Source organism: Brevibacillus sp. GCM10020057 (assembly GCF_042683565.1).
Taxonomy (GTDB): domain Bacteria; phylum Bacillota; class Bacilli; order Brevibacillales; family Brevibacillaceae; genus Brevibacillus.
This window is the reverse complement of record NZ_JBHUJW010000028.1, coordinates 56,461-97,627: the sequence shown is the minus strand read 5'-3', so window position 1 is coordinate 97,627 and position 41,167 is coordinate 56,461. Positions and strand designations below refer to the sequence as shown.

The following is a 41,167-nucleotide window of genomic DNA, read 5'->3' as shown; positions in this document are numbered from 1 at the left end:
GGCGACGCTCTACCAATTGAGCTACGTCCGCATACTTTATAAAAAAGTGAAATTTTGGTGCGGTCGAGAGGACTTGAACCTCCACGGTGTTGCCACCACTAGAACCTGAATCTAGCGCGTCTGCCAATTCCGCCACGACCGCATATCAACTTGGAGTCCTTCACGCAAAGCTTCGCCCGCGATACAGGAAGTGAAAACTGGTGAGCCATGAAGGACTCGAACCTTCGACCCTCTGATTAAAAGTCAGATGCTCTACCAACTGAGCTAATGGCTCGTACTATAAAATTCGCCAATCGTACCTTTTGGGTAAAATGGCGGAGCTGACGGGACTCGAACCCGCGACCTCCGGTGTGACAGACCGGCGTGAACTCCAGCTTCACCACAGCTCCATAATAGATGAGAGAAATTTGGTTGCGGGAGCAGGATTTGAACCTGCGACCTTCGGGTTATGAGCCCGACGAGCTACCGAGCTGCTCCATCCCGCGACAACTTTATGGTGGAGGCTGACGGGATCGAACCGCCGACCCTCTGCTTGTAAGGCAGATGCTCTCCCAGCTGAGCTAAGCCTCCATACTCCCCAAACTGTTGTTGGGGCCCCGCAAAGTACTCGGTGTTGCTGCAAAGCATCCGCTTCACTTTGTGGGGTATATGATGGTGACCCGTAGGGGATTCGAACCCCTGTATGACAGCGTGAAAGGCTGCTGTGTTAAACCGCTTCACCAACGGGCCGTATTATGTAAGAAAAAGGCGTTTGTGGCGGATGGAGTGGGATTTGAACCCACGAGACGGTTCTACACCGCCTACACGATTTCCAATCGTGCTCCTTCGGCCGCTCGGACATCCATCCATGTATGATTAAGGATCGAAGCGATCCGCGTTGTTTCCCTCACGGAATTACTATGTTATCAGATTTTGCTGTTACATTCAACAACTTTTTCAAAGACACTGAAAAAGTTTAACTGGATAACACATCGCTGTCAGACACAATAGCCATTTTATCTTGTGGAACTACTCTTGTCAACGATAAAAATCACGTTCTCTTTAATTTCTTGCAGACGTGCCGTATTTCCTGGTGAACTTGCGATTATCATTACCTGCAAAACCTGAAAATACTCCCCCGTTCCGCGCTCCCTGCCTGAAAGTTTCTGGGTTGCCTTCCATTTTACCGGCATGGACTGCATGGACTTAAGAAGAACAACTGCACCCGATCCATACACGGGAAGGTGAATATTTTCGGACCCCCCAAAAAATGGTATAGTTTTCATGAGACAAGAATGGCGGTGGATGACCGCGGCGCAGCTTCCTGCAAAGGGGATGATGCTGATGGTCACGCTCGGTGCGCTTTACTTTTGCCTGAAAGTATTAGCCACTCTGCTAAGCCTCTGGTTTAGCAGCAGGAAGCTTTTCCGCTGGTGGAAGAGGAAGTGTAACAAGCGAAAACCCACCGCCTGAGTTGACCGCCCGACGGTGAGTTCGCTGGTTTGTTAACATGCGCGCCGTGGGGTTCCACAGCGTCTTGTCTCAGGGGCCATGCCGCTGCAACGGCATCGGCTCCTTTATTTTTATGTCACGTTTTCATCATTGTATACACAGATTTTATCATTCTCCTGCTTCCCTAGACAAGAAGCAGCACGATTCTGCCTATGGATTCGCATCCTATTGATTCCGCTCGTAAATCAGGCGCAGTCCTTTTAGCGTCAAATACGGGTCGACCACGTGGATGCACGACGTCTCCTTTGCTACCAAAGCGGCCAGTCCGCCTGTCGCGACCACTTTGGGGTCTGTTCCGTACTCCGCGATGATCCGGCGAACGATGCCCTCTACCTGCCCGACAAAGCCGTAGTAGATGCCCGACTGCATGGCCGCAATCGTATTGCGCCCTACGACGCTGGCCGGCTTGGCGATCTCGATGCGCGGCAGCTTGGCGGCGCGGCTCACCAAGGCTTCGGTGGAAATTCCGATCCCCGGCGCAATCGCTCCGCCCCAATATTGCCCGCGCTCGTCCACATAGCAAAAAGTCGTTGCCGTCCCAAAGTCGACCACAATGAGCGGCGTACCGTAATGGTGAATGGCTGCCACGGCGTTGACGATCCGGTCCGACCCTACTTCCCGCGGGTACTCGTACTTGATGTTCAGACCCGTCCTGATTCCCGGGCCGACAAGCAGAGGCTTTTGCTGCAAGTATTTCTCGCACATCCGCTCGATGGTAAAGTTCAGCGGCGGAACGACAGAGGAAATAATCACGCCGCTCACCTGCCCGAGCACCAGCCCCCCGTGCTGAAACAGGCTCGTGACCAGCATGCCGTATTCATCCTCGGTCTTGTTCCGATCTGTCGCCACCCGCCAATGATGGCGCAGCTCGTCCCCGCGGTACAGCCCCATGACGATATTGGAATTGCCGATGTCTATCACCAGTAGCATTGTGCTTGCCCCTTATCGCTTCCGTGTATTCAGATCGAGACTGATGTCAAACGCCTTGACCGAATGCGTCAGTGCCCCTACGGAGATGATGTCGACGCCCGTCCTGGCAATCGAGCCGATCGTCTCCAGATTGACTCCGCCGGATGCCTCCACGACTGCCCTTCCGCCAATCAACTGCACAGCCTCAACCATTTGCTCATTTGACATGTTGTCCAGCATGATGATGTCGGCTCCTGCGTCCAGCGCCTCCTGCACCTGCTCCAGCGTCTCGGCCTCGACCTCCACCGTCATCGTATGCGGAATGGCCGCCCGCGCTGCTGCCACTGCCTGTGCGATCCCGCCCGCGCCTTTGATGTGGTTGTCCTTGATCATGACCGCATCGTACAGGGCAAAACGGTGATTGTGCCCGCCTCCGACACGAACCGCGTACTTTTCCAGAAAGCGCAGGCCCGGCGTCGTCTTGCGCGTATCGACTACCCGCGCCTTCGTGCCTTCTACCGCGCGCACGTATTCGTTCGTTTTCGTCGCGATGGCGGAGAGACGCTGCAACAGATTGAGCGCCAGACGCTCGCCGCTCAAAATCGAGCGGACAGACCCGCTGACTTCGGCGATTTGCGTGCCGTATTCGACGCGCGCGCCTTCTTCCACTTTTGCGGTGAAAACGAGATCCGGGTCCACCGTCGCAAACACTTGCTGCGCAACAGGCAGACCTGCTACAATCCCCGCTTCCTTGGCATAGAGTATCCCTACTCCCTGTTCGCTCTCCGGAATCGTGCTCATCGTCGTAATATCGCCAAAGCCCAAATCCTCGTGCAGCCATTCTTCTATTTTTTGCTGCAGCTCCCGTTTACTCCACATTGTTCTTGCCACTCTCCTCTTCGACGCCGCCACGAATGGACTGAACCAGGTGCTTGCGCCAAATTAAATCGTCCTTCTCGGGGAAATCGTTGCGGTAATGCCCGCCCCGGCTTTCTTCGCGCAGGAGGGCCGCCCGTGTCGTCAGCACGGCCGCACTAAGCAAATTCAGGTACTCGAAATCTTCCTGCTCCACCGGAATCTCCTGGTAGTTTTCCGCCATACGCTCCAGCTCTTCCAACGCTTTTTGCAGTCCCTTTTCATCCCGCTTGACGCCGACGTAGCGAAGCATAAGCTTTTGCAGCTTCACTCTCTGTTCGCGCGTACCCGCCGTGCAAAGCTGGCGTTGCGGGGAGGTGACCACGAGCGGCTCGATGACCGGCAATGCCGGAAGCTGGCGGATGCGCTCGGCAATCCGGTGCCCGAACACGACCGCTTCGGAAAGGGAATTGCTGGCCAGGCGGTTCGCTCCGTGTACGCCTGTGCACGACGCCTCGCCACAGGCAAAAAGCCTTTTTGTCGACGTCTCCCCGTGCAAATCCGTCTCGACACCGCCCATGATGTAATGGCAGGCTGGGGCGACAGGAATCCAGTCCGTCACCATATCCAGGCCGTACTGCAGGCAAAACTGGTAGATCGTGGGAAAGCGATGCTTGATCTTGTCAGCAGATTCATGGGTAATGTCCAGGAAAACATGCGTGGAGTTTGCCTTCTCCATCTCGGAGACGATCGCGCGCGCTACCACGTCGCGGGGGGCCAGCTCTTTTTGCGGATGATACTTGTCCATAAACCGCTCGCCGTTGCTGTTCCGCAAGATCGCCCCTTCGCCCCGTACGGCCTCGGAGATCAGAAAGCGAGGCGCTCCGGGGTAGTAGAGAGCGGTCGGGTGGAACTGGATGAACTCCACGTCCTTGATCCGCGCTCCCGCCCGATACGCGATGCCGATGCCGTCAGCGGTCGCGATCTCCGGATTGGTCGTGTAGCGGTACAGCTGGCCGGCCCCGCCCGTAGCCAGCACCGTCGCGTCTGCCTCCAGGAAAAAGATCTCTCCATCCGGCTGTCTCACAATGACCCCGACGCACTCATCCCCCTGCGTCACGACATCGATGGCAAAATGATTTTCTAGCACGGTAATATTCGGCTGCTCCAACACCCGCGCAGACAAGGCCCTTACGATTTCCGCACCTGTCGCATCCCCGTTGGCGTGCAAGATGCGCCGCTTGCTGTGGGCGCCTTCCTGGGTCAGCTCGTATTGCCCCGTTTCATCCTTGTCAAATTCCGTTCCGTACGCAATCAGTTCTTTCAGGCGATCCGGGCCTTCATTCACCAGGACTTCCACCGCATCGTACGAGCAAAGTCCCGCCCCGGCAATCAAGGTGTCCTGACGGTGCAGCGCAGGGGAGTCGGATTTGGCAGTCACCGCTGCGATGCCCCCTTGGGCCCAGCGCGTATTGCTGTCGTCCAGCCCTTTTTTGCTGATCAAAACCACATCTGCATATTCACTTGCTTGCAGCGCCGTGTACAGACCGGCGATCCCGGCCCCGATGATGGCGACCTTCGTCTTTTTCTGCGGGAGCGCTCGCAAATCAAAGTCTACGATATAGCGGGGAATCATCCTCGTGTCCCTTCTCTCCTTATGAAATATAAGCTACGTGAAAAAACCGATGATATCCCACCCATTATAGCAAATCCTGCAGGGCTGCGATAAGAAAACCTCCCCGGAGAGGTTCTATAGGCAAAACGGTCAGGGACGGTTCTCTCGGCCGCAAGCGGTCACGTCTTTTTGCCCGGAAAACGCCCCGACGATTTTCGCAGAGTCGATCTGTACTTCCCGCTTCGCGCGATCTTACTAGTGCTGGCACGGCCTTTGACATCCAAAATTTCCGACAAGAAAAAAAGCATCCGCTGCTCCCGCGAATGCTGTCTTAAATCCGTTATGTCAACTGGAATGCTCCACGCAATCCTTGCAAGTGCCGTACACCTCGAATTTATGGCCAGTTACCTGAAAATCATCAGGAACCACCGACATGATGTTCATCGGACAGCCTGGCAGCGCTGACGTCTTGCCGCACTCCGTACAGATGACGTGATGGTGGTGATGGCCGTCCGCCGAGCAGGCCAGGCGGAATTTGCCTTCGCCGTCCAGCTCTGTCTCCTCCAGAATCCCCAGTTCCACAAAAGTGGAGAGATTGCGATAAACCGTATCAAAGCTGAGGGAAGGATAATGCGCCTTGATTCGCTCCATAATATCTTTGGCCGAAAGGTATCTTTTTTCCGCCGCGCAGATGCGAATGAGCTCCTCCCGCTTGCCGGTATATTTGAATCCGTGATCCTTCAAAATCTGCAGCGCTTCCTCTACTTTCATCGACAAACTCTCCTTCCTTTTGTCATCACTTGGTTGACTATGCAATCAACGCATGGTGTTGCGCAGTTTCTTCGCACCCAGCACAATAAGCAAAATCAATACCGCCATTAAAACAATTGTACCACCAGAAGCCCAATCCAGCAGATAGGCAAAATACAGTCCGCTCAGAACAGATATTTCTGCGAATACAATGGAAAAGAAAATCGTCTGGCGAAAGCTCCCCGCAATCTGCAGGCTGGCCGCCACCGGAAGGGTGATCAGGGCGGAAATCAACAGCACCCCGACGATCCGCATAGACGCGGCGATCGTCAGCGCCACGAGCACCATAAACCACAGGTTGATCGACCGTCTCGCTACGCCGGATACACGGGCGAATTCTTCGTCAAACGATACCGCGAACAGCTCCTTGTAAATCAGGAAGACCGTCCCCAGCACCACGACTGCCACGCCGACGAGCGCATACAAATCCTCGATGGTGACCGTCACAATTTTCCCGAACAAGTATGAGTACAAGTCCGTCGTGAAGCCGTCTGCCACACTGATGAGCACGGTGAACAAGCCCAGGCCTCCTGACAAAATGATGGGAATGGCGAGGTCCTGATACGCTTTGTACACCTTGCGCAGCCGCTCGATGAACAGCGACCCGACAACGGCGAACAGCATGCCGAAAAACAGCGGGTTCACAGCGGCAAAAAAAGCGACTTTCTTCGAGACGAGCATTCCCGCCGCCACGCCGGAGAGCGTCACGTGGGACAGGCCGTCTGCCATCATCGACAAACGGCGCACAATCAAGAACGTACCCAGGATGGGACAGATCAGTCCAATCAAAACCCCTGAAAACAAGGTATACCGCAAAAAATCATACTGCCACCAATCAGCCAGCATGTTCATACTCCTTCTTTTTCCGTGTTCGACACCATTAATGGTGGTGAGAAAGCAGCTTTACGGAATCTCCGTACATTTGCGCCAGAATTTGCTCGTGATTGTGGGCAAACTCGTGAGCAGTTCCGTGGAAGTGGATGTTTTTCTGGACGCATGCGACCTTGTTTACCCACTGGGTCATCACGCCGACGTCGTGGCTGACGATCATCATGGTCAAGCCGCTTTCTTCCTTCAAAGAGCGCAACAAGCTGTAAAACTGCTCGATCGACTCCTGATCCACGCCGACAGTCGGTTCGTCCAAAATCAGCAGCTCCGGCTCCGCCACCAACGCCCGCGCAATAAACACGCGCTGCAGCTGGCCTCCGGACAGGCTGCCGATCCGTTGATCCAGCTTGGCTGTCAGGCCCACTCTCTCCACGGCGTCCCGCACCTTTTCGTGATGGTGACTTTTCAGCCAGCGGAAAAGACCGACCTTGCCGACAAGACCGGAAGCGACCACTTCCCGCACCGTTGCCGGAAAGCCGCCCGCACCGTGGGCCACCTGCTGCGCGACGTAGCCGATTCGGCTCCAGTCGCGGAATTTGCCCAAAGGCTGCCCGAACAGCTCCACCGTTCCCTTGGTGGGAGACAGCAGCCCAAGGATCAGCTTCATCAGCGTCGATTTTCCCGAGCCATTCGGGCCGACGATGCCGACGAAATCTCCCCGTTCGAGGGTGAACGCCACCTGGTCAAGCACCACTTTTTCATCGTATTGAAAGGAGACGTCCGTGAGCTTTACCACGGCTTCTCCCGGTATCTTCCGTTCCATGAATCAATCATTCCTTAAATCGGATTTGTTCTGATTTGATCCTTCTCATCCTACTACGTTTTCGCCCACGCCACAAGTAGTCATGGGACAAAAACTGTTGAAACACGCCTGCGTTGACCGCCATCTGCACAAAGATGCCGCCCCGAAAAGAGCGACACCTTCCTTATCCCTGTCTATTTCAATGCCGCACGCAGCGTCTTTGCATTATCGCGCATGATCGACAAGTAGTCGCGCCCGGCTTTCACATCGTCCTCCGTCAAGCCTTCCAGCGGGTTGAGCGTAGCGGTCTGGACGCCTGCTTCTTTGGCGATTACCTCTGCCACTTTCGGGGAGACGAGCGTCTCAAACAAAATGTACGAAATCTGGTGCTCTTTCACATGCTCCACCAATTGCTTCAATTCGGACGGCGATGGCTCGTCGGCCGGATTCACGCCGGAGATGGGAACCTGCTGTAGCCCGTAGCGATGAGCCAAATAGCCAAAGGCTGCGTGCGATACCATAAATTCCTTTTTGGACGCGGCTGCGACCATATCCTTGAACTCTTTGTCCAGTTGATCCAGATCAGCCGAAAGCTGCTGGAAGTTTTTCTCGTAGTCAGCTGCGTGCGCCTTGTCTTTTTGCACCAGGGCGTCTTTGATCTTCGCCGCCTCTTCCTTCAGCTTGGATGGATCGAGCCAAACATGAGGATCGAGGCCGCCATGATCGTGTTCATGCTCCTCGGTCTTGCCTTCCGCTTCTCCCTCATGCTCCCCTTCCGCAGCCTGGAGCAGGTCCATGCCCTCGGTCGCGTTTACGACCGCCGTCTTGTTCTTGTCCATGCTCTCTACTGCTTTGTCTACCCACAACTCCAGTCCGCTGCCGTTATAGGCAAACACGTCCGCCTTGGACAGGGCGACCATATCCTTGGCAGTCGGCTCGTAATCATGCGGCTCCACGCCCGGCGGAATCAGGTTGGTAACCTCCACATAATCCCCGCCAATCCGTTTGGCCGCATATTCGAGCGGGTAGATCGTCGTATATACTTGCGGCCTGGACGCCGTGTTGTCCCCAGTAGCTCCAGACGAAGTGCTCGCCGTCTGTGTGGTTCCGCAGCCAGCGAGGCTCGCCGCTGTGACAACACTTAGCAAAGCCATCAGTCTCTTCTTCATTCAGTATTTCAGCTCCTCACGCCATACAATTCATAACGATTCCGATTTACTTGCTTTCCGTTTCTCATTATACGGACAGACGCCCGGAAAGTAAATAGGATTTATTACGATTTAATCGGCGTATTTATGCCTGCATTCACATCGCTACAGGAAAATGGTCACGCTCTCCCGTATTCGGAACCGTTTGCTCTTCTATTTTCCCTTACGTTACAATGAGCGGGAGGAGGTTTGTCCACATGAAACGTCAATCATGGCTCGCCATCAGCTTCATCACGGCAGCTTTGCTGACCGGTTGCGGAAGTTCCGACCAAGCCGGCCAAGAGCACGCCAGCCATACACAACACGCACCAAACGGCGATCTGCAGGAAATGACCGCTTCTGCCGATCAATTGCCCAAATTTCTCGACAATCAAGATCCTGTCATCGTGCAATCCTACAAAATCGCTGCAGCCAACCGCGAACTGCTCAAATCCATCCCTTGCTACTGCGGCTGCGGCGAAAGCGCGGGCCATCAGCACAACGGCAACTGCTTTATCAAAGAAGAGCGTCCGGACGGCTCTATCGTCTGGGACGATCACGCAACACGCTGTGGCGTATGCATGGAGATCGCCGTCGTTTCCTCCAAGCTTAAGGAAGCCGGCAAATCCACCAAAGAAATTCGCGAGTACATCGACAACGCCTACAAGGAAGGATACGGGAAGCCTACTCCTACTCCTACGCCTATGCCGTCGTAGAAGTTTCCGGATGGGGTACAAGAAAAGGCTCGGAACCAGTGCGTTCCGGGCTTTATTCCGCTTGACAATGTTTGAAGGCGCCTATAACATCATACCTAGATATACAATACATCGATAATGGAGGTTACTGTGAAAATCAACAAGGAATTGATGAAGGGCAGTACCGTCATCCTGATCCTTACTCTACTGGAACGCAAGCCTATGTACGGCTACGAGATGAGTAAAGAAATGGAACGAAACTCGGACGGAATTCTTTCTTTAAAAGAAGGAACCTTATATCCAATTCTTCACACATTGGAATCAAAAGGGATGGTCGAATCCTATTGGAGTGACGGAGAGGGCGAACGAAAACGGAAATACTACCGGATTACCAAAGACGGGCAGACACTTTTGCAAGAAAAAAGGCAGGAATGGTACTCTTTCCGCAGAGCAGTGGAGCAAGTGATAGGGGAGGGACATGCATGAGCACCAGTGAAAAGTGCGCCGAGTACATACGGCAGGTTTGTCAGCAGGTTGCGAATAAAGAGGTGCACGATACGATTGCCCTTGAGCTGGAAAACCATTTGGCGGAAAAAATCGAAGACTATCAGGCATTTGGATACAGTGAGGAAGAATCCGTAGAAAAAGCCATTGCTGAGATGGGCGATCCTGTTACCGTCGGAGGGTATCTTCACCAAGCACACAAACCCCGTATGGAATGGAGCATCCTCGCCATCGTAACCGTTCTGATTGGGATCGGTCTGCTAACCATGTACTCCCTTAGTCTCGCGCAAGATCGTGGCGAAATGTTTACAAAGCAGCTAGCGGGGATACTGGGAGGGGTCGCTGTCTTCCTTGGCATTCTCTTTACCGATTACAGGAGATTGAAACGGTACAGCAAGCTTCTTTTCTTCTCAACGATGCTTCTCCTGCTCTGTACCAGCTACAGAGGAACTTTGGTGAATGGCGTCTACCATCTGGATCTGGGCTTTACACTGCTGAATATATCTGTGCACAGCCCCTTTTTACTTGTTGTCGCCATGGCGGGTATGTTCACTGACTGGGATTGGAATAAGCGCCGTACGATTGTCTGGACTTTTTTGCTTTTTCTGCCCCCTTTCTTTCTCTTGGGGACGCTCAACCTGTTTGCCGCTTTGGTATATGCCGTCGGATTCTTCGTTCTCCTGTTCTCTACTCCGGCAAGAAAGCGGATGTTACTCTCCTTGGCAAGTTTGTTCTTTGTTTCAGGCTGCTGTATCGCGTATCAGGCTATCAGGCCCTATCACCTTAATCGTTTGCTGGCCTATCTGGACCCTTATAGCGACCCCAATGGTGCGGGCTATACCATCATTCAATCGATGAAAACAGTAGCATCTGCCGGTTTGTGGGGAAATGGCTTTGGTTCGCGCTTAGACACCGTGCCCGTCATCGAATCAGATTTTATTTTTACCTTTTTGGTACATAACTTTGGGTTGGCGACAGGTTCCGTCGTCGTACTCCTGGGCATCCTGCTTTTTCACCGTCTGCTTCGAGCCAAACAACGGGTGAAAGATCCTTACGGTGCTCTGTTGATGTCAGGATTGATGGCACTCTTGTTCCTCCCTTATTTCTGGGGGATCTTTATGACTGTCGGTCTCGTGCCTCTCACCTCTGTCAATTTGCCGTTCATTAGCTATGGAATCACCCCCTTCGTCCAGCAAATGGTACTAGTCGGACTGCTGCTCGGTATCTATCGCCGCAAAGACCTTCAGCCCCGTAATCACAAGTAAAAAGACAAACAAAAGAGGCGAAGCCAATTGGCTTTGCCCCTTCATTTCTTTCCCCTATTCACTCACACAAGCCGCCATTATCCCGGCGCGACTTCCAACATCCGTTCGAGAGAGGCGCGGGCAGCATCGGCCACATCTTTTGGCACGAAAATCTCCGGCTTCATATTCTCCAGAGCTTCTACGCATTTTTTCAGGTTGTTCACCTTCATGTTCGGGCAGACCAGATATTTGGAAGCGAAGATGAAGGTTTTGTCCGGGCTGTCCTTTTCCAGCATGTAACGCGTGCCGTCTTCGGTCCCGATGATGAACTCCTTGTGGGAAGACTCTCGGCAATATTTCAAAATGCCGGTAGTAGAGCCAACGTAATCAGCCAGCTGCACGACTTCCGGGCGGCACTCCGGATGGACGACGACGAGCGCTTCCGGATGTTGCTGCTTCAAGGTCATGATGTCTTCGACCGACAGCTGGTCGTGCGTATTGCAGTATCCTTCCCAGATGATCATTTTCTTGTCGGTAAACTGGGAGACGTAGTGGCCCAGGTTTTTGTCCGGCACCCAAATGATCTCGTCACTGTCGATGGATTCGATCACCTTTTTGGCGTTGGACGATGTGCAGCAGATGTAAGTCTCCGCTTTGACGTCTGCCGATGTATTGATGTAGGCTACCACTTTTGCGTTTGGATGCTGCGCTTTCAGCTTGCGCAGGCCGTCTACGTTTACCATATCCGCCATCGGACAGCCTGCCCGTTCGTCAGGAATGAGGACCGTCTTTTGGGGATTGAGAATTTTTGCACTTTCTCCCATGAAGTGAACGCCGCAGAACAAAATGACGTCTGCGTCGGTATCCTTTGCTTTTTGAGCCAGCCCGAAAGAGTCGCCAATGAAATCGGCCACTTCCTGAATTTCCGGACGTTGATAGAAGTGTGCCAGGATGATCGCATTGCGCTCTTTCTTCAGCTGCATCAGTCGTTCTCGTAACTCAGCGTTGCGCTGGGCTTTTTTTTCTAACGCTAAAGCGTCCATGGAAAAAATCCCCCTACGTAGGTGTCGTAATTTAGGGTCATTGTAAGCGGTTCACCCTGCCTTGTCAATGTATGTCCCGTGGAAAAACTGCCTGGAACAGCTACTTTCGCCCCAGCACATGCTCCTGGATAAAGCGGGCGACTCCGTCCTCGTTGTGATGGGGAGCCGTGTAACGGGCAAGCCTCTTGATCTCGGCTGGAGCATTTTCCATGGCGACCGAGTAGCCGGCACCCATCAACGCTTCCTTGTCGTTGTCCGCATCGCCGAAAGCCATAACCTGCTCCGGCGCGATTCCCCACTTCTGGATAAAGTAGCGCAGTCCTTCCCACTTGGATACGCCCAGCGGCATGATTTCGATATTGTGCTTGCCGGAGGTCGTGAAGGTCGCCTGCTCCGCCCAAAGCGAGAGCTGCTCCCGGACCCAATCCAGACGTTCCGGGTTGTTGTGCCAGATAAACAGCTTTACCACTTCAATCGCGCCCGATTCGACCTGATCGAGCAGCTCGACCAGCGGTACGATGCGGGACAGCTTGTAAAAAGCAAACCGGCGCATCGAGATGCCTTCTACGGTATTGTCTTCCTCGATCAACGCCTCAAGCCGGTCCCGGTCTTCCTTGACCATCAGCCGGCTGCCCGTTGTATCGTGCAGCTCGTAGTAGATCGCTTCCTGCCGCAGGACATGCACGACGTCGACAACCATCGTTTTGGGCAAAAACACGCGGTGCACCATCGTGCCGTCCGCCTCGTAAATCGCTGCCCCGTTGCTGCAGACGTAGCCGTCAAACGGAAAGGAGTCCACGGGGATCAAGGCTGACCCGTACGTCCTTCCCGTCGACAGGACCAGCTTGCAGCCTCGCTCCTGCAACTGCCGGCAAGCTTCCTTGGTGGCGTCCGCCATTTGCGACTGCTCATTCAACAAAGTCCCATCCATATCAAAGGCAGCCAAGCGCGGTGTGAGCAACATCGTATTCCCCCTTTACCGGTATGAGAAGTACATGGTGCCTATGGTGACCAAGACAGGAGTTCCGTACTTGAAACCTTGGGCTGTTGCACCCAAAGGGCACGAGTCTGGCTGCATACACAAGCACGGGATAAGCACCGGGTCCATTCTTACCTGTAGAACAAAAGGAGCACCAGAGGCGCCCCTTATTGTGTCGGTTCATCGTTTGTATCTTCTTTTTTCGGCTGAATGTTGACGACCACGTCTTTGTTTTCATCCGGATCGTTGTCCATGCGGCCGGTTTCGATCAACTGCCTGATTTGTTCCGCATCGAGTGTTTCGACGCGCAGCAAGGTGTTGGCAATCAGATCGAGCTGGTCACGATGCTTGGTCAAAAGCTCTGTGCATCGCGCATAGCATTCGTTGATGATGTTTTGCATCTCCCGGTCGATCTCGTACGCGATCTGATCGGAGTAGTTGCGCTCGTTGCCGTAATCGCGGCCCAGGAATACCTGTCCCTGGCTTCTGCCGAACTGCATCGGCCCCAGACGGCTCATCCCGTACTCCGTAATCATGCTGCGTGCAATCGCCGTCGCACGCTGGAAGTCATTATGTGCGCCGGTACTGATGTCGCCGAGTACCAATTCTTCTGCGACTCGTCCACCAAGAAGGCCGACGATTTTGTCCAGCAGGTCTGTCTTGGTGGCAAAGAAACGGTCTTCTTTCGGCAACATGACCGTGTACCCGCCAGCCTGACCGCGTGGAATGATCGTTACCTTATGTACCATTTCGGCGTTTCGCAAGTGATAGCCGATAATTGTATGACCAGCTTCGTGGAAAGCAACCAGACGGCGCTCCTCTTCGCTGATAACGCGGGACTTTTTCGCCGGACCGGCAATGACGCGGTCGATCGCCTCGTCGATTTCCGCCATGTTGATTTGCTTTTTGTTCTTGCGGGCGGTCAGGAGGGCTGCCTCGTTCAGCAGGTTCTCCAGATCGGCACCGGTGAAGCCCGAAGTACCGCGGGCAATCACATCCAGCTTCACGTCGTCGCCAAGCGGCTTGTTGCGGGCATGTACCTTGAGCACCGCTTCACGGCCTTTGATGTCCGGACGGTCCACTGTAATTTGTCGGTCAAAGCGTCCCGGACGCAAGAGTGCAGGGTCGAGAATGTCCGGGCGGTTGGTCGCAGCCACCATGATGATGCCTTCGTTGCCGCCAAAGCCGTCCATTTCTACGAGCAACTGGTTGAGCGTCTGCTCGCGCTCGTCGTGACCGCCGCCAAGACCCGCTCCGCGCTGACGGCCGACAGCGTCGATCTCATCGATAAAGATAATGCAAGGCGCATTTTTCTTCGCATTTTCAAACAGGTCACGCACTCGGGAAGCACCGACCCCGACGAACATCTCCACGAAATCAGAACCGGAGATGCTAAAGAACGGAACGCCTGCTTCCCCTGCAACAGCACGGGCGAGCAGCGTTTTACCGGTACCCGGAGGACCTACGAGCAGGACCCCTTTAGGGATACGGGCGCCGACAGCGTTAAATTTGCGCGGATCTTTCAGGAATTCAACGACTTCCTCCAGCTCCGCCTTTTCTTCGTCTGCCCCTGCCACATCGTCGAACGTGACGCGCTTTTTCTCTTCGTTGTACAGCTTGGCACGGCTTTTGCCGAAGTTCATCACCCGGCTGCCGCCACCCTGCGCATTATTCAGAAGGAAGAAAAACAGGATGAAGATGATCACAAACGGAATAATCGAGGTCAGGAAGGTGAGCCAGATGCTGTTGCCTTCCGCAGGATGAACCTCTACTTTTTTCACTTTTTGCTCATCCATCTTCTGCTCTACCAACGAAATAATATTGGAATCGTACAGGGGAACATTGGTGAAAAATTTGTTGCTTTCCTGTCCCGGAATAGCTTTAGCCAGCGTACCATCGACTCGGTATGTACCATTTTCAGGTCGAATGGACATCTCGGTGATGTTATCGGCTAACAGCTGTACCCGGAAATCCTGATATGTAAGTTTCCCAACCTTATCAGTACCGGAGAGGATGAAATTCACGATCCCGACCGTGACAAGAAAAATCAGCAGGTAGAACCCGGTATTACGAAAAAAGCGATTCATTCCTTACCTCCTCTCACGAACAGACACTTTTCACATTTTATCATATGAAGCAGGGTCTCCACAACAAACCTACTTTGTGTAGACTTCAGGCTTTAATACCCCGATATACGGAAGGTTTCGGTATTGCTCGGCATAGTCCAGCCCGAATCCTACGACGAATTCGTCCGGAATGTCGAAACCGCTGTAATCCGGAGAAATGTCTACCTTGCGGCGCTCCGGCTTGTTCAGAAGCGTAACGACTTTGACCGAAGCCGCTTCGCGATGGCGCAGCAGCTCTACCAGGCGGCTGAGTGTCAACCCGCTGTCCATGATGTCCTCTACGACCAGGACGTGACGATTTTGCACAGAGGTATCGAGGTCTTTCAAAATTTTGACCATGCCCGAAGACTCGGTGCCGCTTCCGTAGCTGGAAACTGCCATGAAGTCCATCTCGCACGGGATATCCATGTGGCGGATCAGGTCGGCCATGAATACGACGGCGCCCTTCAGCACGCAAATCACCAGCGGATTTTTCCCCCGATATTCGGCAGCCAGCGTCTTGCCCAGCTCCTGAATCTTGCCTGCAATCTCTTCCTCTGATAGCAAAATCTTCTCGATGTCTTGATTCATGAAAAAACCTCCCGCCAATCTTCTCCAAATTCTACCCGCACGTACAGAAGCCGCCTGGTCTGTTCCGTTACAGGCGCCGTCGCAGAACGCCGCAATCCCGGCACCCACAACACTTCTTCTCCAGCCGCCAGCAGCGGCAGTCTGTCCCGCCAGGCCCGTGGCACTTTTTGATCGATCAGCAATTCCTTCAGTTTCTTTCCAGATGCTGTGCCAAACAAGGCAAGGCGGTCACCGGGTCTGCGATTGCGCAAAAACAGCGGCCCTGGAAGACGATCGGCATCAAACACCGCTTCGTTCTCCTGCAGTCGCTTCCAATCCGTGAAACGTACAAGCTGTTTCGTATGTACCCAAACCTTGCTCTCCTCGATCCAGATCGATCCTGGTATCGGAAGGTCGTAACAATACATATGTATGCGTTCTTCTCGCCCTTTTGGACAAAAATGAATTCGCCCGTACACCCGGTTTACCACCAGCTCTCCAGGCAAATGCAATTGTGCCGAAGGACGGCTACCACCTGATATATGCAACACCGCCTCGACATGCTGAGAAGACCACTCAGTTTGTTTCGAGACATACCCTAATATTAGAGTAATCATTCTCCTTTGTAAAGCAACGTCACACTTTTGAAACGCTTCAAGGTCCAATACGATCTCGTCCTGCTTTTGCGCAATCAAGACCTTTTGCAGCTGCTCCCTTGCCAGTCTCTCCAGAAGCTCATCGTCCTGGCGAATCGCCTCTGCCGCCTCAAGTATATGCTCCCGGTAGCGTTCGTTGACCTGGGCGAGCAACGGCATGACATCGAGCCTTAGCAAATTCCGCTTGTACTTGCGGGAGTGATTGCTGCTGTCTTCCCGCGGGGCGAGGCCATTCTCGCGGCAGTATGCCTCCAGTTCCTGCCTTGTCTTGTGCAGAAGAGGGCGTACCAGCTCGATGCCTCCCTCCTCTAGCCAGCGTCGTTTCGGCATTCCCGTCAGCCCGTGCAATCGCGTCCCGCGCACAAGCCGGAACAAGATCGTCTCAACCTGATCGTCAGCATGATGCGCCAGCGCCAGTTTGGCAGCCCCCTGTTCCTTTGCGACCCGCAAATAGAAGCCGTAGCGAACGTCCCGGCTCGCCTCCTGTCCCCCTTTGCCGGTCTGCTCCATGTAGGCCGGCACATCGAATTCAAAGAGGTGAAAGGCAACGCCGAGGGATTCGCAAAGCTCCCGCGCGTACAGCGCGTCCAGCCGTGCCTCCTCCCCGCGAAATCCGTGGTTCAGGTGAACGGCATGGAGTTTCCACCCGTAATGATATTGTTCATTGAGAGACACCAGGATATGCAAAAGAGCCGAGGAATCATTCCCGCCGGATACGCCGACCACGACGGTCTCCCCTGGCAGCAGCAGACGCTCCCGCAATATTTCATTGTGCACGCTTGCCAGCATGACGGGCTCCTTTCACAATCGTCACCACCGATATTCCAAAGATGAGTCCGGACGCGATCGCACCCGCTATCATCATCGTTTGGGTGGCCAACGTAATGCCTTCAATGTAATTGTTGTTGACAAAAGCCAGCATGGATCTGTATGCCAACGATCCCGGCACCAGCGGGATGATCCCGGCGACGCTGAAGTTCGTAGAAGGAACACGCAAATATATCGACAAGATCTGACTGAGCAGCGAGACGATCGCAGCAGATACAAAGGTCGACAGCAATACTTCTGCGCCCAGCGCCGGCAAGAGCGAATAGACGAGAAAACCGACCATCCCGGCAACGCCGCCGGCAAATATGGTGCGGACAGGTACGTTAAACAGGACACACCATGCCATGGACGACACCAGGCTGAGCGCAAGACCTTGCCATATCATCGGATCACCTCGTAAACCAGAGAATAATAGCAGTAGCCACAGCGACGGAGACCGCCGTCAGCATCGCCTCGACGCCGCGGGAGACACCTGCCACCAGATCTCCTGCCATCAGATCCCGCAGCGAGTTGGTGATCGCGATCCCCGGGAACAGCGGGAGCATCGCCCCGATGATAATGATGCTGATATGCAGCTGGGGAAAGCACGTCACGGTGAGCAAGGCAAACAGGCCACCCAGCAAGGCGGCTGAAAACTCGGTAAAAAATTTCATTCGCACAAACTGTTCCAAATATTCGAGACTGAGATTGACGATCAAACCGGCCAGAGCGGACGGCACGAGATCGTACCAGCTCCCGCCCGTAAGCATGGAAAAGGAGCCGCTGGCGATAGCGGCCGCCATATGCTGCATCCACTTGGGATAGAGCGGTTTTTTCTGATCGATCTCGCACAGCGTCAAGTACGCCTGTTCCAGCGTAATGCTGCCGCCGACAAACTTGCGGGACACGTCGTTGACCAGCGTGATTTTATTCAGGTTCGTCGTGCGCATGGGGGTGCGAACCATTCTCGTATGATCCAGCCCCCCGCAGCGAAACGAGAGGATGATGCTCGTCGGAGTAGCGGAGCTGTTGACGTCGTCCATTCCGGCTGCCTCCGCGATCCGCGCCATCGTTTCCTCTGTCCGGTAGGTCTCGCCTCCGTTTTTCAATATGATTGCGCCTGCCAACAGGCATGTATCCATCACCAAATCTGAGGACAAGAACCGTCACATCCTTAAATAAAGCCTTTGTCGAAGCTTGCCCATGTGCATGCGCGGAAGGCCTCACATGAACCAGGCGTAATAGAGTGTGCCAGCCAAGAGCAACAAAGAAGCGACGAACAAGCCGCTGATCCCCGTTCCCCCTGCCCCAGATGTTCGCTTGCGTGTCTGCTGCTGCTTCGGGGCGGCAACCGTGAGTTCCCGCAGAATCGTCAGCATTTCTGCTCGCATCTCCCCCGCCGAAGCGTACTTCCCGTGAATGGCTTTCAGGAGAGGCACGCGGTACGGGTACAGGCCGTCACTGTTCCGTATTATATCACACAGATATACGGTCTGACGCGGTTCGCCCAGAATGCTTTTCCACGTCTGCCGGTCGACGAACAGACGGACCATCATGACGGCTGCAGAGAACAGATCGTAGCTGACCTCGGCGCGCCTGTCGCCTGCATGCCAGTACGCCCTGTCGTATTCCTCGGTGAACTGGCGGACGGCATTGCCCAGCTTGGTCACTCCCCCAAAGTCGATGAGCCGCACCTGCCTATCTCCCTTTGTCACGATCACATTTTCCGGCTTCAGGTCGCCGAATACCCAGCCGTGCCTGTGCAGGACGTCGAGACGAGCCAGCAGCTGGACGATCATCACAGCGACCCACTCCGTACCGGATTGCCTGATATATCGATCCAGCTGCTCTCCCTCCAGGTATTCCATGGCGTAAAACGTGCAAGGCTTGCCGTCGATCATCACATCGTCCACATCACACAGGAGCGGTCCCACTTGGGAGTCCCGCCCCTGCTGCACGCTTTTCAGCACATTCACTTCCATTAAAATGTCGATGCTCTCTCCGCCGACCTTGACTGCCCGCCGCACTCCGCCCTGGGTCGTCAAGTAAACCGCCCCGTTCGCCCCACGTCCCAGCTCCCTTAGGACGTGGTACGTTTTTTTGTTCCACTTGCCCTGGAACTGCCGGGGCAGGCCGGGGATCTTCAGAGTCTGGTCAAAAGACATGGTCCCGCAAGCTTCCATCTTCGTGATCGCCCGATTCCAAGGCATATCGCCCGGAAAGGGACTGCGGGAGCTTGACATGGTCGAACAATGCGATCGCCTCCACGATCGCCGGTCCTGTCGGAGTGATCCCGCTCATCGCCAGATCGCTGGTGATTTGATGGGCTTGCTCCACTTTTTCCGTCCAGGGAATTCTAACGTCCAAATACTTTTGTTTCCCAGGAAATGAGCAGACAGCCATCCGGCTATGCCCGCTGCGGGACTGCAGGCTGATGCTAAAGTCGTGAATCGCCTGCTGCACCGCAGCCAGCTTCGGCTTCATACTCCCGGATGTATCGACCAGCATGACGACATTCAGGCTGCTTTTCTCTCCCAGCTCGTCCACCATGCCTGCTACCTGCACGCGCTTTTGCGGCTCCAGCTCTTCTATTCCGGAATCGCCCAAAATCTCTTTCAATTCTTTATGGACCACCTGGTGTATCGTTCGCGTCATTGCCTTGCGCGTGAGCATCTGGACGGTTTGCGCCAGCTGCTGCGGATATACGATGTCGCACAGGCCGCCGCCCGCTTTCGCGATTTCGCGGATTTCCGTCTCACCCTTTTCCCCCAGCTCGCTTTTCTCAATCACGCCGATGACATTGACGGTAATCCCTTGTTCTCTCGCCAGAGCGGCAGCCGCCACGGGGCTCATCCCGGTGTTCGAGCATCCGTCTGTCACAACCAAAATTTGCCGAAGTGTCGCTTCTTTCACAAATTATCTCCCCATTCTGCCTGTTTTAGCAACAGTATCGACGGGGAGGCTGGAAAACATACGTATCAGCTGACAACTCGCGGTCGCTCCAGCTTTTGCATGCCGTGTACCTGGATCGCCGACCATTGCGGCACGAACCGGTCGATGCGGGCGACAAGCACCGTCATGTCGTCGACGATCTGGCCGGAATGCTGGCGGATGACTCTTTCCAGGAGCAGGTCTGCCACTTCTTGCGGATCGTCAGTCTGCAGCTCGCTGATGATGCGCTTCATCCATGCCTGCCGGTTCTCGATATGCCGCGGGGCCTCGTAGATACCGTCGGACATCATGATCAGCAGATCGCCCGGTTTGAGCGTGCGGGAGACGACATCCACCTCGATCTCGTCCAGAATCCCGACCGGCAAATTGTTCGCGGTAATGGTAAATACGTCTGAACGCCGCTTCACAAAGCTCGGGGTCGAGCCGATTTTGACGAACCGGGTGTGTGCGGTCTGCAGGTCAATCAGCGCCAGATCGACAGTTGCGAACATCTCTTCCGTGGAGCGCAGCGCGAGTACGGAATTGACCGTCTTGATCGAGATTTTCTCGTCCATGCCGGAGCGCAGCAGCTGCTGGAGCATGTCCAGCGCGGACTGGCTCTCCAGGGAAGCACGCGCTCCGTTGCCCATGCCGTCGCTGATGGCCAAGGCCATTTTGCCGTTGCCCAGATCCATCGTGCGGAAGCTGTCACCGGAGAGGAGCTTGCCGTCCTTGGCTGCTCCTGCCACGCCGATATCGATCTCGTACGTTTTGGCGGAGGCGAGGCACATGGTGCAGGAGCCGTCCTTTTGGGCGTCGCAGTGCCTTTCCCGGACGACGATGTTCTCTCCCAAAATCTCGGTCAGCATCGGAGCGACGATTTTGGCGCACTCATCCCGGCCGTAGCAGGTAGGCTGGCTGATCTCGATGTCCACCTTTCCCTCTTCCAGACTGTGAATGTCCACGCGGCGCACAGACAGGCCAAGCCCCTCCAGCGCCTGCGATACCTGTTTTTCCTGTAAACTCAGCTCCATTCCTTCCCGCTGGATTTCACGGGCGAAGTCGCTCATCACCCGCGATACGCCGGACAATTGATCGGCCACCAGCTTGCGGCTCTCCCTGATCTGTTTTTTCAACTGTTCAAAGGATTGCTGCCGGTCGTACTCCTGCTCCATGACCGTCAGCACCTTTTCTGTCTTCACGCATTTTCGCTCCCAGTCCTTTGGCGGCGTAATGCCGGCCAGCGTGCCGTTCTCCTGCACTTTCTCCATGAGCCAGCGCATCCCCTGATAGGTGGACTGCATATCCCTTTCCCAGCACTGTTCCTTCTTCCAGCACTTCTGGCAGGTAAATTCGGTGACGCGGCTAAGAAACGCGTCCGCTTCTTCTTCGATTTCTTCGGGGTCCGCCGTCTGGGCAAAGCTGCGGGACAGCTGCGTAAACAGCTCGGAAAACTGCTGAATCTTGGCTGCGGTCACATCGCGGACGCGGCGCATGTACTCCTGATGGGACTGCATGTTTTCGCTCGTGCCGGGAACGAATCTCGCGACCTTTTTCCACAACGTGGCAGGAGTCAGGATGAACAGCAGGATCGCCAGCGATGATTCCACGAGCGACAAGTACAGCGTGTCCTCTGCCCCTCCGTAAATCGCCAGGATAGCCGTTCCGATGAGCAGCCCCGCCGAGACGCCGACTTTTCCCCCTTCTTTGAGCAGTCCCGCCAGCAGTCCGGAAAAGGCGAGCAGATTGATCTGCAGCAAGGCGCTGACGTTGGCCAGACTCAGGATAAGTCCCGTGACCACCCCGACGGCCGCCCCGATTGTCCCTCCACCCACAAAGGCAAACAGCAGCAGCAAATACCGGGAGAGCACGTGCTCCATCGAGACACCTTCGACCATCCAGTCGACCGTTCCCGTCATCAGGGAGGCGAGCAGGATGACCAGCGACACGATTTCTTCGTTTTTCAACGGTTCGTACGGCTTGGCCATGTGGACGATGGAGAGCGACTGGATAAAGATCAGCGTCAGGACGAAGCCGAGCACCGACTCCACCGCCACCATGACCAGCTCGTAGGTGTTTACCTGGTTCGTCAGCGCGTGGTACAGCAGATGGCTGATGAAGATCGTCGTCATGACAAGCAACGGCGTACGGGAAAAGTCTTTGCGCCTCATTCTTTCGGTAATTTTGCAAGCGGCCAGGGCGAGCACGATACTGAGGATCGTCTCCAGCCCGACTGGCACCGATTGGGAAAAGGCTCCGATTATCAAGGCAAACCCCGTCGTGACGATGCAATCACGACGGATGTAGAACATCACCATAAAGTATGGGATCACAAAAGGGGTTAGCTCTTCGAGAATGAGGGCCCTCCCCAGCAAAAAGCCCATCAACAAAGGAAGAACGTTCCATCGCTGCGCGGCATTCGCTATTTTCTCTCCCCAGGTCCGCGCCGCCGTATCCATCTGTTCGGATACTTGACGCGTCCACACCTGGCCGGTACTCGAGACATTTTTGTTTGCGATCATGTTACACCACCCCGTTCTTTTCAATGTGTTTCTCATTATACGGAGGCGGTATTGTAAAATTTGTCAAAATACCAATGGATATTCCCAGAATCATCCGACAAATTCATTGACACGTTCGGACATGCGCAAAGACAAAAAAAACCGACGTTATGGCGGATAACGTCGGCCGACAGGTGATTCGCGCTTTGCGAAACGGGCTTACGATTACGTATTCGGCACGATTTCCAAAATGCCTTCCTGCTCGTGCAGTCAAAATGCGATTGACACAAAGAAAGAAAAGTGGTAATTTTCCGAATCAACGCTGTCGACCACGGCCCCTCTTGTCCCCATTTTTCTTTAACGAGGATTGGCGGTCTTCGCTTTCTTTTAAAAATCGGTTCAGTTTATCTTCAAAGGCTTCTCCGCGCTCCCGCTGTTGGCGAGGAGGCCTTTCCTTTTCCTGTGCTTTTTTGATCGACAAGCCGATCTTTCCCTCTCGGATGTTCAAGACCTTTACGGTAACGATGTCTCCGATCTTGAGAAAATCGTGAATGTCTTTGACGAACGTATCTGCAATCTCACTGATATGCACAAGACCGGTCACATTTCCAGGCAGCTCCACAAACGCACCGAATTTCGTGATACCTGTCACTTTTCCTTCAAGTTTGCTCCCGATCTCGACTCCCATGAACGTGGAAAGCCTCCCTCTGCTTGAAGATCAGCCAGACAGCCTACTCCGGAATCACATAAATGCTCTCGCCGGGCTTCGTGTAGTAGATCCGCTTGCGTGCCAGCTCTGCCAAATACTCTTTGTCACCCAGCCGACTCGCTTCGTATGACAGCTCTTCCTGCTGCTGCTGCAAATTCGCCGACTCTTCTTTCAGCGCATTAAGCTCTGCTTCTTTCTGGGACAGGACCCCGCTTTGCAAATAGAGGGTATAGCCAGTCCAGACGAAAAAGCAAAGAATGAAAAAGAAAAAGAGCCGCATTCTCCGCCTTTGTCCTTTTCGGTTTACTGGAGCGGACATTGCTTCTTTCATCATTTTGCCACCTCGGATGTTTACTCCCGTTTTCTCTTCGAGTGAAACAAATTCTTCCAATTGAACCAAATTCCTCTTGACTTGCTGAACATTTTTTTCCCCATTTGTTGACCCCATCTGGCAAACGGAGAAGTGACAAATCGCGCCACTTTCCACAAAAAGCCGAGGATCGCGAGCAACCCGGAATACAAAAATGCCAGCGTCATCAGGATCACTCGGTAAAAGAACAAGACGGGACGAACGACCAGGACGTCGATGATTTGCAAGACCGTGCGATAGAGCCACTGACAGAATTCTATCACGCGGTGCAGCAATTGGATATACTTCTTACTACCTATAACAAAATACACCCAGGCGCCGAAAATCATTCCAAAAAAGATGGGAAAGCGAATGATTCCGTTATTGACCTTCAGCAATATGAGGAAAACAGCCCCCATGCTGCCTACCCAAAAGAGGATGTCAAAAATAAACACCATCCAGAGCGGCAGCCTGCTTTTGCCTTTGAAAACATGGTACGTATCAAATCCCATTCCCATGAGAACACCGCACGTGGACATAGCCAGCACCGTCTGCAGCTGAACCCCGATATTCACTTGAACAGCTTGCCGAAGAAACCTCTCGACCGATCCCCGGCCTGACCTTGCTCAAGATAGGCCATTTCATGCACCAGACCTTCGATCGCCACTTCTCCGGTTTCCAGACTCAGATTTTTCATATGCAAATTTTGTCCACGTATGGTTAGAAAGCCGCCCTCTGTCTCCAGCAAAAACTCTTCACTGTCAAAGCTTTCGACGTTTTTTACACCCGAAATCGCCAAGCTGCGCCGATTGATCATCACGACTTCATGCCGAGGCCGCTTCATGTGCTCGTTCATCATAACTCCCCCCCTTGCATACCCTTCTTGTACCATCGTATGGGGAGGGATGTCCTTTTAGAACAAAAAACCCCCGCTGGATCGCGGGGTTGTCTGACTATTTATAGATCGTGTAGTTGCCGTTGGCGAAGATGATTTTGTAGCCGGTCCGATCTGTAATGGCACGAAGCGGCAAGGCCGGAATCTTGTTTTTCAGTTGAACCGCCACTGGCAGGGTCACATTCTGGCCATTGACGGTGGCTACGTTGGAGCCTACCTTGAACTGCATGACGGTATTGCCGCTGACGACTTTGGCGGTCGTCTGCGTCCAGGTGACAGTCATGCCGAGGCCATCGCGGAAAAACGACGCCGGCATCAAGGTGTTGCCGTTTACGATATACGGCGCTGCCCCCATTGCCGTCACTTTTCCTGCCTTGGTGAACGAAGCGACGTTGGCCTTGAAGCTGACGCCGTTCAGAGCCACGATCGTCGCCGGGCGGGCAAACAGCAGTCCTTTTTCCTCGGAAGTGTAGACCCCGATGCTGTACACACCGGGAGGCGCCGGGTTGACGATTCCCCCGGCTTCGAGGACGTTGATGTTGACAGCCGTCTGCGCGGGAATATCCTGCGTCGGCACGATAATCAGATTCTGGCCACGGACCCCGACGTAATTGGCAGCCGTTCCGTTGACCGTCACACTGGTACTCGGAATGTACGCCGGAATGCGGAAGCCCGCCGGCAGTACGACTTCAAAGAAGCCTTGCCCACGCGTGATCGGCGCGCCCAGACCTTTGATCGCGATTTGTATGCCGGTCGGAGTAGAAGCAGTCGCCCTCGTCAGTCCGATCGTTGCCGCGGTATTGTCCACCGCAACCGGTACAGCGCTGCCAGTGATCTCAAAGCTTTTGGAACGGTACGTTCTGCCGTCTACCTTGGCTGTCAGGCTGTATGTCCCTGCCGTTTTCGGGTTGGTCAAATACGCATCGAAGGCAAATTTGACATTCAGGCTGTCCGCGCTTTTGAACCCGCTGGGCGTGCGGAAGGAGACCTTTCCATTGCTCACGCTCACAGTGCCGACCGGTTCCCCGTTTACCGTCACGCTGTAGCCCGACAGGACGGGAGGGACCATGTCCGCGCTCGGGAATTCGATCGTAATATCCGAGTTGGCGTACGCCTTCGTCCACAGATCGATGTCAAACGAGTAGCTGGAGCGCGCCCCTGCCCCCCGGTCCGACAGCGCGACGTCAAACGATGCGTTGGCCGATCCGGTGACTTCCATCTTCTCGGACGTGTAGGTCTTGTCGTCGTACTCGATCTCGAAGGTATAGTCGTCATCGGCACTCGACGGGTTTTTGATCCCTGCCGAAGAACTGAATTCGAGCTTGATGGAGGAATCGCCGTCTGCTCCGCTCGGCACCTCGATGCGAATGGAGTCATTGTCAATGATCGACAGGTAGTCTACCTTGGTCCCGTTTACTTTGACATCCGATTTGCTGATGCTCTTCGGCAGCATATCCTTGGTTGGGAAGTCGACGTAAATGTATTTCCCTTTTTTCAATTTCGACTTGGACGACAAATTGAATTTGCCCAAGGTCAGGGAAATCTCTGCTCCTGCGTCCTTGCTGCTCTGGGAGACCGCAAATTTGCTGCTGCTACTGCTGCTGCTCGACGATTTGCCAATGGTGATTTTTCCGTTTTTGTACGTCGATTCCTTGGACGTTTTCACCCCGATGGAATACGTGCCCTTGTCCTCGGGATTGGTCACGTTGTCGATCGACAAGGTCAAGACCGTACCCTTGCTTACCTTGTCATCCAGCTCGATGGTCACGACATTGCTGCTGACGGACACATTATCAATCTCCACTTCGTCCCCGTCGTCATCCTCCAGATAGACGTCAGATGTCTTCAGCTTTTTGTCGACGGTGAAATCGGATGGAAACTTGACGGAAATCTCGTCGCCCGCTTTCAACTCTTTGTCGATTTCAAATTCGATTGTATATTCTGTTTCTTCATCCGCGCTCGTATCATCCGCCGAAACGTCTTCGACTGTGAGGGCATAAGCGGCTTTTGGCACCACGGCGAATGGACTTGCCAACACCGTAGTCGCCAGCAGTACAGATAATCCTTGTTTTGTGCTTTTGTTCAACGGTAACGCCTCCTTCACCTGCAATTCTCTCTATAATAGGAAAAGAACGGCAGGAAAGGGTTACAGACTGGTAACGAATGGCTTCACCTACAGCCTGATGAAGTCGCATATTCCAAGCAAAAGGAGCTGCCGAATCAATCGGACAGCTCCTTTTTTGCTTGGGGTATCTATTCGGAAGTCAGCTTCTCCAAGAGCGCGTCTCCCTTTTTCCCTACCCGTACTATGGCGAATTTCGCCGTGCGCTCAATGTCTTGGCCGGTGCCCTCCGGGATGAAATAGCTCTCGATCCCGTATTCGACCCGGTCAGAGTCAATCGCTTTGCCGTTGATGATGACATCGCCGGAAAGCTCCTGATACGGCTTGTTCCAGACGTCGTTTTGTTCGTAGTAGCCACTGTACTGGTAGACCCCGTTCTCGTTGGGACGCAGTACAACCCGCAGCTTGGCGTTCTCGTCGCTGAATTGCTCCTGTTCGAGCGTGGAAATCTCGTAGTTAAGCTGGACGTAATCGCCTTGCAGGAACGAACGTGGATCGATGGGGGCTAGCTGCAGTTTCACCGAGCGGCCTTGGGAGAGAATCGATTCACTGCTCTGGACCTGATAGCCGACCAGCAAAAGCTGCAGCACAATGATCGCCGCGAGGGCGAACCGCTGCCGCGCAAAAATCGGCACTCCCTGCTCCTCCTGCCTGCCATTGGCTGACCGATCCAGCCAGTAGCTGACAGCAAAGAAGACGATACTCAGTATCAGCAGGCTGATGGACTTGTGCAGCAGACTCCAGAACAGGTCGTAATACTTCATCAGCAAAAAAGCAAACCAGAAGCCCAGCGCAATCCCGAAGCTCGCTTTTCGATCTTGTTGCAGGGCGCGGTAGGCAAGGAGGGTCGTGAGCGCAAAATAAGCAAGGTTGATTACGAATTGCAGCCAAATCACGCGGTCATGTACTTCTGTCAGGATGAGCAAGCAGCAGAGCGCATAGACCAGGGAGCTGTTTTGCAGGGCTGTCGGCAAGCGCTGAACCACATACATGGCCAGCTGGAACACAAAGAACAGCCACAGCACCCACTCCTGACTGCTTCCCCAATCGCTCAGCTTCACGTACAGGACGAGCAGAAAGCCAAACTGCGTCAACAGCCTGACGGGGATTCTGCCATTCACTGTCCATACATAGCCCAGAACCATCAGGAACACGATCCAAGCGTAGCCCTCAAGATAAAGGGACGAGCCGACTCCGAGCAAGTATCCCATCGCAAGCAGCGTGTAGCGAACGGTGGAATTCATACTTTTGCTCAATACGGCTGGTGCGATAAAACCGATGACAGACAGGAAAAACAGGAAGTACGCGACTGACTTGTCGTCATCGAACACAAGAGCCAGAAAACCCGTCAACGAGATCGCTCCGATCGAAGACGCCACCAGTGTGACGAGGACGATAAAGGCTTCTTGAATAAAACGCCCCCACAAGCTATCCTGCTGCGAGGACTGTTTGCGCAGCCATTTCATACCCGCGACCGCTCCCCAGACGATCGCCGCAGCGACCAGCAGCGCGATCAGGAAAAAGCCTTCGGAATAGTATTCTCCCATATACCAGAAAAACTTGCCGATGAGAAACAGAGCGAGCATGACCGCTGTCACGACGAGCATCGCACGGTTCGGCATCCAGCGGAGAAAAGCGACGAACAAAGCAGCGCCGATCACCAGATACAACAGCTCCGGAAGCACTCCATACACTTCTACAAAAGCCGAAAGAAACAGGGACAGCTGAAAAACCAGAAATGACAGGTAATAGATAGATCGCGAGCGCAGCCGCTCGATAGAAGTGAGCCAGAACAGGAGGAGATTGCCGAGCGCAATCAGCCAATAGACCATGAACCACCAATCGTCCCCGAGCGCCACATGGATGACGGAAGGATCGAGAAAAAACCAAATGGCCAGATGCGCCAGGACGTAGCTGATGACGTAAAAGGGCTGGTATTTCGTCACAATAGCAAACAGCAAATTGGGAAGCAGCCAGACGAGAAAGAGCATGTAACTGTCAGCGTGCGAATTGTAGATTTGCCCCAGCAGCGCTACGGTGACGCCAAAGGCCAGTCCGCCTGCGGCCAAAAGCCAGTTGCTAATAAACGCATGCCGTTTCAACACGAGCGAGCCGACGTAGGAAAACAGGTAAAACAGAAGGAGCACAGATACGCTCACACTGATTTTTCCAAAGCGATCCAGTGCGGGCCAGTTGGATGCAAAAAAGTAAAACAGCGCAGCCAGCAAGAGAGCGATCCCGAGAAAATACCCGAGTCTCACTGCGTTTTGTTGCATGTGTACACACTTCCCTTCGTCTTCATGGTGCTCACATGTATCTCCATTATATACCCTTCCTGTATGAAAAAAAGACTACCAGCAAACAGGTAGTCTTGGCTCGGAGCCATGCTTTCCAGCCTTCTAGCCCTTGATGTAAGCATCCTCTTCTTTTTCATCACGCGGCACAGGCACTTCGCCGATGACGGAATAGAGGGAAGCCGCTTCTTCCTTGCGCGGGTTTTCCTTGATGTCCTCCACCTTCACCGTCACGATTTTCTGCCCGAACCGGATCGACAGCTTGTCGCCGATCTTGACGTTGCTGGCTGATTTGGCCACGCGGTCATTGATCTCGACCCGCCCTTTGTCGCACACCTCTTTCGCCAAGGTGCGGCGCTTGATCAGACGGGATACTTTCAAATACTTGTCCAGCCTCATGCCTATCCTCTCCTTTTGCTGTGCTGCTTGGCTTCTTCCCACCATTGATCCATTTCCGTAAGATCGGTCTGTTCAAAGGTGCGGCCAGATGCGCGCAGCTTGTCTTCGATATAGGAAAAACGCTGCTTGAACTTGTTGTTGGTCAGCGCGAGCGCTTCTTCGGGATCGAGCTTCAGGAAGCGGGCGAGATTGACGACGGCAAACAGCAGATCGCCCAGCTCTCCGGCGCGGTCCTCGTCCGCCGCTTCCCGCAGCTCGCGGAATTCTTCCTCGACCTTGGCGTAGACGTCCGCGACATCGTCCCAGTCGAAGCCCACCTGTGCCGCTTTCTTTTGCAGCTTGTAGGCGTACATGAGCGCTGGCAAATCGCGGGGAATGCCCGCCAGCTGCGACTGGACCGCGACATCGATGCCTTTTGCCGCCTTTTCCTGGGCCTTGATTTCCTGCCAGTTGGCGAGCGCCTCGCTGGAGTCGTTCGCGCTCTTTTCCCCGAAGACGTGCGGATGGCGTCGTACCAGCTTTTCATTCAATGTCGCCACCACATCGTCGACGGTGAAGTACCCTTCCTCGGCGGCCATCTGCGAATGCAGCATGATCTGCATCAACAGGTCGCCCAGTTCCTCGCACATCGCATCGGGGTCTTCGTCGTCAATCGTCTCCAGCACCTCGTACGTCTCTTCGATCAGATTTTTGCGGATGCTCTGATGCGTCTGCTCGCGGTCCCACGGGCAGCCGTCCGGACTGCGCAGGATGGCGACGATCTCTTTGAGATACGAGAACTGGCGGTACGCGACACGCTCATCCTGCGCAGGCGGCACGTAGACAAGCGACAGATTGCCGAAATGGTCCAGCCGGTCCAGCTCGTACAGCGGCACGGTCTCGATTTGCTCCTGCCCGGCCACACCGACAGCCGTTGCCACCGTCACCTGATAGTCATCCGGCAAAACTTCCATCAATGTCAACTTCACATCGGACGCGACGAACGCATCGTACACCTGCGCGATGATCGTATGCAGTCCGGGCGATACCTGGTCTGCCTTCAGCGCCGTTCCGTCGAGCAAGGCAAAGCCTTCAATCGGATCGATTTTCAGCCGGGCGAACAGCGGGTCGATGAAGCTCTGCCCGCCGCCGATCTCGATGGCAATCCCACGGGCAGCTCCCTGCTCCAGCAGCAGCTGCACCGTGCGCTCCGCCACCAGGGGATGGCCCGGCACGGCGTAGACGATCGAGCCGTGCTGCTGTACGCTGGCAAACAGCTTTTCCACGATCTTTGTGTATACTTCCTCGAATGATTCATGCTGCTCGTAGACCTCATCAAATGATGCATACGCGATCCCCTCGGCGCGCAGCTGCTCCACCACCGGATGCTCCTGCGTGCGCAAGTATAGATGGGATGCCTGCTTCAACGTCCGGTATATCCCGTACGGCAACTGGTCGAGGTCTCCTGCCCCGAGACCGACTACCGTGATAATTTGCCTGGTTGTAGCCACTTCTCATGCCTCCTTCGTCTCACATCATGCCCGATTTTTTTGTCATGGCAACAGGCGCAGCCTGGAAAGCAGCGAAGCGATCCTCTTGCCTTTCGGTAAAAATTGAATGTCCGCGCGCGTCAGTCCGCCCGTTTTCAGCAGCGCGAGCAAGTAGACCAGCGCTCCGCAGCCGATCGCCAGCAGTCCGACGATAGTGTGGAGCAGACGCTGGGGACCGGAGATGTTGGCAAGCAGGGCGTTTGCCCCCCATTCGACAGCCAGCACCACGCCAGCCATCACCAAGACCGAAATGAATGGCTTCAGTACCGTCTGGCGCAGACCGATCTCGGCTCCCGTATATTTTTTCACAGCCAGTACATTGAGCCCCATCGCAACCAGATAAGCGAGGACTGTCGACAGAGCCGCCCCTGCGATTCCCCACAGTGGGACGAGCACCAGATTGAGCACCAGCTTGACCAGCACGCCGATGAACAGATTGCGCGCTGGGCGCATCACCCGTCCCAGACCTTGCAGAATGCCGGCACTGGCGATGCTGAGGGTCGCAAACAGGATCGTAAACGACTGTACCGCGAGTGCCTGCGTCCCGCTCGCGTCACCGTACAGCATCACGTTGATCGGCTCGGCCAGCAGCGCCAGTCCGAATGACGCGGGCAGCCCGAGCAAAAAGGTCAGGCGGATCGCCACTTCCGAGCGGCTGGCAATCAGATGGTGCTGGCGTTGCGCCACGGCCTCGCTGATGGCCGGCACCAGCGCGAGGGAGAGCGAGGTCGCAAAGAACGTTCCGAATTGAATGAGCGGCTGCCCGCGGTCATATGCTCCCTTTGCCAGCTTGGCCAAATCTTCGTGCATCCCGCTCCACTGCAACATGTTCACGACTGTCACCGAATCGACCAGCGGGATGAGCGGCAGCACCAGTGCGCCCATGCAAATCGGCAGCGCGTAATACAGCAGGCTGCGCAATACCTCGCGATTGGTCCATTCCGCTACACCGTCTGCCTGCTGCTGGCCGGCAACCAGCTGCCTGCCCTGCTTGTCCCGCTGCCAGTACCAGAGCAAAACGAGCACGGCTGCCACCCCGCCGGGAAACGCGGCAAACACGGCGCCCGTACCGGCGAGATAAGCGTCCTTGTACACGTTCATCGCCCAGAACGCGGACACCAGGATGAAAATGACCCGGATCAGCTGCTCGATTACCTGTGAAACGCCTGTGGGCATCATATTTTGATGGCCCTGAAAATATCCACGCAAAATCGACGCCATCGGAACGAGCGGCAGCGACCAGGCAACAGCCCGCAGCGGCGCCGCCAAATGCTCGTCTCCCATGAAACGCGCGACCAAAGTCGCCCCGCCGTACAACAGCAGAAAGAAAAATACCCCCAGGATGACCAGCGCAATGCTGGCAATGCGAAACGCGCGGCGCGCCCCGAGCGTATCCCCCAAGGCGACTCGTTCCGAGACGATTTTCGAGATGGCAATGGGAAAGCCCGCCGTCGCCAAAATCAGCAGCGTCGTGTACAGCGGGTATACTTGCATGTATACGTACAAACCGATGTCACCGGCAATGTTTTGGTACGGAATGCGGTATACGGCTCCCAACAACTTGGAGACGAGACCGGCCACCCCAAGAATCGCGGCGCCTTTCACGAATTGTACGGATGCTTTTTCTTGAGCCATATGGGTGAAATTTCTCCTCTCCAACCAGAAACTTCGTACATTATACCACATGCGTCTTCCGATCAAGAAAACTTGGCGCGCAACAAAAAAACAGCCCCGCATTTGCATGAGGCTGTTTTGATTCCAGCTTCTACTGTTCCATCTGCTTCGCCAAAAATCCGGCGGCAGTCTCCGACATTTTCATTTCCAGGTCGCCCATTTTAACTGACTCGTTTTTGTTGAGCAAAATGACGGAACCGATCGGGTCACCACCGGCGACGATGGGAGCCACGACGAAAGATCCGTACGTCTCGCTCATATCACGACAAATCTCATAGGAGCCCGCATTTTTCTCCAACCGGGGTTTACGCTCCTCCAGACACTTCTCGACAATGCTGCCAATCGGCTTCTCCAGGTATTCCTTCTTGGAAGCCCCCGCCACTGCAATCACGCTGTCTCGGTCAGAAATCAGGACGGTATGATTCATGCTCTCGTACAGAGAGTCTGCGTATTCTTTAGCGAAATCCCCAAGCTCTCCAATAGGTGAATACTTCTTGAGAATGACTTCTCCATCACGATCTACGAAGATCTCCAGCGGGTCGCCTTCACGAATGCGCAATGTACGACGAATCTCCTTAGGAATCACGACCCGACCGAGGTCGTCAATTCGACGAACGATACCAGTTGCTTTCATGTCATGTTGCCTCGCTTTCCTAAGAGAAGTGGGTTGTGAAAAGCTTTGGTTCGTTACCTGTATTTTTTCCTCAAATTCTAATTTTACCTATGCGTGGCGACTGCAACTTTTTCCAGCCTGATTCAGTTACTCTCCCCCGGGCGGTAGCGAGTGACTATAGTATTTGCCCCTGTTTCAAGAATATGCGAGAAAACGAAAAAACAGGGAACCCATGTCCCTGTTTCTCGCTGCAACCTGCCCGCTCGCTTATTTCGCGGCAGGCTGATTGATTTTTGGCAGATTGTACTTGGTAATCAGCTTGTCCAGCTCGTTTTTCCCGAAGGCGTCATACGCTTTCTCCAAGGCGCTGGCACGAAGCTGTTCTTTCATCTCGTCAAACGTTTTTTCTTTGCGGTTTTCCACTTTGATGATGTGGTAGCCGTAATCGGTTTTCACCGGAGGTCCTACCTTGCCCACTTCCTGTTTCAAAGCAGCATCCTTGAACTCAGGCACCCATTGGGTCACATCGGCATCGGCGTACAGGCCGCCGTTTTCCTTGCTGCCCGGGTCGTCCGTGTACTGTTTGGCCAGTGCCGCGAAGTCTTCGCCTTTTTTCAGGCGGTCTTCGAGTTCGTTTGCCAGCTTCAGCGCTTCTTCCGGCTTGCGTTTCTCTGTCGAGATCAGGATGTGGCGGACAGAAGCGACCGTACGGGAAGCCTTGTCCATAGCGTCGTACTCTTTTTTCAGCGCAGCGTCGTCAATGCCTTTTTTCAGCACGCCGATCGAATCGTTGATGAGGGCCATCTGACCGACAACCATTTCCTTGGTGACACCCTGGCCTTCCATCAGCTTGTTAAACTTGGCTTCATCCTTGCCCAGGAAACCCAGATATTGGTTTTTGATCTTGTCGAACGTTTTTTCGGCCAGTTCCCTGGATTCTTTTTGCACAGCCTCGTCCGCACGCGCAGCCAATACTTTGGTCGCCGTGTATTCGCGGGCAAAAGCCTTCAGGTTGCTGTCGTCTGCCGCTTCAATCATGCCGCCTTGTTGCGGGTTCATGAAGTTGATGACGCGCAGAAACTCTTCAAATTCTTTTCCATTCATGGTGCCGCCCTGATATTCCACGATGGCCGCGTTTGGATCTACAGTAAACGGCAGGGTCAGCTTCGGAAATTGTACCAGCGGATCTGCTGCATTCGCAGCCTGATTGCCTTGCCCATATCCTCCTGTCTGATTTGCAGGTGTTTGTGGCTGTGCGTTTTCATCTGCTTTTCCGCACCCTGCCATCAATGCCACGACAAGTACGGCAGACGACAGAATCGCTACAGAACGTTTCATCATATGGATCTCCCTTCCTGGCTAGCCCGGCAGTCTAGGATACAGGGCTCTCCGTACCGGTGTCTTTTCGCACCTGGTGAAATTGACGCAGCAGCTTTTCCACCAGCTGCACGCCTTCGTCTTCTCTCAACCCTTTTACTTTAACAGCAATGACAATCTGTTGTCCACCCGACAGTCCTACCCGGCGGTTCCAACTGCTGGTAAGCGCAAACAGCGCTCCGCCGTCGATGTTGTTGTTCTGGCTCGGATGCAGGAACAACTTGATCTCCTCTGGATTCTTCTGGCTGATTTCCGTAATGTGGTGCTGCTGGGCGTAGACACGCAGACGGGATATGGTCAACAGATTTTCGACAGGCTTGGGCACGGGGCCGAAACGGTCGAGCAATTCTTCAGCCAGATCGTCCACATCCTCCAGAGAGGAGACGGCGACGAATTTTTTGTACATCTCGATCTTTTGCCGGCTGTCCGTAATGTACATGGAAGGAATGTAGGCATCCAGCTGCAGGTTGATCTCCACGGTCGCGGCGCTCTCTTGCTTGACCTCGCCTTTCAACTCGTCAATCGCTTCCTTGAGCATCTGGCTGTACAAGTCAAATCCGACCGTATTGATGAAGCCGTGCTGCTCCGCACCGAGCAGGTTCCCGGCGCCGCGAATGGACAAGTCGCGCATAGCGATTTTGAAACCGGAGCCCAGCTCGGTAAATTCCTTGATCGCCTGCAGACGCTTCTCGGCGACCTCCGTCAATACTTTGTCCCGTTGATACGTAAAGTAAGCGTAGGCAATCCGGTTGGAACGGCCGACCCGCCCGCGCAGCTGGTAAAGCTGGGACAAGCCCATTTTGTCCGCATTGTAAATAATGAGCGTATTGACGTTCGGGATGTCCACACCGGTCTCGATGATGGTCGTGCTCACCAGAACGTCGAAATTGCCCTCCAGGAAGTCGAGTATGACGCTCTCCAGCTCGCTCTCGTTCATCTGGCCATGCGCTACGGCAATCTTCGCATCCGGCACGAGCATGGAAATCTGCTCGGCCATTTGCTCGATGCCCTGCACCTGGTTGTAGAGGAAAAAGACTTGGCCGCCGCGAGCCATCTCCCGCTCGATTGCTTCCCGCACCAGCGCAGGACTGTATTCCATCACGTACGTCTGCACGGGGAAGCGGTTCTCCGGGGGCGTCTCGATAACCGACAGGTCGCGTACCCCGATCATCGACATGTGCAAGGTACGCGGGATCGGCGTCGCGGTCAACGTAATGACGTCCACATTGGTCTTCATCTGCTTCAGCTTTTCCTTGTGGCTCACCCCGAAGCGCTGCTCCTCATCCACGATCAAGAGTCCCAGCTCGTGGAAGATCAGGTCCTTGGAGAGCAGGCGGTGCGTCCCGATGACGACATCGACGGTGCCCTCCTTGAGCCCTTTCAGCGTCGCATTTTGTTCCTTGCGCGAGCGGAAGCGGCTCAGCACCTCGACGCGGATCGGATAATCGGCAAAGCGCTCGCGGAATGTTTCGTAGTGCTGCTGGGCCAAAATCGTCGTCGGCACGAGCACGGCCACCTGCTTGCCGTCCATCACCGCTTTGAACGCCGCGCGGATGGCTACCTCCGTTTTTCCGTAGCCGACGTCCCCGCAGACGAGACGATCCATCGGGCGGCGGCGTTCCATGTCGGCCTTCACCTCAGCGATCGCACGGAGCTGGTCCGGCGTCTCCTGGTACGGGAACATCGCTTCAAATTCGCGCTGCTCTTCCGTATCCGGCGAGAAGGCGTGTCCGACGGCCGCCTCGCGAGCCGCATACAGCTTGATCAAGTCTTCGGCGATGTCCTTTACGGAGGACTGAACCTTGTTCTTGACCCGCTTCCATTCGGTTCCACCCAGGCTATAGATTTTCGGCTGCGTTTCTTCGCTCGCCACGTATTTCTGCACGTGGTCGATCTGGTCAATCGGCACGAACAGGCTGTCTCCACCCGCGTATTGAATATGCAAGTAATCTTTATGAATTCCGAGTATTTCCTTGGTTTCAATTCCAAGGTATTTTCCAATCCCGTGGTTGACGTGAACGACGTAGTCGCCCGGCTTCAACTCCAGGTAGTTCTTGATCCGCTCGGCGTTGTTCATCGTCTGCTGGACTTTTCGCGCCTTGCGCTGCTTGGCCGTGAACACCTCGCCCTCGGTGATGACGACCAGCTTGTTCAAGGGCAGCTCGAATCCCGTCTGCAGATTGCCGAGAATGATCGTCGGACGGCCCGGCGGCACAGTCTCGACCGCCTCCGTCAGCACATCCGCCTCCATCTCGTAATCGTGCAGGACGCGCTCCAGCCGTTTGGCGCGTTCCAGGTCTGCCGCGACAAAGACGATCTGGTCGTGGGATTTTTGCCAGCGAGCCAGCTCCGTCTTGAGCACATTCATCTGGCCGTGAAAATTTTGCATGGTGCGGCAGGTGAGGTTGACAATATTTTGCGGCTGCGTCTTCGGCGATTGTCTGAGGAACAAGGACAAGTAGACAATCTGGCGCTTTTTCGGCGACACGATGTCTTCGTACGAGCGCGACAGGGTGAGATTGGCCATGTACTCTCCCGCAACGATGCGGCCCGTCAGCCATTCTGCTTCTTCTTTTTGCAAATGCGCCGCCGTATCGAGGACGCGGGTCGGCTCATCGAGGATCAGCAGCGTATTGGCTGGCATGTAGGACAGCAGCGTATCCTCCGTCGGGTAGATGACAGAGATGTACGAGTACAGATGAGGAAAACGCTGCCCGTGACCCATGCGTTCAATGTCTGCACCGATGCGCTCCACTACTTTTTCCTTGGCCTGGCCGTCCTTCAGCTTGGAAACGGTTTCACCCAGCTTCTGCTCCAGCCTTACCGCCGATTCCTGCAGGAGCGGCGTCGAAACGATCATTTCTTTGGCCGGACCGATGACGTACGTCTGCACCGCCTCCAGCGAGCGTTGGGTGGTCATGTCGAACGTCCGGATGGAATCGATCTCCACATCGAACAGCTCGATCCGCACCGGCCACTCGGAGTCGATCGGATACAGGTCGATGATGCCGCCGCGAACGCTTAGCTCTCCCTTTCTCTCCACCATGTCGACCCGTTCGTACCCGAGCTCGATACAGCGGAGCAGGAATGCTTCAATATCCAGCTCTTCCCCTACGGCCAGTTTGATTTGCGCTTCCTTCCACACATGCGGTGGTACGGCCAATCGGCGCAATCCCGCGAAGGGCGCAACCAAAAAACCCGTAAAGCCCTGGGCCAAACGGTTGAACACGTGTATTCTTTGCGCCAGCATTTCGGGGCTGGCGATCGCCAGCTCGGAACCGATCAGCTCGTTCCCCGGATAAAGCAGCACTTGGTCGCTGGGCACCAGCTCGATCAGGTCTTCGTACACCTTTTGCGCCTGATACATGTTGTGGGTCACGACGCAGATGGGACGATCGGTCATCTGCTTGAGGGCAACCATGAGCGTTTGCCGGGCAGAACCAGCCAACCCCGATACAAGCTGCTCATGCAGTCCTCTTTCCAGACCTGCCACAATCGTGCCAACGTTGGAGTCCTGCTTCATCGGGTTAATGATGACTTGCATTCACTAATCCCCTCTCTAAACTTCTGTCATTCGTATTTGGGCCACCAGCAAGGATCGACCATGCGAAAAGAAGCCTTAGCTCCCCAAGCTAAGGCCTTGTCAGTGCAAGCCTTCTTAACGAGATATCCGCTCATTGCAGTGGGTTTCCAACCAAAGAAAGCTCCGGATTCTGTATCAGCGCTTCACGGCAGTAGTCGCACATAATGCTGACGACCGTATCTCCACTTTGTTCTCTCGATATTATAAGAGCCCGCTCATCAGGGGTCAAGGAATCAAACCCAAGCTGTGCTTCGGATACTTGCGATTCGTCAAATTCCGCGATCTTCATTCCGCAGCAGCGACATGTATAACGTATGCTCAAGTATATGCCACCCCCATCCCTTTCATATCGCTTAGTATGGACGGATGGGTGGAAAATCATACTAACCTGTACGGCGCGCGGCGACCAGACCGTCTACCGCTTGAGGCTGTTGTAATGGTTCATGACCTTGACAAAAGGCTCACGGGTCCACATCGCCGCTGCGTCTGCAGCCAGACTGACCGCCTCGTTGATCTCTGCCCGCTCTGCAGCCGGGAAAGACTGCAGCACGTAATCACTGACGCTGCGGCCTGGCTCGGGGCGGCCGATGCCTACCTTGATCCGTTTGAATTCCTGCGTCCCGAGGTGCTGGATCATCGATTTGATCCCGTTGTGCCCGCCTGCGCTTCCTTTTTCCCGCAAGCGGAGCTGTCCGGTCGGCATGTCGAGGTCGTCGTAAATGACCACGAGCTCATCCGGAATGAGCTTGTAAAATTTCATGATTTCCGCGACGGATTCCCCCGAGAGGTTCATGTAGGTCTGCGGTTTCACGAGCAAGACTTTCTCTCCCTCGATCCTGCCCTCTCCCACGAGCGCACGGAATTTGTTCTGCTGTACGGGAATGCCCCATTTGTCGCTTATTTTATCTATGGCCATAAATCCGGCATTATGTCTGGTGTCTTCGTATTTCTTGCCGGGATTGCCCAGCCCGATGATTACCTTCACGGTGATCCCTCCTACTCTTTCCCATTGTACTAGAATGGTCTCGGGAACAAAAGACAGGGCTTTTTAAAAGCACGGTCGTTCGGGCTTTAGTGCCGTGGCGGAAAAAGGGGAGAACGCTACCGGCTAGTAGGGACACTGCAGGGGGGCTTTTACTGTCCGGCTGCGCTCCGAAAGCGGAACGGCGGCCAAAGTTGTCATCTCGAGGAAGCTGGTTCAGAGGTGGCCGCTCAAGCCTGTTCCGCTTTCTCCGCTCCGCCTGGGTAGTGTCCCTAATGCCTTCGCTTTTCTCCCCTTTTTCCTGGACAGCTGTTGGTGGTCGGCGGGGGTTTCGTCAGCTTTTTCCCCAATCAAAAAGACCCGGGCAGCTTGCTCCCGAGCCTTCTTGTCTTTATACACGCTTGGACTGTTCTGTCGAACCGGCGGCTTCTGCCACTTGTTCGGCTTCGTGCTGGGCTTCGATCGATTCTTCCGATTTGGCTTTGACGGGCAGGATGCTGATCAGCACTTCTGTCGGATCCACGCCCAGTTCGACTCCCGGCGGGACGGTGAGGTCACTGGCCAGCACCACGTCACCGATGTTCAGGCCATCCACATTGACCGTGAATGATTCTGGAATATTGCCCGGCAGGCAGCTGACCTCTACGTTGTGGCGTACCAGCGTCGCCACGCCGAGCTCGGGATCGCCCGACATCAGCAGAGGAACGATCGTCATGATCTTTTCATTCATGTTGATCTTTCTGAAGTCCGCGTGCAGAATGTTGCCCATCACTGGATGACGCTGCAGCTCGTTTACCATGACATCGTACGTATTGCCATCTATCTGCAGTTTATAAGGTTTATTTGTCGCTTGTCGGCGAAGTGCCGCATCCAGCTCTCTGCCCTGCACCTGTATTTTCTGATTGCTCATGCCGGAGCCGTAAACAATGCCGGGCACCCAGCCGTTTCGCCGCAATGCCTTGACCGAATTGCCCATGCCCTCTGCTCGCATTTGACCCTGAATCGCTTCCACAAAAAAACCTCCTTTAGACCGCTAGTAAAAGTTTCCTCACTAGCTTGTCCAAAGGAGGTTTGTTTCAATCCCCTTTGCAAGGGGATGTCATGCCTGTCTTGACAGCGGCAATTAGTCGAACAGCTTGCTTACCGACAGCTCTTCGTGGACGCGGATGATTGCTTCACCGATAATCGGTGCAACGGACAGCACGGTGATTTTGTCGATAATCTGTTCTTTGGAGAGCGGAATGGAGTTGGTGACGATCAGCTCGCGAATTTTGGAATTGCTGATGCGCTCGATCGCCGGACCGGACAGAACCGGATGCGTGCAGCACGCGTATACTTCGCGCGCGCCTGCTTCTACCAGCGCATTGGCAGCCAGCGTGATCGTTCCCGCTGTGTCGATGATGTCGTCGATAATGATCGCGGTCTTGCCTTCGATATTCCCTACGATATTCATGACTTCCGCTACGTTTGGCTCCGGACGGCGCTTGTCGATAATCGCGATCGGCGCTTCCAGACGCTCCGCAAGCTTGCGGGCACGGGTAACGCCGCCGTGGTCAGGAGATACCACCACGATATCAGACAGACCTTTTTCGGAGAAATGTTTTGCCAAAATCGGTACGCCCAACAGATGATCCACCGGGATGTCGAAGAAACCCTGGATTTGAGTCGCGTGCAGATCCATGGTGATGACGCGTTGCGCGCCAGCTGTCTCGATCAGGTTGGCAACGAGCTTCGCGGTAATCGGATCGCGCGCGCGTGCTTTTCGGTCCTGACGGGCATAGCCGTAGTAAGGGATCACGACGTTGATGCTCTTGGCGGAGGCGCGTTTCAATGCGTCCACCATTACCAATAGCTCCATCAAGTGCTCATTAACGGGAGCAGAGGTTGGCTGAATAACAAATACGTCACAACCGCGAACGCTTTCATTCAATTTGATTTGGCACTCGCCATCACTGAAGCGCACAGCCTGTGCGTTTCCGAGCGGGACACCGATGTGTTCAGCGATTTCCTTCGCCAGTTCAGGGTTTGCGTTACACGTAAAGACTTTCAGTTTTGGATCGCGGTAGTTAGCCATGATATTCTCGAGAACCTCCCGTTATGATTGCTTTT

The 41,167-nt window shown here is 54.5% G+C and carries 37 protein-coding genes and 7 tRNA genes (1 of these 44 cut by a window edge); 3 read left to right on the top strand and 41 right to left on the bottom strand.

Annotation, left to right across the window (positions count from 1 at the left end; all coding sequences use genetic code 11):
* Window positions 1–55: 55 nt before the first annotated feature.
* The 14 genes from ACFSO0_RS09560 to ACFSO0_RS09495 all read right to left on the bottom strand — a co-directional run bounded on the left by ACFSO0_RS09560 (window position 56) and on the right by ACFSO0_RS09495 (window position 8,479).
* A tRNA-Leu gene (locus tag ACFSO0_RS09560) sits at window positions 56–142 on the bottom strand.
* 56 nt (window positions 143–198) lie between these two features.
* Window positions 199–274 (bottom strand) — tRNA-Lys (locus tag ACFSO0_RS09555).
* Between the two features lie 38 nt (window positions 275–312).
* A tRNA-Asp gene (locus ACFSO0_RS09550) sits at window positions 313–389 on the bottom strand.
* 19 nt (window positions 390–408) lie between these two features.
* A tRNA-Met gene (locus ACFSO0_RS09545) sits at window positions 409–485 on the bottom strand.
* Window positions 486–494: 9 nt separating this feature from the next.
* Window positions 495–570, bottom strand: a tRNA-Val gene (locus tag ACFSO0_RS09540).
* A gap of 82 nt (window positions 571–652) precedes the next feature.
* Window positions 653–729, bottom strand: a tRNA-Glu gene (locus ACFSO0_RS09535).
* Window positions 730–754: 25 nt separating this feature from the next.
* A tRNA-Ser gene (locus tag ACFSO0_RS09530) sits at window positions 755–847 on the bottom strand.
* A gap of 809 nt (window positions 848–1,656) precedes the next feature.
* A complete protein-coding gene (locus tag ACFSO0_RS09525) occupies window positions 1,657–2,421 on the bottom strand; it encodes a type III pantothenate kinase (RefSeq protein ID WP_376879339.1) in 765 nt (254 codons plus the stop codon).
* Window positions 2,422–2,433: 12 nt separating this feature from the next.
* Window positions 2,434–3,279 carry a carboxylating nicotinate-nucleotide diphosphorylase gene (gene nadC / locus ACFSO0_RS09520; RefSeq protein WP_376879337.1) on the bottom strand — a complete coding sequence of 282 codons (846 nt, stop codon included), beginning with the start codon at window positions 3,277–3,279 and terminating at the stop codon, window positions 2,434–2,436.
* Window positions 3,269–4,891 carry an L-aspartate oxidase gene (locus ACFSO0_RS09515; RefSeq protein ID WP_376879335.1) on the bottom strand — a complete coding sequence of 541 codons (1,623 nt, stop codon included), beginning with the start codon at window positions 4,889–4,891 and terminating at the stop codon, window positions 3,269–3,271. Before ACFSO0_RS09515 ends, nadC begins: the two co-directional genes overlap by 11 nt.
* 324 nt (window positions 4,892–5,215) lie before the next feature.
* Window positions 5,216–5,641 (bottom strand): Fur family transcriptional regulator, encoded by a 426-nt coding sequence (locus ACFSO0_RS09510; protein WP_376879333.1) that lies wholly within the window; start codon window positions 5,639–5,641, stop codon window positions 5,216–5,218.
* Window positions 5,642–5,686: 45 nt separating this feature from the next.
* Complete coding sequence (locus ACFSO0_RS09505) at window positions 5,687–6,526, bottom strand: metal ABC transporter permease (RefSeq protein WP_376879330.1); 840 nt, start codon at window positions 6,524–6,526, stop codon at window positions 5,687–5,689.
* A 34-nt stretch (window positions 6,527–6,560) separates the two neighbouring features.
* Window positions 6,561–7,331 carry a metal ABC transporter ATP-binding protein gene (locus ACFSO0_RS09500; protein ID WP_376879328.1) on the bottom strand — a complete coding sequence of 257 codons (771 nt, stop codon included), beginning with the start codon at window positions 7,329–7,331 and terminating at the stop codon, window positions 6,561–6,563.
* A gap of 173 nt (window positions 7,332–7,504) precedes the next feature.
* A complete protein-coding gene (locus ACFSO0_RS09495) occupies window positions 7,505–8,479 on the bottom strand; it encodes a metal ABC transporter substrate-binding protein (RefSeq protein WP_376879325.1) in 975 nt (324 codons plus the stop codon).
* A gap of 236 nt (window positions 8,480–8,715) precedes the next feature.
* Here ACFSO0_RS09495 and ACFSO0_RS09490 point away from each other — a divergent pair, with 236 nt between their 5' ends.
* From ACFSO0_RS09490 to ACFSO0_RS09480, 3 genes are all read left to right on the top strand, one after another.
* On the top strand, window positions 8,716–9,213 hold the full coding sequence (locus tag ACFSO0_RS09490; protein ID WP_376879323.1) for a PCYCGC motif-containing (lipo)protein: 498 nt from the start codon (window positions 8,716–8,718) through the stop codon (window positions 9,211–9,213).
* 129 nt (window positions 9,214–9,342) lie between these two features.
* Complete coding sequence (locus tag ACFSO0_RS09485) at window positions 9,343–9,678, top strand: PadR family transcriptional regulator (RefSeq protein ID WP_376879321.1); 336 nt, start codon at window positions 9,343–9,345, stop codon at window positions 9,676–9,678.
* Window positions 9,675–10,961, top strand: coding sequence for an FtsW/RodA/SpoVE family cell cycle protein (locus ACFSO0_RS09480; RefSeq protein WP_376879319.1), 1,287 nt, complete (start codon window positions 9,675–9,677; stop codon window positions 10,959–10,961). Before ACFSO0_RS09485 ends, ACFSO0_RS09480 begins: the two co-directional genes overlap by 4 nt.
* A 77-nt stretch (window positions 10,962–11,038) precedes the next feature.
* Here ACFSO0_RS09480 and nadA read toward each other — a convergent pair whose 3' ends face one another.
* From nadA to glmU, 27 genes are all read right to left on the bottom strand, one after another.
* Window positions 11,039–11,983: a quinolinate synthase NadA gene (gene nadA / locus ACFSO0_RS09475; protein WP_376879316.1), complete on the bottom strand. Its 945-nt coding sequence runs from the start codon at window positions 11,981–11,983 to the stop codon at window positions 11,039–11,041.
* A 100-nt stretch (window positions 11,984–12,083) separates the two neighbouring features.
* A complete protein-coding gene (locus ACFSO0_RS09470; RefSeq protein ID WP_376879313.1) occupies window positions 12,084–12,947 on the bottom strand; it encodes an HAD family hydrolase in 864 nt (287 codons plus the stop codon).
* 182 nt (window positions 12,948–13,129) lie between these two features.
* Window positions 13,130–15,049 carry an ATP-dependent zinc metalloprotease FtsH gene (ftsH, locus tag ACFSO0_RS09465; RefSeq protein WP_376879310.1) on the bottom strand — a complete coding sequence of 640 codons (1,920 nt, stop codon included), beginning with the start codon at window positions 15,047–15,049 and terminating at the stop codon, window positions 13,130–13,132.
* Window positions 15,050–15,118: 69 nt separating this feature from the next.
* Window positions 15,119–15,658, bottom strand: coding sequence for a hypoxanthine phosphoribosyltransferase (gene hpt, locus ACFSO0_RS09460; protein WP_376879308.1), 540 nt, complete (start codon window positions 15,656–15,658; stop codon window positions 15,119–15,121).
* On the bottom strand, window positions 15,655–17,082 hold the full coding sequence (tilS, locus tag ACFSO0_RS09455; RefSeq protein WP_376879305.1) for a tRNA lysidine(34) synthetase TilS: 1,428 nt from the start codon (window positions 17,080–17,082) through the stop codon (window positions 15,655–15,657). The genes hpt and tilS overlap by 4 nt, the downstream gene beginning before the upstream one ends.
* The gene (locus ACFSO0_RS09450; RefSeq protein WP_376879303.1) at window positions 17,060–17,506 is read right to left on the bottom strand and encodes a threonine/serine exporter family protein; all 447 of its coding nucleotides are present in this window, start codon (window positions 17,504–17,506) and stop codon (window positions 17,060–17,062) included. The genes tilS and ACFSO0_RS09450 overlap by 23 nt, the downstream gene beginning before the upstream one ends.
* Before the next feature lie 4 nt (window positions 17,507–17,510).
* Entirely contained in the window at window positions 17,511–18,260 is a 750-nt protein-coding gene (locus tag ACFSO0_RS09445; RefSeq protein ID WP_376879301.1) for a threonine/serine exporter family protein, read from the bottom strand.
* Window positions 18,261–18,323: 63 nt separating this feature from the next.
* The gene (locus tag ACFSO0_RS09440; protein WP_376879299.1) at window positions 18,324–19,265 is read right to left on the bottom strand and encodes a serine/threonine protein kinase; all 942 of its coding nucleotides are present in this window, start codon (window positions 19,263–19,265) and stop codon (window positions 18,324–18,326) included.
* Window positions 19,255–20,013, bottom strand: coding sequence for a VWA domain-containing protein (locus tag ACFSO0_RS09435; protein WP_376879297.1), 759 nt, complete (start codon window positions 20,011–20,013; stop codon window positions 19,255–19,257). The genes ACFSO0_RS09440 and ACFSO0_RS09435 overlap by 11 nt, the downstream gene beginning before the upstream one ends.
* Window positions 20,014–20,078: 65 nt before the next feature.
* A complete protein-coding gene (spoIIE, locus tag ACFSO0_RS09430; protein WP_376879295.1) occupies window positions 20,079–22,553 on the bottom strand; it encodes a stage II sporulation protein E in 2,475 nt (824 codons plus the stop codon).
* A 295-nt stretch (window positions 22,554–22,848) separates the two neighbouring features.
* Window positions 22,849–23,220, bottom strand: a complete 372-nt coding sequence (locus ACFSO0_RS09425; protein ID WP_376879292.1) for a S1 RNA-binding domain-containing protein — start codon at window positions 23,218–23,220, stop codon at window positions 22,849–22,851.
* 43 nt (window positions 23,221–23,263) lie between these two features.
* Window positions 23,264–23,572: an FtsB family cell division protein gene (locus ACFSO0_RS09420; RefSeq protein ID WP_376879289.1), complete on the bottom strand. Its 309-nt coding sequence runs from the start codon at window positions 23,570–23,572 to the stop codon at window positions 23,264–23,266.
* A 20-nt stretch (window positions 23,573–23,592) separates the two neighbouring features.
* A complete protein-coding gene (gene yabQ / locus ACFSO0_RS09415) occupies window positions 23,593–24,165 on the bottom strand; it encodes a spore cortex biosynthesis protein YabQ (RefSeq protein WP_376879287.1) in 573 nt (190 codons plus the stop codon).
* Entirely contained in the window at window positions 24,162–24,446 is a 285-nt protein-coding gene (gene yabP, locus ACFSO0_RS09410; protein ID WP_376879285.1) for a sporulation protein YabP, read from the bottom strand. Before yabP ends, yabQ begins: the two co-directional genes overlap by 4 nt.
* Before the next feature lie 97 nt (window positions 24,447–24,543).
* Complete coding sequence (locus tag ACFSO0_RS09405; RefSeq protein WP_376879282.1) at window positions 24,544–26,571, bottom strand: copper amine oxidase N-terminal domain-containing protein; 2,028 nt, start codon at window positions 26,569–26,571, stop codon at window positions 24,544–24,546.
* A gap of 167 nt (window positions 26,572–26,738) precedes the next feature.
* Window positions 26,739–28,883 carry a GDYXXLXY domain-containing protein gene (locus ACFSO0_RS09400; RefSeq protein ID WP_376879280.1) on the bottom strand — a complete coding sequence of 715 codons (2,145 nt, stop codon included), beginning with the start codon at window positions 28,881–28,883 and terminating at the stop codon, window positions 26,739–26,741.
* Window positions 28,884–29,006: 123 nt separating this feature from the next.
* A complete protein-coding gene (locus ACFSO0_RS09395; RefSeq protein ID WP_376879278.1) occupies window positions 29,007–29,300 on the bottom strand; it encodes an RNA-binding S4 domain-containing protein in 294 nt (97 codons plus the stop codon).
* Window positions 29,301–29,302: 2 nt separating this feature from the next.
* On the bottom strand, window positions 29,303–30,790 hold the full coding sequence (gene yabN / locus ACFSO0_RS09390; protein WP_376879276.1) for a bifunctional methyltransferase/pyrophosphohydrolase YabN: 1,488 nt from the start codon (window positions 30,788–30,790) through the stop codon (window positions 29,303–29,305).
* A gap of 42 nt (window positions 30,791–30,832) precedes the next feature.
* A complete protein-coding gene (locus tag ACFSO0_RS09385; protein ID WP_376879273.1) occupies window positions 30,833–32,464 on the bottom strand; it encodes a putative polysaccharide biosynthesis protein in 1,632 nt (543 codons plus the stop codon).
* Window positions 32,465–32,594: 130 nt separating this feature from the next.
* Window positions 32,595–33,137 carry a stage V sporulation protein T gene (gene spoVT, locus ACFSO0_RS09380; protein WP_376879271.1) on the bottom strand — a complete coding sequence of 181 codons (543 nt, stop codon included), beginning with the start codon at window positions 33,135–33,137 and terminating at the stop codon, window positions 32,595–32,597.
* Between the two features lie 246 nt (window positions 33,138–33,383).
* On the bottom strand, window positions 33,384–34,454 hold the full coding sequence (locus tag ACFSO0_RS09375; protein ID WP_376879268.1) for a peptidylprolyl isomerase: 1,071 nt from the start codon (window positions 34,452–34,454) through the stop codon (window positions 33,384–33,386).
* 34 nt (window positions 34,455–34,488) lie between these two features.
* Window positions 34,489–38,037, bottom strand: coding sequence for a transcription-repair coupling factor (gene mfd, locus ACFSO0_RS09370; RefSeq protein ID WP_376879265.1), 3,549 nt, complete (start codon window positions 38,035–38,037; stop codon window positions 34,489–34,491).
* 130 nt (window positions 38,038–38,167) lie between these two features.
* Window positions 38,168–38,398: an anti-sigma-F factor Fin gene (locus ACFSO0_RS09365; RefSeq protein WP_376879263.1), complete on the bottom strand. Its 231-nt coding sequence runs from the start codon at window positions 38,396–38,398 to the stop codon at window positions 38,168–38,170.
* A 93-nt stretch (window positions 38,399–38,491) separates the two neighbouring features.
* Entirely contained in the window at window positions 38,492–39,061 is a 570-nt protein-coding gene (gene pth, locus ACFSO0_RS09360) for an aminoacyl-tRNA hydrolase (RefSeq protein ID WP_376879260.1), read from the bottom strand.
* 388 nt (window positions 39,062–39,449) lie between these two features.
* Window positions 39,450–40,070, bottom strand: a complete 621-nt coding sequence (locus ACFSO0_RS09355; protein WP_376879258.1) for a 50S ribosomal protein L25 — start codon at window positions 40,068–40,070, stop codon at window positions 39,450–39,452.
* Between the two features lie 111 nt (window positions 40,071–40,181).
* Window positions 40,182–41,132, bottom strand: coding sequence for a ribose-phosphate diphosphokinase (locus ACFSO0_RS09350; protein ID WP_376879256.1), 951 nt, complete (start codon window positions 41,130–41,132; stop codon window positions 40,182–40,184).
* A 21-nt stretch (window positions 41,133–41,153) separates the two neighbouring features.
* Window positions 41,154–41,167 carry the final stretch of a bifunctional UDP-N-acetylglucosamine diphosphorylase/glucosamine-1-phosphate N-acetyltransferase GlmU gene (gene glmU, locus ACFSO0_RS09345; RefSeq protein ID WP_376879254.1) on the bottom strand. It continues 1,372 nt past the right edge of the window, so 14 of the gene's 1,386 nt are visible here — the last part of the coding sequence; its start codon lies off the right edge, out of view; the stop codon is at window positions 41,154–41,156.

Coding starts and splice junctions, on each gene's coding strand:
- ACFSO0_RS09525 (WP_376879339.1), bottom strand. CDS start 2,421: ATGCTACTGGTGATAGACATCGGCAATTCCAATATCGTCATGGGGCTG.
- ACFSO0_RS09385 (WP_376879273.1), bottom strand. CDS start 32,464: ATGGCTCAAGAAAAAGCATCCGTACAATTCGTGAAAGGCGCCGCGATT.
- yabP (WP_376879285.1), bottom strand. CDS start 24,446: ATGAACGAGCACATGAAGCGGCCTCGGCATGAAGTCGTGATGATCAAT.
- spoIIE (WP_376879295.1), bottom strand. CDS start 22,553: ATGATCGCAAACAAAAATGTCTCGAGTACCGGCCAGGTGTGGACGCGT.
- ACFSO0_RS09505 (WP_376879330.1), bottom strand. CDS start 6,526: ATGCTGGCTGATTGGTGGCAGTATGATTTTTTGCGGTATACCTTGTTT.
- ACFSO0_RS09425 (WP_376879292.1), bottom strand. CDS start 23,220: ATGGGAGTCGAGATCGGGAGCAAACTTGAAGGAAAAGTGACAGGTATC.
- ACFSO0_RS09480 (WP_376879319.1), top strand. CDS start 9,675: ATGAGCACCAGTGAAAAGTGCGCCGAGTACATACGGCAGGTTTGTCAG.
- ACFSO0_RS09440 (WP_376879299.1), bottom strand. CDS start 19,265: ATGTCTTTTGACCAGACTCTGAAGATCCCCGGCCTGCCCCGGCAGTTC.
- ACFSO0_RS09470 (WP_376879313.1), bottom strand. CDS start 12,947: ATGTTGCTCACACCGCGCTTGGCTGCCTTTGATATGGATGGGACTTTG.
- ftsH (WP_376879310.1), bottom strand. CDS start 15,049: ATGAATCGCTTTTTTCGTAATACCGGGTTCTACCTGCTGATTTTTCTT.
- mfd (WP_376879265.1), bottom strand. CDS start 38,037: ATGCAAGTCATCATTAACCCGATGAAGCAGGACTCCAACGTTGGCACG.
- ACFSO0_RS09450 (WP_376879303.1), bottom strand. CDS start 17,506: ATGATATGGCAAGGTCTTGCGCTCAGCCTGGTGTCGTCCATGGCATGG.
- nadC (WP_376879337.1), bottom strand. CDS start 3,279: ATGTGGAGTAAACGGGAGCTGCAGCAAAAAATAGAAGAATGGCTGCAC.
- ACFSO0_RS09515 (WP_376879335.1), bottom strand. CDS start 4,891: ATGATTCCCCGCTATATCGTAGACTTTGATTTGCGAGCGCTCCCGCAG.
- ACFSO0_RS09375 (WP_376879268.1), bottom strand. CDS start 34,454: ATGAAACGTTCTGTAGCGATTCTGTCGTCTGCCGTACTTGTCGTGGCA.
- nadA (WP_376879316.1), bottom strand. CDS start 11,983: ATGGACGCTTTAGCGTTAGAAAAAAAAGCCCAGCGCAACGCTGAGTTA.
- ACFSO0_RS09490 (WP_376879323.1), top strand. CDS start 8,716: ATGAAACGTCAATCATGGCTCGCCATCAGCTTCATCACGGCAGCTTTG.
- ACFSO0_RS09395 (WP_376879278.1), bottom strand. CDS start 29,300: ATGAGGCTGGACAAGTATTTGAAAGTATCCCGTCTGATCAAGCGCCGC.
- ACFSO0_RS09510 (WP_376879333.1), bottom strand. CDS start 5,641: ATGAAAGTAGAGGAAGCGCTGCAGATTTTGAAGGATCACGGATTCAAA.
- hpt (WP_376879308.1), bottom strand. CDS start 15,658: ATGAATCAAGACATCGAGAAGATTTTGCTATCAGAGGAAGAGATTGCA.
- tilS (WP_376879305.1), bottom strand. CDS start 17,082: ATGCTGGCAAGCGTGCACAATGAAATATTGCGGGAGCGTCTGCTGCTG.
- ACFSO0_RS09500 (WP_376879328.1), bottom strand. CDS start 7,331: ATGGAACGGAAGATACCGGGAGAAGCCGTGGTAAAGCTCACGGACGTC.
- spoVT (WP_376879271.1), bottom strand. CDS start 33,137: ATGAAAGCAACTGGTATCGTTCGTCGAATTGACGACCTCGGTCGGGTC.
- ACFSO0_RS09495 (WP_376879325.1), bottom strand. CDS start 8,479: ATGAAGAAGAGACTGATGGCTTTGCTAAGTGTTGTCACAGCGGCGAGC.
- ACFSO0_RS09350 (WP_376879256.1), bottom strand. CDS start 41,132: ATGGCTAACTACCGCGATCCAAAACTGAAAGTCTTTACGTGTAACGCA.
- ACFSO0_RS09420 (WP_376879289.1), bottom strand. CDS start 23,572: ATGAAAGAAGCAATGTCCGCTCCAGTAAACCGAAAAGGACAAAGGCGG.
- ACFSO0_RS09400 (WP_376879280.1), bottom strand. CDS start 28,883: ATGCAACAAAACGCAGTGAGACTCGGGTATTTTCTCGGGATCGCTCTC.